The organism is Bacillus suaedaesalsae, assembly GCF_016890225.1.
Lineage (GTDB): Bacteria > Bacillota > Bacilli > Bacillales > SA4 > Bacillus_BS > Bacillus_BS suaedaesalsae.
Map to the genome: position 1 here is coordinate 57,239 of NZ_JAFELM010000012.1, position 43,040 is coordinate 100,278.

Sequence of the window (43,040 nt, forward strand, 5' to 3'; positions counted from 1 at the left end):
CTTCACTTAGCTGATATTTTACCGACCCATGCACACCAAAATCCATTATGGGTAATGGCGTACGATGATTATCCGATGCAATCGATAAATGCGAAAAAACATTGGATTGAAAATGGACTTCAAGAAGATATGTGGTTCACGTTTTATCATGATGCTAACTATCGTGCATTGAAATGGGATCAAGAAGGGAATATTAAGAGCGCTATTGAGCGAAAAAAATAGCCCTTTCTCGAATAAAGGGCATAAAACAGGTTATACATCGATCTCTTGAATATCTAATATCGTACCATTTTCAGCATTTACAATGAATTCTAAGTGTTCCTGCTGATCATGAATCGTTCTTGAAATTCCACCTCTGTATATTTTATAGGTGATGTTGTTTCTAATAAACTCTTCTGGAACCATGTGAATCCAAGAACCGTCAATTGGTCCATGTTTTTTTACTTCTTGCTTTACTTTACGTAAGGCAGCATCTGATGATATGTGAGCTGGTTTATATTTTTGAAAAGCATAAGTTCCAATAATTCCAACTGTAACACCGAGTAAAAATTTCCGTACACTCATAATAAAATCCTCCGATTCTTTGGATAATATCCATTCTATACAAATTATACATTATTTCATACTTTCAGAACGAGAGGAACAATTCAAACTGGAAAGCATGGCATTTATTTTGTACAATAAAAGACAGAAACTATTTAGCATTTCGAAATAATGTGTAGGGGGAATACATAATGAACCAAGAAACTTTGCAGCTTTTTAAAACATTAACTGAATTACCTGGAGCACCTGGAAACGAACATGCAGTCCGTAAATTTATGAGATCAGAGCTTGAAAAGTACTCAGATGAAATTGTACAAGATCGATTAGGTAGCATCTTCGGCCTTAGACGTGGACCTGAAAATGGACCAACAATTATGGTTGCAGGTCACATGGATGAAGTTGGATTCATGGTTACGTCTATTACTGAAAATGGAATGCTTCGCTTTCAACCACTTGGAGGTTGGTGGAGCCAAGTATTGCTAGCTCAACGTGTACAGATTATCACTGATAATGGACCAGTTATTGGCGTAATCGGATCTATTCCTCCACATTTATTAGAGGAATCACAACGTGCAAAGCCAATGGATATAAAGAACATGCTTATTGATATCGGTGCTGATGATAAAGAAGATGTACTTCGAATTGGAATTAAGCCAGGTCAACAAATCGTACCACTTTGTGACTTTACGCCAATGGCTAACCCTAAGAAGGTGTTAGGAAAAGCATGGGATAATCGCTATGGTTGTGGATTATCGATTGAACTGTTAAAAGAGTTGAAGGGTGAAAAACTCCAAAATACTTTGTATTCTGGTGCAACAGTTCAAGAGGAAGTTGGATTACGTGGTGCACAAACAGCCGCTAATTTAATCCAGCCAGACATTTTCTTTGCACTAGATGCAAGTCCAGCAAACGATATGTCAGGAGATAAATCTGCATTTGGTCAGCTTGGGAAGGGTGCACTTTTAAGAATTCTTGACCGTACTATGGTGACACATAAAGGTATGAGAGAGTTTATATTAGATACAGCAGAATCTAATAGCATACCTTATCAATACTTTATTTCACAAGGTGGAACAGATGCAGGACGTGTTCATATTTCAAATGAAGGTGTACCTTCTGCAGTAATCGGAATCTGCTCAAGATATATTCATACACATGCATCAATCGTCCATGTTGATGATTATGCTGCAGCAAAGGAATTAATTGTGAAACTAGTAAAGTCTCTTGATCAAACGACTGTTCAAACAATTAGAGACAATGGATAAGATCAAAAGGGAGCAATCTGCTCTCTTTTTTTATGGGAAACTGGACTATGAATGGAGATTGAATAAATGAAAAGCATTGCAATTGGTTCCAAAAATTTTGCAAAGGTTGAAGCGGTTAGAGCGATTTTTAAAAATGATGGAATAGTTAGTGTGTCAGTTCCGTCAGACGTTTCGGATCAACCCTTTTCTGATGAAGAAACGATGAAAGGAGCACTAAATCGAGCGAACAATGCGTTAAGAGAAGCTAAAACAACGATCGGCATTGGCTTAGAAGGTGGAGTACTCCAAATGGAGAACGGAATTTATTTATGCAACTGGGGAGCACTAGTTGATGAGAGCGGTTATTGTGCTGTGGCAAGTGGTGCCAAAATCAAATTACCTAATGAGATTGGTGAGGAATTGTTAAAGGGTAGAGAGCTTGGACCAATTATGGATGATTTTGCGAAAATGAAAAATGTGCGTAAACTAGAAGGTGCAGTTGGAGTTTTAACGAATGGAATAATCAATCGTAAAGAAATGTTTGAACATATCGTGAAGCTTTTAAGAGGACAATATGAATTTAATAGATAGTAAATACTAGGCATATCTTCCTATTTCTTCGACAAAAACCGTATTTTTTCTCGAATTTTGTCAATTTTGGGTTGTCACACCTTTTTTAATAAGGTTATTATAAAAGAGTGTAAGTTAGGAGGATAAAGATGAGAAAATATAAATCTTTGTTTATATTATTACTTTTATTACTAGTAGGCTGCACATCAATTGATGAGGTTGTAGTTGAGACAAAAGACATAGTAGAAAAAGAGTTTCACGCAGGTGAAAAGGGAGTTAATGTCGAAACAGAAACGTTCTCCTACTATAAGCCTACATCAATGGAGATAATAGATAAGGGAACGACGAACATTATCTTAACAGAAGGTAAACAACCATATATCCTTTTCGTCAATACACTTGAGAAGAAAAATAGTCAAGTAGTCTTCGATTCTTCACAAAAAGATGAAGAGTATCTAGTTCATGAAACATTTGAACATAAAGATTCCTTTGCATTTTTACAAGTGCTAGAACTTGATAAAAATCTATACGAAGTTACAGTAGGTGTTGGTGGTACGAAGCTAACAACTGAAACGAAAAAGGATAAAATAGTAGATAGTGCAAAATTAATGATGCAAATTGCAAATTCTGTTCGTGTTAAATAAACCGACTCTGTATAATAGACTTAAACCTTAAATGAATAGTAAAGGCTAAAATGAAAAACGTTTGTCATCAGCCTAAATAAACCTATTACTATGAGGTTTATTTTTTTTGTATTAATACATTAGGATATATATAATAGATGACGGGTAATAAAATCGTTATTTTAATCTTGGAGGGGTAAACATGAAAAAACTTGAAAATGTTGAACAATATAAAGAAATCATTCAAGACAAGGTAGTCTTATTATTCTCAGCAGACTGGTGTCCAGATTGCCGTTTTATTGAACCGTTTTTACCAGAGATAGAAGAAACATATAACGAGTTTACTTTTTATTATGTGAATCGTGATCAATTTATTGATTTGTGTATTGAATTAGATGTATTTGGTATCCCGAGCTTTATTGCCTATGCAGAAGGTAATGAGCTAGGCAGATTTGTTAGCAAAGACAGAAAAACACAAGATGAAATTGAACAATTTTTAAACGGTTTGTAAGATAACCAAAAGCAGAAGGGAGTGTTCTGAATGAAAATGACGAGTAAAAAAATGAAAGAGATACTCGAAGCAAGATTGAACAATCCTGACTGGAGTATTTATTTTAATGCTAAAGAAGATACATTTCGTGTGACTGATAAACAGATGAATAAAGGGGTAACCGTCTCGTTACCAGGAATTATAAGTAAATGGGAAGTCCAAAAAGACGCCGTAATTGATGAAGTTGTTTATTACATAGAAGAGTCATTGCTTGCCTTAAAAAAGGATGATGGCTTATATGGGCAAGAGAAAAAAGTATTTCCAGTCATCCGTTCCACTTCTTTTGCGACCAAATCACAAGACGGCAAGAAGCTCTTTTACGAAGATCATACAGCAGAAACTAGAATTTATTACGCAATTGACTTAGGGAGAACATATAAGTTAATTGATGAAGAAACAATGGAAAGAGAAGGCTGGAAAGCAGAACAAATTCGAGAAATGGCAACATTTAATCTACGTTCTCTTCCAACTAAAGTGAAAAAAGATACGGTTGCAGATAATCACTTCTATTTCCTTAATTCAAATGATGGGTATGATGCTAGTAGAATTTTAAATGAATCCCTATTATCGCAATATGAAAAGGATATGGAAGGAACGATGGCGGTTGCTGTTCCTCACCAAGATGTATTAATTATTGCAGACATTCAAAATGAAACTGGCTATGATATTTTAGCACAGATGACGATGAGCTTTTTCTCAAATGGACTTGTTCCTATCACTGCATTATCCTTTCTATACACGAACGGGGAATTAGAACCGGTCTTCATCTTAGGGAAAAATAAACCAAAGAGAGGTTAATAACAATGAATGTATTTTACAATGCAGAGGGTATTGGTGATACGTTGATCGTTTCATTAAGAGATAGTGATCGTGATCTAAAACAGTTCAATCGTAAAGGTGACGTAGCTAGAATTTTTAATAAAGAAAATAACGAAACAATTGGATTTAATATTTTTAACGCTTCTAGTTATGTGACAATTGAAGAAACAGGAATGGTATCCCTTACTGAAGGGCTAGTAAATGCCATTCAAGACATTTTATCGAAAAATGAGTTCCATGAAAAATTAGACGTTGATCTTTCTTCGAAATTTGTTGTTGGTTTTGTGTTGGAGAAAGAAAAACATCCAAACGCTGATAAATTAAGTGTATGCAAGGTCGATGTTGGTACAGAAACATTACAAATTGTCTGTGGAGCACCGAATGTAGATGCTGGCCAAAAGGTAGTTGTAGCAAAGGTTGGTGCAGTGATGCCTAGCGGACTTCTCATTAAAGATGCTGAATTAAGAGGCGTTGCATCTTCTGGAATGATCTGCTCTGCACGTGAACTTGACCTTCCAAATGCTCCGCAAGAAAAAGGAATCCTCGTATTAGGAAATGAGTATGAGGTAGGACAAGAATTTACTAAAAAATAATTAGTTAAGCCATTAGTTATAGGACTAATGGCTTTTTCATTTCATTACCTTTAATTTATTCCCCAAAATTCAACAATAACTGCTAAAATAGAAAGATACTAGTTTTACATTGAAAGAGTGGTTTTACATGTTAAAGTACATTAAAAAGTTTTATTCTTACATAACCGGTGATGAAGAAAAAGATACGAACTCTCAACAAGAACTCCGTAATGTTGTATCTCATGAAAAAAAGAATTTAAATGAATCAGATATAAAAGCAAGAGTGTCGTATCAATATCCTGAAAGGAATTTTCGCTTCCCATTAATAGCAGATTCAGAAATACAACAAAAAGGGAAGAGAAGACCACCGAGACAGCCTGTTGATGAAAAGCCGGTTACAACTGCCACTTCTCATTCAGTTTCTAGGCCAACACCTGTTAAAAAGAAGGAAATGCCCCGTAAAGTTGAAACAAGTAAAGTCAAAGTTTCTTCTGGACCTTTTAAAGCTACGGATGTACCGTCACCTGTTTACGGTTTCAGAGAAAGAGTGAATCCTAATCGAGAAAACGAACCAGTTGAGTTTGAACTTCCAGAAACAACAGCAATACCTATTTTCCAACCTGAAGAAAATAAAGAGAATACATATTCAAACGAGTATATAAACGATATAAACGAAGATATTTCTGAACCTTATGAAGATGAGATAGAGGAATATGTTGAGGAAATTGGAGAACTGCACCAATCATTCCAAACAGTAGTATATGATGAAGTCTCATCAACCATTGAGGAAATGGAAGAAGCGACGTTTTCTTCTCACCCAATGCAAGAAGAATTAAGGGAAGAAAAGACGCCACCAAGAAAGCCAGTTCCTTTTAATGTTGTTATGTTAAAGCAAGATCGTGAAAGGCTGAACCAAAAGCCAAAGGAAACACAAAAGGAAACACCACAACCTAGTGGCTATCAATTTCCTCCACTCCATTACTTAACGTTACCAAAGCACGATGTGTTCACAGATGAACAGTGGTTAGAAGAGCAGAAGGACCTATTAGACGTAACACTAGAAAACTTTAATGTAAGAGCAAAAGTCGTGAACGTGACACAAGGTCCATCTGTCACTCGATTCGAAGTACATCCAGAGCCAGGTGTAAAGGTAAATAAAATTACGAATCTTTCAGATGATATTAAGTTATCTTTATCTGCAAGAGATATTAGAATGGAAGCACCGATACCAGGGAAAAATACGATTGGAATCGAAGTGCCAAACAAAGTTAGTAAACCAGTACTGTTAAGTGAAATTATTAATAGTCACGCTTTTCGAAATAACCCTTCTCCGTTAACCGTTGCGTTAGGATTGGACATCTCGGGAAAACCTATCATTACAGATTTGAAAAAAATGCCCCACGGTTTAATTGCAGGTGCAACTGGTTCAGGGAAAAGTGTATGTATTAATGCAATGCTCGTAAGTTTGTTATATAAAGCGTCACCAGATCAAGTAAAACTATTACTAATTGATCCAAAGATGGTTGAGCTAGCTCCTTATAATGATATCCCTCATTTAGTCAGCCCTGTTATTACAGATGTGAAGGCAGCTACTGCAGCGTTGAAGTGGGCAGTTGAGGAAATGGAACGACGTTATGAGAGATTTGCTCATTCTGGAGTTCGGGATATTAACCGTTACAATGAACTTGTTCGTGAACATAATGAGCCATCAGGTGAAATGCCATTTCTAGTCATTATTATTGATGAGTTAGCTGACTTAATGATGGTAGCACCAGGTGAAGTAGAGGAATCAATTTGCCGTATTGCTCAAAAGGCGAGAGCGTGCGGAATTCATTTATTACTGGCAACACAACGTCCTTCTGTAGATGTTATTACTGGGCTTATTAAGGCAAATGTCCCAACACGTATAGCTTTTTCTGTATCCTCACAAGTGGACTCTAGAACCATTATTGACGTAAGTGGTGCCGAAAAGCTTCTTGGTAAGGGAGATATGCTATTATTAGAAAATGGTTCTTCTAAATCTGTCAGATTACAAGGTAACTTTGTATCTGACCAAGAAATTGAGAAGATTGTTTCGTTTGTAAAAGAAAGACAAAAGCCTGAATACCTATTCCATCAACAAGATTTAGTATCGAAGTCTAACATTACACACGATGAGGATGAGTTGTTTAACGAAGCGTGTGAGTTTGTAATTGAACAGGGTGGGGCATCATCATCATTACTACAACGACGATTTAGAATTGGTTATAATCGTGCTGCAAGACTTATTGAGATGATGGAAGACTACGGTATTGTATCTGAACAACGAGGAAGTAAGCAACGAGACGTACTTATTACAGCGGAAGAATGGTTAGAATTACAGGACGAAAATTCTACTTCAATATCATAACGATTGGAAAAATGAATAGAATTCGTTAAAATGGTAGGTATGTCTATACTAGTTGATTGTAGAAAGAGACGAGGGTCTTAAAATGAAGGAAATAGAATTAAAGCTACAGGGCAAAATAAAACGGCTGACAAATCGTACGTTTAAATTTGATGAACGAATTAGGGATGGCTGGTTTTCAGCAGTATATTTCTTAAAAACGAGAGAAATTGTGAAGAGACATAAGCCTAACAATATAGTAACGATGCAGTTTTTCCAAAAACAGAATGCTGTTCTATGCGGAACAGATGAAGTGATAGCATTAATAAAAACATTTGCTGACCAACCAGATGAATTAGAAATACACTCATTAAAAGATGGAGATAAGATAAGTCCATTTGAAACTGTGCTGACAATTAAAGGACCATATCAAAATTTCGGTTTTCTGGAAGGAATTATTGATGGAATTCTGGCTAGACGGACGTCAGTGGCAACAAGTGTATATAATGTGATGAATGCTGGGGCAAAGAATGGAATCCAAAAGCCTATTATCTTTATGGGAGACCGAGATGATCACTATACACAGCAAGCCGGTGACGGTTATGCTGCATACATTGGCGGTTCAAAGGCACAAGCAACTCACGCAATGAATGAATGGTGGGGAAAGCAAGGAATGGGCACGATGCCGCATGCGCTCATCCAATTGTTTAATGGTGATGTTGTAGAGGCTGCGAAAGCCTATCAAGAGACATTTCCAGAAGATGAATTGATGGTACTTGTTGATTATAATAATGATGTGATAACCGATGCGTTAAGAGTTGCGAAGGAATTTGGAGATGATTTAAAAGCAGTTCGTTTAGATACGTCAAGAACGATGATTGATCAATACTTTGTTCGTAATCCAGATATTCTTGGTACTTTTGACCCACGCGGCGTAAATGCACCTCTTGTTTTTGCATTACGAGAAGCTTTAGACAAGGAAGGCTTTCAGCATGTTAAAATCGTTGTAACTGGTGGATTTAATGAAAAGCGGATTATCGAATTTGAGGAACAGCAAGTTCCAGTTGATATGTACGGAGTTGGAAGTAGTCTATTGAAAATCAACATTGGATTCACTGGAGACAATGTTGAATTAAATGGAGAACCTGAAGCAAAATCAGGGCGCAAACGTAGACCAAATCCGAGATTAGAAAAAGTAGACTAATTTAACAAAAAGAACTGGTAGATAGTCTATCAGTTTCTCTGTTTTTAATGGCTAAACTGGTAATGACCATTGGATGTTTTAAAAATTTTGTCAACATTCCTTTTATGTAATTCTTGTAGACAGTGATATAATAATGTAGTGTTTTTATACATACAATGACACTAGAAGATGAGGACAATCTCAAATCTAGATTCATGTCATATACTGTCTTACAGGTAGACCGCTCGAATTGATTCAAATATTGGAGGTTCTTTAAATGACAGTTTACCACTTCGTAGGAATAAAAGGCGCAGGTATGAGTCCTTTAGCACAAATATTGCACGATATGGACATTCAAGTACAGGGTTCGGATGTTGAAAAATATTTCTTTCCCCAAGCTGGATTAGAAGAACGAGGAATTACGATCCTTCCTTTTAGTCGTGAAAATATAAAGCCTGGGTTAACTGTAATTGCAGGAAATGCTTACCCTGATACTCATGAAGAAATAGATGAAGCATTAAAATTAGAAATCCCAGTTATACGTTATCATAAATTTCTTGGGGAATTTATGAAGAAGTTTACAAGTGTTGCCGTAACAGGAGCCCATGGTAAAACATCCACTACTGGTTTGTTAGCACATGTTGTATCTGGTTCACATCCAACTTCGTTTTTAATTGGTGATGGAACAGGAAAAGGTGCGAAGGATAGCCAATATTTTGTGTTTGAGGCTTGTGAGTATCGTCGTCATTTCTTATCCTACCACCCTGACTATGCAATCATGACAAACATTGATTTTGACCATCCTGACTACTATAAGGATATTAATGACGTGTTTGATGCATTTCAACAGATGGCACTCCAAGTGCAAAAGGGAATAATTGCTTGTGGAGATGATGAGTACTTACAAAAGATACAAGCAAAAGTGCCTGTCTTGTTCTATGGGTTTGGAGAAGATAATGACTTCCAAGCTCGTAATGTAGTGAAGTCAACAACAGGAACGTCATTTGATGTATATGTTCGAAATGATTTTTATGCTTCGTTTGAAATTCCGGCCTATGGTGACCACAATGTGTTGAACTCATTAGCTGTTATTGCACTATGCCATTATGAAGATATCTCAGCAGAAGTTGTGGCTGAACAATTGAAAACACATAAAGGTGTAAAACGACGCTTTACTGAAAAGCAACATGGAAATCAAACGCTTATTGATGATTATGCACATCACCCAACTGAAATTAAAGTTACATTAGAGGCAGCACGTCAGAAGTTCCCAACTAGAGAAATCGTGGCTATTTTCCAACCACATACGTTCTCAAGAACACAAACATTTCTACAAGAATTTGCAGATAGCCTAAAAGGTGCTGATCACGTCTATTTATGTGATATTTTCGGATCTGCTCGTGAAAATCAAGGTGAACTAACAATTGAAGATCTCCGAAGTAAGATTGAAAATGCATCTATAATAACAGAAGATTCAATTGAAACGTTAAAAATGCATGAAGATGGCGTTCTGATCTTTATGGGAGCTGGAGATATTCAAAAGTTTCAAAGTTCGTATGAAAACTTAGTATAAACCAGCTTAGGTGAGTGCAAACACACAGTTTGCACTCACTTTTTTTATTAACAGTTATTAGGTTAGGAGAACCTGATTATATCTTTTATTTTGAATCGCCCCATGAAAACGTTGACTCCTCCTGATACGAAGTACGCATAACTCGAGATGAACGCAAATTAGAATTGGGTAATCTTGGAGAACAGAAGTATATGTCATTAGCCAAATTTAAATCTGATATCTTGTTTCCAATTCTAACTGGAGAAGAGTTGAAGAAATAAGGAGGAGTAAATCGTGTTCCTATTCTAGTTGTTATTTGGTTTATATCAAAATTAATGACGAAAATAAAAAAAGAGTTTGGGACAAAACTAAAACACGATAACTAAAGAAAGAACAATTTCAAATTAGATAGGATGTTAATACAGCTGTTAATTTCCGTGCAAGACTTCGCTTTCCGCGGGCGATTGGTGAGCCTCCTCAGTCGTTCCTCCCTGCGGGGTCTCACCTAACCGCTTCTCCCGCAGGAGTCTTCGTCTTGCACTTCAATTAACAGCTAGTACATACTTAAAACAAAACGTAGTCTCTAACAATATAAATAAAAAAATCCGAACTCATTCAAATCCTATTAAACGAATTTGAGATGATTGTTCAGATTTTTCTTCGCCGAGTATACTTTTGGCCAAGCCTCTTTCTACTTTAGATTTTCCGGATTTAACACTTCTAATTCGGGAATGACAAAGCGTCCATCTTTACGGATTAAAACATCGTCAAAGTAAATTTCTCCTCCGCCGTAATCTAGGCGTTGGATGTTTACCATATCCCAGTGGATGTTAGAATTATTGCCATTCCAAGCATCTTCATAGGCTTGACCAGGAGTGAAGTGGAAGCTTCCATCGATTTTCTCATCAAAAAGGATATCTTGCATTGGATGTAAAATATATGGATTTACCCCTATTGCAAATTCTCCAATATAACGAGCACCTTCATCTGTATCGAAAATTTTGTTGATACGTTCTGTATCATTTGCAGTTGCTTCTACAATTTTTCCATCCTTAAATGTAAGCTTAACATTTTCAAACGTGAAACCTTGGTAAGGAGATGGAGTATTGTATGTAATTACCCCATTTACAGAATCACGAACTGGTGCGGAGTATACTTCTCCGTCTGGAATGTTTAACTCACCTGCACATTTAACGGCAGGAATATCTTTAATCGAGAAAGTTAAATCTGTTCCTGGACCAGTAAGGCGAACTTTGTCTGTCTTGTTCATTAGTTCAACAAGGCTGTCCATCGCTTCACTCATTTTTCCATAATCAAGGTTACAAACATTAAAGTAGAAGTCTTCAAATGCTTCAGTACTCATTTTAGCCAGTTGTGCCATAGATGCATTTGGATAACGAAGTACAACCCACTTTGTTTTTGGTACACGAATGTCTCTATGTACTCTTTGACCAACAGTACGGCCATGGATTGCCATTTTCTCACTAGGAACATCAGATTGTTCTGAAATGTTTTCTCCAGAACGTAGTCCAATATAAGCGTCCATTTCGCTCATTACGTTTGCTTCAAATTTAGCGATCATTTCATATTGTTCTTCTTTAGCACCCATCAACATTGCACGATCTACTGTGCTATCTTTTAAAGATACGAATGGATATCCGCCGGCAGCATAAGCTTCACGAACTAATGCAGTCACAAGCTCACGTTGCAAACCGAAGTTTTCAATTAATACTTTTTCACCTTTTTGAAGCTTACATGAATAGTTGATCAAGTTTTTTGCTAATGTATCAATTCTAGGATCCTTCATCTATCTCTCTCCTCTATTATGTACTACACAGTTATTGTAACCGATTTCTTAGGAAAAAGCTTACATGAGTGCAGAAGTTTTTCTTAATTTATTGAAATAGAAAGAAGGAATATAAGAAGTGGTATAGAAGGAGTTAAGAGGAAAAGAAAAAACTATTCATCATGTTTCATTTAATTAATAAATGGGTATTGATATTATATGTGCAGAGATGAATTTAACGTAAACAAGTAGGAGGAACTTTTCAAGTGTGGATTAATTTGTTGTATGTAAGTGTTGCAATTATTGCAATATCGTTTCTTATTTTAGCCATTTATATTTCGAAGACGTTGTTAGCTGTGAGGAGAAGCCTTGATCAAATGTCTACAACGGTTTCTGATTTAGAGAAGCAGATGAGAGGCGTGACGAGAGAAACGACTGAGCTATTAGCTAAAACAAATCAATTAGCAGACGACATTCAGCAAAAGTCTGAATCGTTAAATACAGTTGTACAAGCTGTAAAGGAAATTGGAGATTCTCTTCAACGTTTTAGCGGATCCATTAAGAATGTTACAAGCACCATTCAACATAAAGCAGAACAAAATGGGGATAAAATCACTCAAGCAGTTCAATGGGGCAATGTAGCAGTTGAATTGTGGGACAAGCTTAAACAAAGAAAGAACAACAGAATTTACAGAACTGAAGTTGATGAATAAGGAGGAACATAATATGAGTAAAAAATCTAGTGGTTCAGATTTCGTTGCAGGGGCAGTAATTGGTGCACTTGTTGGAGCAGCAACAGCCCTATTCCTAGCACCAAAAGCAGGGAAAGAATTAAGAGCAGACTTTAATGAAACAGCTTCTTCTGTGAAGAGTATAAAGTCACTGACTGAAAAAGGCAGCGAACTAGCTGAAGTTGCAAAAGAAAAGACTATTTCTTTAAGTCAAGTTGTGGCAGAACAGTCTTCAGTCATTTTGGATATGATTAAAGAGGTAACGAATCAAACAAAAGATCACAATGTCGTTGATAAAGATAAACCAGTTGAGCTTTTAGAGGAAGTTTCAACTACAGCAACAAAATCTCAAGAAGACTTTATTCCATTAAAACCAGCAACAGAAGATAAGGATGAGTTCTAATCATTGATAAAGGCAAAGGTGAAGTGGTATGATAACTTCACCTTTTTAATTTGGATAGGAGGCATTTGCCATGAAAAAAAGAGTATCAACGATTGAACAATTTGAACATGTTGTAAAGGAAAACAAGGAATTTTTATTAATTAAACATAGCTTAACTTGTCCGGTAAGTGGGGCGGCATTTGAAGAATACGAAAAATTTACAGAAGAAAATAAAGATGTGAATACATATTACTTATACGTACAAGATGATCGTCCGTTATCCAATTATATTGCTGAAACATGCTCCATTAAGCACGAGTCTCCGCAAGTGTTATTATTTAAAGATGGGCAAGTTGTATGGAATGCATCACATTGGAAGATTACAAATAAAAGTTTAGCTGAAAACATAAAGAAGTAGCCAATGGGCTACTTCTTTTACGTAAATACAACATCTAATTGATCACCAGGAGCAAGCTGCTCATGGAAAGTTACTTCTTGTTCATTCCTCATTAATTTAAATTGACCCACGCCCGTCGTTGGAATGGTTATATCAATAAATCTGAAAATGTCTTGGAAAATGAAAGGATCTATTTTTCTTTCAACCATTTGAAGAGAGTCTCCATTATGAATGATATCTGTTTCTTGAAGTACTTGACCATTTCTCATGAACTCCACTTTCTTTGTTGTTAGTTCAACTTTTTCTCCTCTAAAAAAGACAGGTATTGAAGAGATAAGAGATAGTTTTTGTATTTCGGCCAATTGCTCAACGGTTGGAATAGATGCTGATTGGATGACAAATTGACTGCCGTCTTCAATTAAAGTTGAAACAGTCGTAGCTTTTCCATCCTTCAAAAGCACCCCACTGCATTCGTTTAATAAAATTTCTTTTCCATTCAACTCAATTTGGAAGGTGATTATGTCAGTCAGTAGTTCTTGATTATGGCTTATAGTTAAATAATCTTGTAACGTTTGCGGGAACTTGTACGTAAGAACATCATGATCATGAATGATATCGGTACTTAATGCTGGTTGATTATTTCGATGTATACTCGCTTTTATTATATGCTTTTCCCCGTTAATAGAAATGCATTTAAAAGGAACGTCATCGATAAGATCTTGGATCCGAATGGTGGCTGTTTGACCATCATCACCTTTTTCAACAAGAAGTTGATCTCCATTTTGTACACTTGAATCTAACGTACAAGGCACGCCGTTTTTCGTAAGCACAGGTGACTTTCCAAACTCTCCAGGGAATGTATAATCCCTATCGTTCAGTTTAATCATAATAGCCATACCTGGTTTTCCGTATAGTTTATTCACTTTAATTCCAGCTGCAAGAATACAATCTCCAACAGTTAGTTGTTTCATATCAAATAACCGTACAGGACGTTCATTTACATAAACCGTTAAATAGTGAACAGGGCTTTGCTTTGCAGCGATGGCAATTCCAATCGGAGTTACGAGCTCTGGTCCTTGGTATACGTGTTCAGGCAAGTTTAAGTGTTGAATGGCATCGATACCTCGGATAGCAACCCGATTTTCTGGAAGCTCTAACATATTGGCAATTCGTTTTGGTAGCTCTGGTGTTAAACTACCTCCCCCAACTAACATAACAGCCTTTGGTGGTTTTTTATTTAATTTTAAGATCTCTTGGCATATAGAATGAGCTAGTTTATTAATTGAATCAGAAATTTGGCATACAACTGATTCTTTTGTGACTTCTGTTTCAAAGCCTAAAATATCTTGAATAGTAATAGATTCTTGCTTATATAAATCTCGTTTAGCTTTTTCTGCTAATGGAAAATCTAATAAAAACTCGTCACTTATTGCTTCCGTGATCTCGTCACCTGCAACAGGAACCATACCATAAGCAATAACTGTACCGCTATCTGTAATTGCAATGTCTGATGTACCGGCACCGATATCGACAAGGGCAACGTTTAATCGTCTCATTGATGTAGGCACTAATACGTTAATAGCAGCAATTGGCTCTAATGTTAGAGCATCCATTTCAAGACCAGCGCGATGTAGTGCGCTAATTAATGATTCAACAACAATTTTAGGTAAAAACGTAGCAATGATTTCAACAGAAGCTTCATTTCCTTGCTGATCAACGAGATTACCTATCTCTTCTCGATCTAATCGATAATGCATAACCGAATAACCAACACAATAATAATGATGACTAATTTCATCTTCATATTTGGCGGCTAAAATATGCTGTGCTTGTTGAACGGCACTTAATTCAAGGTGAAGAATATCTTCCTTTTGCATATACGGTCTATTTTTTATATCCATCGTAACTGTCGCTCGCTCAGTTCTTAAGGCACGACCAGCGGCAGCAACACAAACCTTTGTGAGTGGACCGTGCTTTTCTTCTAACTTTTCCTTAACTTTTGTAATGACCTTAGAAACCGATTGTACGTCATGAATTTGACCATCCACCATGGAGCGTTCTGTATGTTCTATTGATAATAAATCAATAACTTCATATGTATTATTCATTTCTTTTAAGATAAGACCAACAACAGATCTTGTCCCAATATCTAGTGCAAATATGGATGTTTGTTCTTCCATGTTAGCTTCACCTTCTCATAGTTAATGCATAAAATGCTTTATCGCTTAAAAGCGTTCAATTATTAAAGTAAAAGTGAGTGACAACCTCAGTTGTTTCGTTTATAATAATTCTAATTATATAGAAATGTACCACACTTTCTGCATTAGATAAATACAAGGAAGGAATGATTAGATGAGTAATGTTGAGTTAGATTCACTAAGAGCACAGTTGGAGGATGTAAACTTAAAGCTTTTGTCTCTTTTAAATGAAAGAGCACAAATTGTGAAGGACATTGGTAAAGTGAAAGAGGTCTCTGGTGTAAATCGCTTTGATCCTGTTCGTGAAAGATACATGCTTGATAGAATAGCAGAGCTTAATGAAGGTCCTTTTGAAACATCTACATTGCAGCATATTTTTAAAGAAATCTTTAAAGCAAGCCTAGAGCTTCAAGAAGATGACCATAGAAAAGCATTACTGGTATCGCGAAAGAAAAAGCCTGAAAATACAATTGTAAATCTTAAAGGAGAATTGATTGGTGATGGAAATCCTCATTTCATCTTTGGCCCTTGTTCAGTTGAAAGCTATGAACAAACAGCGAAGGTAGCTGAAGCTGTTAAAAAGCAAGGACTAAAGCTGTTACGTGGTGGTGCCTTTAAACCTAGAACATCACCATATGATTTCCAAGGTCTTGGTTTAGAAGGGTTAAAAATTTTAAAACGTGTTGCGACAGAGTACGATATGGCTGTTATTAGTGAAATTGTAAATCCTGCTGATATTGAAATGGCACTAGATTACATTGATGTCATCCAAATTGGCGCACGTAACATGCAAAATTTTGAATTGCTGAAGGCAGCAGGTTCTGTTAACAAGCCTGTTTTATTAAAGAGAGGCATAGCTGCAACAATTGAAGAATTTATTAACGCAGCAGAATATATTATTTCAAAAGGTAATGGACAAATTATTCTATGTGAACGTGGAATCCGTACGTACGAAAGAGCAACAAGAAATACGTTAGATATTTCGGCTGTTCCAATTTTGAAAAAGGAAACACACCTTCCAGTTATGGTAGATGTCACTCACTCTACTGGAAGAAGAGACTTGCTGTTACCTGCTGCAAAAGCAGCGTTAGCAATTGGCGCAGATGGTATTATGGCTGAAGTACATCCAGATCCAGCAGTTGCATTATCTGACTCTGCTCAGCAAATGAACATCGATGAATTCAATAATTTCATTTCTGAATTGCGTAGCTCATCATCTGTAAGAGTATAGAACGTTAAACCTTCCATATTGTCCTTGGAAGGTTTATTTATTAGATTTTTCATTTTAATGGTTATTTCATGAAAGCTATGTGAAAACTTATGAAAAAAGTATAGTTAAACATTGCGGTTGTGAGGCAACTAGTAGTATCATTAATAAATATATAATTCTATAGTAAAATAACTAATTCTATACATAGACAGGTAGAAATTCTAAGAAGGAGGAATATTGATGAACGTAACCATTTATGATGTTGCAAGAGAAGCGAACGTTTCAATGGCAACCGTTTCTCGTGTGGTGAACGGAAATCCAAATGTGAAACCAACGACAAGAAAAAAAGTAGTAGAAACAATCGAACGTCTAGGCTATCGTCCTAACGCAGTTGCAAGAGGACTAGCAAGCAAAAAGACAACAACAGTAGGGGTTATTATTCCTGACATCTCTAGCATCTTCTTTGCTGAGCTAGCTCGTGGTATTGAAGATATTGCGACAATGTACAAATACAACATTATCTTAAGTAACTCTGACCAAAACAAAGATAAAGAGCTTCATTTATTAAATACTATGCTTGGAAAACAAGTAGACGGTATTGTCTTTATGGGCGGCAATATTACGGAAGAACACGTTGAGGAATTTAAAAAATCACCTGTTCCGATTGTACTTGCTGCTACAATGGAAGAAAGCAACCAAACACCATCTGTTAATATCGATTACAAGCAAGCTGCATTTGATGCGGTAAAAGGGTTACTAGATGCTGGGCATACAGATGTTGCATTTGTTTCTGGGCCACTAAATGATCGAATTAATAAAAATGAAAAATTAATGGGATATCGCGAAGCAATTGAAAGTGCTGGATTAACGTATAAGGAAGAGTATGTAATTGAAGGGGACTATTCATATGATTCCGCTATTGAAGCGTATGATAAGCTTGCGGAACTTCCAAAACAACCATCTGCAGTATTTGTTGCAACAGATGAAATGGCACTTGGCATCATTCATGGTGCACAAGATGCTGGAAAGTCCATTCCAGCAGACTTAGAAGTAATCGGTTTCGATAATACACGTTTAGCAACAATGGTCCGACCTCAACTTACAACAGTCGTTCAACCAATGTATGACATTGGCGCAGTAGCAATGAGATTGTTAACGAAATACATGAATAAAGAAAAGGTAGAAGATCACATCGTTGTTCTGCCACATCGAATTGAATATCGTAGATCAACGAAACAATAAAATAAAGTATTCAAAGGGTCAAATCGTAAAAATGATTTGGTCTTTTTTTGTTTCTCGAAATTTTTACATCATCGGTCTATTGCCCATTCATTACTAAATTAGGAAACATTGCCTTCAATTAGCACCTCTTTTTTATAAATTCTCTATTCATTTAAATCAAATTTATGGTTATTTTACTAATTCACCTCATTGCATCATAAAAATTTCGGCGGAATGGTTATTGATTCGGCGAAATAGTAACATATCAACCAAAATTATAAATATTTCGGCGATACACAGCTGCTTTTCGGCGAAAGTAAATGAGAAATCGACGAGATTTAGATACGTATCGGCGATACTAATTTTATTGGGCAATATGTACACGTAAATCGGCGTAATCTTCTTCTTTTCGGCGAACTCAACCAGGTGATAACATTAGTAATTAGTTTATTAACAATTAGTTTAGAACAGAGGCAGAAGACAGTAGTTTATATTGGCTTCTGTACAGAGAGGAAATTGGCAAACTACCTTAAATCAGTTATATATGCCAATTGAAAGTTAAGAGGCAGCTGATTAGCTGCCCTTTGTTTACTGTATATTTTATTTTTTGTTGTTTTCTCCCTGTCACCCAATCACGTTAATAAAAATTACTAGTTTTATGATTTATTCAGTAGTTTCCTAATAATTTCTGCTAGTCTATTTAATCCAGTTTGTAATTGTTCTTTTGATGCATAGGAATAAGACAAACGTAGGTGATGAAGGGAATTCGGATCATACAAATTTCCAGGATTTAAGAGGATTCCTTCCTTTAATGCAGTGTCAAATAATTCTCTAATTGAAATAGTAGAAGGGAGGCGTAGCCAAATATAAAAACCACCTGCTGGCTTTTTCCATTCTGCTATTCCAGTAAACTTTTCTTCTAACACTTTTAGTGTGAGATCCCTCCTAATTCGTAAGGAGTTACGCATTTGTTCAAGGTGTAGATCATAAAATCCACTTGATAAAAACTCAGCTACTGCCCATTGAGAAAGAGAACTCGCACCATAATCGGTTTGCATTTTTATATCAGCTAAACGGTCAATGACAGGCTCTGGACCTACCACCCAACCAATTCGTAAACCAGGACTCAATGATTTAGAAATACTCCCCAAATACAATACGGTTCCGTTTTTATCCAATGCCTTAATTGGTACTGGAGGTGGAGTATCTAACCAAAGTTCTCGATACACATCATCCTCAACAATCGGTAACTGAATATCCTCACATACTTGCAGTAATTTTTCACGACTTTCCAAGGGCATCACATAGCCAGTTGGATTATGAAAGGTTGGATTGGTGTAAAGTAAAGAAGCATCCTGCCTTTTTTTCTGTTGTTTGATGTATTGGATATCAAATCCTTCTGAATCAACAGAAATGCTTTGCAGCCCTATAGCAGCAGACTGAAACACATTAAGTGAGCTTAAATAAGAAGGTCTTTCCAAAAATATGTTCGAACCTCTCTTTAATAATCCTAATGAAATAAGCTGAAGTGCTTGTAAGGCTCCTGAAACAACCAAAATGCTTGAAGGTGAAGCTTGGATACCGATAGATTTTAAATAAATACTTAGTTGTTCTCTTAAAGGCAATAAGCCCTTTTCTTCCTCATATCCTAGTGATTGTATTTTAGACGAGAGGCGATGTAAGATTTCAGTCATCATCTCTTGTGGAAACAATTCAGGAGAAGGCTCACCTGTCCCTAATCGTATGAATTGTGGAAGGGGTTCTACCTTATGGATATCCTGAATCGTTGGTAGATTAGGTTGATAGATTCCCTTTCTCACGATACTGTTCCAATCAGTTGGATGAGTAGAAGAAAAGAGGGACCATAAATTGTTTTTCACTTTTGTACCTTTTCCACTTTTTGCTTCTAATAGCCCATCTGCAATTAATTCATCAAAGGCAAGCACAACTGTACTTCTGTTGACGTCGAATAGTTCAGCTAATTTCCGTTGAGAAGGAATTTTTGTCCCAACTGTCCACTCACCGTCTTCAATCTTCGTTTGAATATAATGTTTAATTTGTAAGTATAGCGGTATTGCTACTGTTTTATCTGGCTTCCAATTGATTTGAACAAACATCTTATTTCCCCACGTTCTTTGTATATTACTACTATTATAAAACGTTATGTGTAATGGTTGGTAAAGAACTTTTTAAATGGATGGGTAAAAACAAGAGAAAATACATTATTATGATTAATATATGGAACTAAGGGAGACAGAAATAGATGGAACAAGACGTACAGAAGTTTAAGATTAAACACCCAACTGTAGAAGATGCGAAAGCTGTTACTGATTTGGTGGCATTATGCGATATTGAAGAAATAGGTGAACCTGATATAACATTGTCAGACGTACTTGATATGTGGAATTCTATTCAAATTCAAACAGATGCATGGATTGTGTTATCTAGCACGAATGAAATAATTGGTTATGGTTTTGTTGAGGTAACAGGAACTAGCAGAATGGATACATGTGTATTTGTCCATCCAGAATATAAATACCAGGGGATTGGCACCCTTTTACTAAAAAAAGTTGAGGAGCGAGCGAACATACTAGCGAAAGGTAAAGATGGTGAGCAAAGGTTAATGAATCAAATCCCCTTTACCAACAATGCTGCTAGAAATCTAGTTGAAGAAAGAGGATATCAATTCAGTAGGCTTTATGAAAGAATGAAAATTGAGTTAGAAGAGCAACCAAATGAGGCGCATTTACCAGAAGGAATAACGTTACGATCCTTTAAACCCGATCATGATGAAGAACCTCTATTCTCAATATACGACGAAACATTCCGAGATGCATGGGGTTATACGAAAAAGGATTATTCAACATGGATATCACAAAAAAAGGGAGAAGATTATGATCCAAGCCTTTGGTTTATTGTTTGGAAGGACACTAAACCAATAGGGTTTCTAATGAGTAGATTGCAAGAAGACGGATTATTTATTGATTTATTAGGGGTAAGTCGTGAATTTAGAAAACATGGAATAGGTAAGGCTTTGCTCCTTCATACATTTGGAATCGCATTCCAACGTAAGCAAAAAGCGATTATTTTATATGTAGACACCGATAGTCTAACAAATGCTAATCGCCTATACCAACAAGTGGGAATGAGACCACATTCACAAACAGCGGTTTATATGAAGGAACTTATTATTTAAGGCTCTTTTCTTAAAGATTGTTGCTATTTGGATAGCTCTGTTAAAACATTGAGTTGATTGGAGCGGAAGGCACTCGACTCCTGCGGGAGATAGAGGGAATCGTGAGACCCCGCAGGCGAGCCGAGGAGGCTCACGTCCCTCCCCGCGGAAAGCGTGTGCCTGAAGTGGAAATCAACGGACCTAAAATAAATTCTTTTTTTGTAAAAATAGCAACAAAGTATGCGAAAACAGCCTTATTTAATTATCCACATGTTAACACCACTGAACAGTACTCTTTATGTGGTGTTTTTTTATTTTAAGAGAAATTGAGCTCTGAACGTTATGTAGTTATATTGATAATGTTATTTTTTCTATTGGTCAGGTTAGTACAAGAAAAAAAGAATAAATAAACTACAGTAAGAGAATTATGTTATAATTTTACATATATGGAAATCGAGTGTAGAGAGTAGGTAGGTTGTTTATGGAAACAAGTGATAAAGTAACAATAACGGTAGAAACCACAGTTCATGCCCCGGTAGAAAAAGTATGGTTAGCTTGGACAGATCCTCAACAAATAACTAATTGGTATTTTGCTTCAGATGAATGGCATGCACCACATGCAAAAAATGATTTAAGGGTTGGCGGAGAATTTGTAACAAGAATGGAAGCTAAGGATAGAAGCTTTGGATTCGATTTTGGTGGAGTTTATGATGAAATTAGAATAAACGAATTCATTTCTTATGTACTAGGAGATGGGAGAAAAGTTACGGTTACATTCTTTGGGCAAGAAAACCAAACTAAAGTAATTCAAAACTTTGAAGCAGAAGCAGCGAATTCAATTGAGTTACAAAAAGCAGGTTGGCAGGCAATTCTAGATAACTTTAAAAAATATAATGAGCTTTGAGAATATATAATTAATAGGATACAGATTTAATCCATATAGTTTAATCGCTACTAGTAAACCTTCCTTATTGGAAGGTTTTTTACTAAATATTATAGATTATATGTATTTTCCTTGTGCTACTTATTTTTATGTTGAATGCGATATTTAAAGGGTTTTAATAACGATTGCTCAACTATACATTAAGATGAATGTTGGAATAGAATGGAGGGGACAAATTGAAAAAAATTAACTTATTATTCTTTCTAATGTTATTGATAAATGCTTGTTCATCGATTGAGAGTAATAATGTAGAAAGGGTAGAACTGAATTATTGGAAGAGTGAAGGTACAAAACCAAAAGGAGAAATTCTTCAAGATAAGAATAAGCTTCAAATGTTTGTAAATGCGGTTAATAATTCCGAGGAAATAGAAAAAGAAAAGATAATAAAAACGGAACCAATTTTATCTTTTTCCCTAGATTTAAGGGAAGGCGAAAGTGAAAATTACCATCTATGGATAACTATGAATAATGAAGGGTATATTCAACGTCTATATCCAGAGTCAAATGGAACCTTTAAGTTAGATAATAAATCAGTTAAAGAACTTAAAAGTTTTATTGAAGAGAAAGAAAATGCTTATCTAATTCCAAGTTCAATTGAGTTTGAAACACAAAATATGTTACAAGAACCTGGCATTGAGGGATATGTTGTAAAAAAAGAAGGGCATAGAATTCTTGTTGTTGACCCAGTACCTAAAGATTATAGTTCAACCGGGGGGACTAGTGAATTTCATAATGCTATATGGTTTTCAAATGCTCCTTTTGATTTACAGGTTGGTCAAAGAGTTAAAGTTTGGTTTGACTTTGTAGCGGAATCCTATCCAGGTCAATCTGAAGTGAAAAATATAGAAGTAATTTCAAAGTATCAACCTGAAAAGGCAGAGTTAGAAGAATCTGAGGCAATCCAAAAAGCACTAACTTCCAAGGATATAAACAAATACGAAGTTCAAATAATAATATCCACAGAGTATGAAGAGAAATCGGATATTTGGAATATCGAAATGAAACAAGGAGAAGAAACTGTTGATATAATAGTAGAGGATTAAAAAGCTTAATTTTTTTATATGGTAATGCGTGATAGTTAAATAAATAGGTATAAAACCAACACTAGAGTATAATCTCTAAGAGTTGGTTTTAAAATATTATGTATTATTTCGAATAGGCTGTAAAGCTTTGTCCACAGTGAGTGTGTTCTTCTGGTTTATTTCAGGTTTACGTGGAATGGGTGATACTAAGTTGTCAGGGTCATACCACGAAGTTGGCAAGGAAAGTGAACTTTTCGGCTGCCATGCTTGTATCCATTCTTGAGGAATAGGTTCTTTATAGATGGAAGATATTTCATTCATCTCTAGCCACACCATAGACCATGCTCGCGGAACAACTCTCCAAATATCATACCCTCCGCCACCTAGTGCAATCCATCTCCCTCCACAATATTGATGGGCGATTTTATGTGCGAGCTTTGGAATAGATTCATAGATTTTCATTGAGCACGATAAATGAGTCAGCGGATCAAGATGGTGAGCATCTGCGCCGTTTTGCGTAATAATGATATCAGGTTTGAAAAACGCTGCTATTTCCTGTAACGATGCTTCATATGCCTGTAAAAACGATTCATCTTCTGTAAATGCATCTAATGGAATGTTAAAGGAATAGCCATAACCATCTCCATATCCTCTTTCATGCACATTACCAGTACCGGGGAATAAATATCTCCCAGTTTCATGGATTGATAGTGTACAGACAGTAGGATCATCGTAAAATGCGAATTGTACACCGTCTCCATGATGAGCATCTGTATCTACATATAGGACACGAAGGTTGTAATTTTTTTGTATATATTTAATGGCAACGGCAATGTCGTTATATACACAAAACCCTGAGGCCTTTCCTCTAAATCCGTGATGAAGGCCACCTCCTAAATGAAGCGAATGGAGTGCACGGCCTGACATGATTGCATCTACCGCAGATAATGTGCCACCAACAATTCTCGCACTCGCCTCATGCATATTAGGGAAAATTGGGGTATCCTCCGTCCCGATTCCATAATTGGCTGCTTTTTCTTCAGACAATAATCCCAAGCCAGCATCCTTTACTGCTTGTATATACTCAACATCATGAAAAAGAGCAATTTCTTCATCGGTTGCCAATCTTGGGGCAATAATTGAATTATCACTAAGCTGATTCACGGATGTTAGTAAATCTTTAGACAAAGTGACTCTAACTTGATTGAAGGGATGGCTATTTGAAAAATTGTATTGCTCAATTTCACTTGAATAAACAAATACTGCAGAATCACTCATGTGTTACACCAGGAATTCTTGGCCATTGTACATCATAATGATGAGCATTAAGGTCTTCAATCAGAACAAGCGGATTCATTGTTTGAACACGAAATACGAGTGTCTTGTGCAGTTCATCAGTGGAAGGATAAACAAGGACACTTAATATATTTACTTTACGTTGTTTAATAATAGCGGCAACTTCTGAAAGCATGCCTGTTTTGTTTGGGACACGAATTTCGAGTTGTGATCCGGGTTGATTTGCACCGGTAAGCTGTACAAGTGTGTGCAACATGTCCGTTTCCGTAATAATTCCAACGAGCTTTTCATCTTTTACGATCGGAAGGCAGCCAATTTTATGCTCAAAAAAGATAGTGGATACTTCTTCTACAAAGTCTAATGGATGACCTGTAATGACATCTCTATTCATCACTTCACCCACTAGGGTTCGGTTCTCATCCCCATCAGCTAAAATATTACGGTATATATCTGATCTTGTAATGAGTCCTACAACTGCTAGTTTTTCATCTATTACTGGTAAATGTCTAATGCGATTTTCGAACATTAATAATTTTGCTTTTGCAATTATATCTGATTTAGAAAGAGTAATGACTTCCTTTTTCATTATTTCTTCAACAATCATCGTGATCCTCCTCTCCAAAAAAAGATGAGCATTTAATACATAAATCGATGTCGGAAACGAAGTCTATCAAATTGCTGAACAGATTCCTGTTTGACTCTTTTCCCGGTGCGTACCATTAAACAGTTAGCAGGGTGTGAGCTGATCTCTGGATCATCTGTTGCAAACCATTCAAGTCCACCGGCGTTCATCATCTTTTCCATGACTTTACGATATTCCCATACGTTTAAACCTGTCCCTTTAAGGTCCCAATGCCAGTAATACTCGGTTGTAATGACAATGTAGTCTTCCATTGCATCATCCATCATAGAAACTTTTAGGAGGTTTTTACCTACAGCCATGCCGCGATATTTTGGAATGACTTCTATCGCACCCAGCTCAATTAGGTCCTTCATGTTTCCTTCAGACCACCTTTCAAGTGGGTCAGGATATAAGTAGGTTACATACCCAACAATCGTATGACGGTCTCTCGCAATAATGATTCTACCTTCTGGTAACTTCGCTATTTCGATAAGAGCCTTATGCTGCTGTTCTGGAGTTCGAAAGGCTATTAAATCTTTATGATACTCATACGTAGCAATCTTTTCGGACGGAATGGGTCCTTCGATTATTAAGCTACCATGAATTGTTTTTAATTCCATTGCGTTGTATGTCTTTTTATGAAGCATTACATCACCGCCATTTGTATGTAGTCCCTTTCTATTATACATGAAATGTTTATTTAAAGCGCTTTCATTTATAAAAGAAAAGGAAAATTTAAGTGAATAGGTAGAGTAGTAGGAACCTATGCACTGCATTAATGGAATTTTTTTGAGTGTAAGAAATTTTTTAAAAATTGAGAAAAACAGTTTCATATACTATAATAGAATTGTGGATTTAACTTACATAAAGGGGGAGAAAACATGAAGTTGGAAGCGCTTCCTGCAATAAAGGGTAATTATAACCTTAAGGATTATGAAGAAACCTGTATGCAGTTTGACTGGAAGGAAGTTGAAGAGACCTTCACTTGGCACACTACAGGTAGAGTAAATATGGCATATGAGGCCATTGACAGACATGTACTCACGGCAAGGAAAAATAAAGTTGCCCTCTATTACAAAGACTCCTTCCGAGATGAGAAATATACATTTAAAGAAATGATGGAGTGGTCGAACAGAGCAGGAAATGTTCTGAAGCAGACTGCTGATGTAGAAAAAGGAGACCGCGTGTTTATCTTCATGCCACGTTCACCAGAGCTGTATTTCACTGTGTTAGGTGCAATTAAGCTAGGTGCAATTGTTGGACCATTATTTGAAGCCTTTATGGAAGGCGCAGTTCGTGACAGATTGCAAGATAGTGAGGCAAAAGTGCTTGTCACAACACCACAATTATTAGAAAGAGTTCCGTTAGAAGATCTCCCAGCTCTAAAACATGTTATTTTAGTAGGAGACAACGTAGAAGAAAATGATATATTTATAGATTTTCATGCAAGAATGAAGACGGCTAGTAAGAATTTAACGATTGAATGGGTATCAAGAGAAGATGGGTTAATTCTTCACTATACGTCTGGCTCAACCGGGAAGCCAAAAGGAGTTCTGCATGTTCATAATGCGATGATACAGCATTATCAAACAGCAAAATGGGTGCTTGATATTAAGGAAGAAGATATTTACTGGTGTACAGCTGATCCAGGCTGGGTAACAGGTACTTCGTATGGTATTTTTGGTCCATGGCTTGCAGGAGCATCCAACGTTATTGTTGGCGGACGTTTTAGCCCAGAAGCCTGGTATGAAACAATCGAAAACTATGGTGTAACGGTTTGGTATAGTGCTCCTACAGCGTTCCGTATGTTAATGGGAGCGGGAGATGAAATTGTTAAAAAGTATGATCTTCGTTCATTACGCCATGTTATAAGTGTTGGTGAACCACTAAACCCTGAAGTAGTAAGATGGGGAGTGAAAGTATTCAACCAAAGAATTCATGATTCATGGTGGATGACAGAAACAGGCGCGATGTTAATCTGTAACTACCCATCAATGGAAATAAAGCCTGGATCAATGGGGAAACCAATCCCTGGTGTGAAGGCAGCGATCGTTGATGATCAAGGAAATGAACTTCCTCCAAACCGTATGGGCAACTTGGCGATTAAAAAAGGCTGGCCGTCCATGATGAATACGATTTGGAATAACAAAGAAAAATATGAATCTTACTTTATGCCTGGAGACTGGTACGTGTCAGGAGATTCTGCTTACATGGATGAAGATGGTTATTTCTGGTTCCAAGGTCGTGTGGATGATGTGATTATGACATCTGGTGAGAGAGTAGGACCTTTTGAAGTTGAAAGTAAATTAGTGGAACATCCTGCGATTGCTGAAGCTGGTGTAATCGGAAAGCCGGACCCAGTACGTGGGGAAATTATAAAAGCATTTATTGCTCTTCGCCATGGATACGAAGCTTCTGATGAACTAAAAGAAGAGATTCGTACCTTCGTAAAGAAGGGGCTGGCTGCACATGCTGCTCCAAGAGAAATTGAATTTAAAGAGAAACTTCCAAAAACACGTAGTGGTAAGATCATGAGACGCGTATTAAAAGCGTGGGAATTAAATTTACCTACCGGTGATTTATCGACGATGGAAGATTAATAGTGAGGACTCCCTGGCCAAGTAGCTAGGGAGTTTTGTAATTTAGATATGAATCTATTTGGTTGGTTATAAGAAAATTCCAAGATATATAGTACAAATAACTGAGCAGCTCGTTTAAATATAATTGAAAAAAATCGTCCAAAATATACGTGAAAAAGATTGCTGAAACAAACAATAGCCTCCAGTTGGAGGCTATTGTTTGTTATTTTTTCTTTTTTCCACCGTCTCCTTCACCAGGTGGTGGCTCTGGAGGATCTGGAACAACAGGTGGTTCAATTGGTGGCGGATCCGTCGGCGGTGGATCTGCCGGTTTTTCCTTCTGCCAATCACCCATTAATACATGTTTAGATGGTGCAGATTCTCTTCCTGCCAGGTCTACAGCTGTTACATAGTAAGCAGCAACAGTAGAGTTTACAGGGAATCCACCATTTTTAATTAATTGGTCAACCGTTATGCTTCCAACTTTTACAAAATTGGTAGAGAAGTTATCAGCTCTATAAATTCTGTAACCAATAATATCGTTATGTGAGTGTCTCGCCCAAGCTAGCTTGCCTGATCCGATGGACACTTTATCCACTGGTGTTGGAACTGCACCGTTTTCTTTAATCATGTCTTCCTCAGGAACCACGATGTTTTCCCAAATCGCGCCTTTTGGAATAAGTTCCATTAAATCCTGAACATTCGCTAAGTTGTTTTCTTCTAGGAAGGACTTCTTAATCATGACACCTTCTTGAGTAAATTCTGCTGGCGAATTAGGAAGGGCACGATATACTTTATCACCAATTACGATGTATTTCCCTTTTTCGAGCGTATCATCAACTTTTTTCGGAACGAATTTCGCATTGAATAAATCTGTTCCAACTAAGCCAGCTTCTTGACATAATGCTGAAGGTAATAAACCGGAAATCTTACAATAAGATCTACTCACAATACCACCAGGCATTTTGAAGTTTGTTGCAGGCTTTATTAGCTCAGGTCTAATATCATAAGCTGCATTCATTAACTGTGCCCACAGCATTTGGTTTCGTTGAGAATAAGAATATCCTTTGTATGATCTTTCAAGTGACATAGGCTTATCGTACCCAAGCCATAGTCCAAATGAAATGTTTGGATTGGATGCTACAAACCAAGCATCTTTATAATCTTGAGATGTACCTGTTTTACCAGCGAAGTCTGATGAGAATTTTAATCTAGATCTTACCCCTGCTGCAGTACCACTGCTTAATACATCTCTCATAATATCAATAGTTAAATAGGCTGTTTGTGGAGAAAATACCTCAACTTCTTCACTTGCATGTTGATATAATACTTCTCCATCTTTTGTTTCAATTTTCTCAATCAGATAGGCATCTACAAACTTACCACCATTTGCAAAAGTTGCATAAGCATTTGTATTCTCTTCAACAGTAACCCCGTTTGTAATTCCACCTAATGATAAAGAAGGAATTTCATAATCAACTGGAGTTAGAGAAGTGAATCCCATTTTTTCTAAATACGTAGCAGGTCGCTGATTGATAATTTTCATATAAGTTAATGCAGCTGGAACGTTGTGTGATTTAGCTAAAGATTCACGAATGGTTACTAAACCATAGTGACGGTTACTAAAGTTTTTCGCCCAAATATTAACCCCTTTTACATCAGCAACGACCGTACCTGGTTGAACTGCACCAAGCTCCATTGCAGGTGCATAAGCAACGAGTGGCTTCATCGTTGATCCATTAGAGCGAGGACCATCGGTAAGAGCGTGGTTTACTGCTTCTCGCTTGTGATCACGTCCTCCAACAAAACTGATAATTCTACCAGTCTTGTTTTCAATTAGAACTGCTCCAACTTCAACTGGTTGAACAACCTTTTCTACTTCACCAGTTTCTTCATTTTTCTTTTCAATTACTTTGTCACTACCGTAATATTGATATTCTTTTGCTATCTTCTGATGAACATCATAAATTTCTTTATCGATAGTAGAATGGATTTTATACCCTTTTTGTCTCATTGTAAGATCAGCAAGAGTATTGTAGGATTTTTTTAATTCTTTATCTTTGTCAAGATCTTCTCTTTCATATCCATCCTTCTCGGCTAATTGATAGGCTATGATTTCAGCAGCGCGTACCTCAATTTCCTCCGTCAACCAAGGATAGTTCTCGATGGGGGATTCTTTAGGTGGCGCAAAGCTAGCTTTTAAATCAAACGATATGGCCTCATCGTATTGCTCTTTTGTGATTTTACCAGCGCTAAGCATACGATTTAGAACAGTTTTTAAACGATTCATACCTGGTTCTAAATTTTCCTTAATCGTTCCATCATTTTTAAATGGTGTGTATCCAAATGGACTTTGTGGTAATCCGGCAATAAAGGCAGCTTGTGCAAGGTTTAAATCCTTTGCTTCTACACCGAATATACCTTTTGCAGCTGTTTGAACACCGGCAATGTTAGCACCCGAGCTATTACGACCAAAGGTAGCCATGTTTAAATACGTTTCAAGAATTTCTTCTTTTTCAAAGAATTGTTCTAATCGAAGTGCAAGCAAAATTTCCTTTGCTTTACGTTCGAACGATACTTCACTTGAAAGAATTTGGTTTTTTATGAGCTGTTGTGTTAAGGTACTTCCACCTGTTTGAGTCTGAGTGTTCAATACCTCTTGTAATAATGCACGGAGTATTGCCTTTGGAACAACTCCATTATGCTCATAAAAATATTGGTCTTCTGTTGCGATAACTGCATCAATCACATATGGAGAGATATCCTTTAATGGAATTTCTTCTCGATCTAAATCTGAACGTGATTTACCAAGATATACGTTGCTTGCAAAATATAGTTCAGTAGTTTCTTCGTAGTTGTAAATATCTTTTTTCATACTTTCATAGCTTCTGACTGGTTCATCTTTTACAAGAGAGGCAAAGTAACCTGCACCTGCTCCACCGGCAAAAGAAACTCCGATTAAGCCAATGACGATAAATACTAAAAATAAGTTCCAAATTACTTTGTATGAAATTGAAAAAAATGTAGCCGTTTTCTTACTTAGTAAGGCATCTTTTGCCGTTAGAAAGTATTCTTTTATCATCGATTTATTTATCTTCATAACACTCCCCCTAAAATCTGTTAATATTATACCACATTACGATTAGACTTTTATAGACACATAATGACATATATGATGAAAAAACAACCATTTAATGGAATTATATCCTTGTTCTATCGATTTGACAGTATGATTTTAATATGATATTAAATGTAGTAAGCTATTTATTAATAAAATATGAATGAGCAATGATAGGATTCAGTAATGAGTTATTCCCTGTTTTAGAGAGCTGATGGTTGGTGAAAATCAGTACATAATAACACATGAAATACACCCTTGAGCATCTTTTGTGAAGTATTGAGTAGCAAAAGACGGTAGATACCGTTACATTTTCTTGAGTGGAAAGATATATTCTTTCAACAAGGGTGGTACCGCGATGACAAACTCGTCCCTTTTTTAGGGAGGAGTTTTTTTGTTTTTTAATGAAAAATAGGAAGGAGCTAAACATCATGGAATTATTAAAAGATCTTGAATTTAGAGGACTTATTCATCAAGCAACAGATTTAGAAGGATTAGAAAAGGTATTAAGAGAGGAGAGCATTAAGTTATATTGTGGTTTTGACCCGACTGCAGATAGTTTACATATCGGTAACTTATTGGCAATTGTAACACTTAGACGTTTTCAGTTGGCTGGCCATTCACCTGTAGCGTTAGTAGGAGGAGCAACTGGATTAATTGGTGACCCTAGTGGAAAAGCGAATGAACGTACATTAAATTCAGCAGATGTAGTGGTGGAGTTTACAGACAAAATTAGAGGTCAGCTTTCAGGGCTCCTAGATTTTGAAAATGAAGAAAATCCAGCTACGATTGCTAACAACTATGACTGGATTGGAAAACTGGATGTTATTTCTTTCCTTCGTGATGTTGGGAAAAGTTTTGGTTTAAATTACATGCTTGCGAAGGACTCAGTAAACTCACGTCTGGAAGCAGGAATCTCGTTTACTGAATTTAGTTACATGATCCTGCAATCATACGATTTCTTAAAGCTGTATGAAAATGAAGGAGTGCGTTTGCAAATTGGCGGAAGCGACCAGTGGGGAAATATTACGGCAGGTTTAGAATTAATAAGAAAGTCTATCGAAGATTCAAAGGCATTTGGTCTAACAACTCCACTTGTAACAAAAGCAGATGGTACGAAATTTGGTAAAACAGAATCCGGCACAATTTGGTTAGATAGTACGAAAGTATCTCCTTATGAATTCTACCAATTCTGGATTAACACAGATGACCGAGACGTAATCACATTCTTAAAATACTTCACATTCCTAACGCAAGAAGAAATTGCTAAATTAGAAAAGGAAATGCTAGAAGCACCAGAGAAGAGAGCTGCACAAAAGGCATTAGCAGAAGAAGTGACGAAGTTTGTACACGGTGAGGAGGCTTTAAATCAAGCCATCCGTATTACAGAAGCATTGTTTAACGGAAGTATTTCAGCTTTAACAGGAGAAGAAATCAAGCAAGGCTTTAAAGATGTTCCGTCACATGAGTTAAAGAAGGAAGATGAGCCGAACCTTGTGGATGTTCTTGTTGAAAGTAAAATTGCACCATCAAAAAGGCAAGCTCGAGAAGATGTTACGAACGGGGCAATTTATATTAACGGTGAAAGAATACAAGAGATAGATTACGTTCTTTCATCGAAGGATAGAATTGAAAATGAATTTACGGTTATTCGTAGAGGGAAAAAGAAATATTATTTATTAAAGTTTTTATAGTGCAAATTCATAAACGTATAAAAAGCGCTTGAATGATAAATTATTCAAGCGTTTTTTTGTAATGTTTATTTCCTTTAATCGTCTAATTAATAGAAGGAGGGGAATTTATTGGAGGAGGATTCAGTTACCGAATGGTTTCACTTATATGAAAAAGATGTAACTAGTTTTTTAGTTTACTATACTGGCTCATTAGAAGTAGAAGATATTGTTCAAGAAACCTTTTTAATTGCGATTAAAAAGATTGCCAAGTATGAAGGGAAGTCATCTCCTAAAACATGGCTTATTTCGATTGCTAGAAATCTAGTAATAGATCAACATCGTAGAAAAAAAGTATGGAACAAAATTAAACATATTCTCCAGGTAGAGAATGCAGACACACATCGTATAGAAGAAAATGCAATGAAGAAGTTAGAACAGGATCAATTGTATCGGGCAATCGAACAACTTTCTTCCCCCTATAAGGAGGTAGTCATTTTAAGAGGGATCTTGGAATTGTCATCAGTTGAAACTAGTGAAGTACTTACTTGTAGTTCAAATAAGGTAAATGTTATGTATCATCGGGCACTAAAAAAATTAAAAGGAATTTTAGAAAAGGAGGGCTTTCAATATGGAAGATCTTCATAATCAATTGAAAAGATTACCGAAACATTCATTAAGTAGTGAACAAAAGCAACGTATACAATTGAATTTGAACAATAAAAATGTTCTTAAAAAGCCAAGGGAAAAATTCGTTGCTATCGTTTCATTAGTAATGGTAAGCATGTTATTTTCAATTTTTGCTATTACAGAACTTCAAGAGACTCACAAGCGGGGGAGTAATCTCGTGGGAATACAAGAGGGTAAGGTGTTTAATTCGGATTCTACAGAGTTATTTGGAATAGAGGGGAAAATAGGTCTTATAGGTATAACTCCTTTTGTTGCGGAGGATCTAAGACGTGTCTCGAAAATAATAGTTCTATACTGGGATAATTCAGAGGAATTGGCTGGAAAAGATTATAGAATTGAAGCAACAAACATAAAGAATGAGAAACTCATCCTCTCGGAAGGAATTTTAAATTCACCAATGGGTAATGAAAGTGCTAATGCCTTAATGAGTTTTAACCCGTTTCCAAAAGAAGGAATATGGCTCTTATCCTTTTATGTAGAAGATCAATTGTTTGAAGAGTTTACACTGGATGTTCTTCCTCCTTTTCCTAAAACGAAACATTATACGTTAACTTCTTCTCCAAAAGAATTAATAGAGGGCGAAGAGGTTCAATTTAGTATTGAAAGTTCATGGAAGGAGAAAAATGAAATTGAAGTGAAATTGATGAATGAAAAGAAGGAAGTAGTGGATTTACAAACGTTCCATCATGATGCACTGTATTATGATGCGAAAACTGGTGACCCGATATATTCCTTTACTGGTACGCTAACCTTTCCTAACAAAGGGACATGGAAATTAGAGATAGATGGAGAAGTTTCAAATTCTTTTACGAATTAACTAGAGTATAAAGAATAGAAGTACTGAACTGTTAATTAGTACTTCTATCCTTTATATCATTCATTAAACACTACTGTTCGCTGCAGCTGAATTTCGTTTTTGAATGTTACTAACTCCCATGACAACGGCAATTAGTTCATGTGAAGATAAATGCTCGGAATGATTCATTAACCTAAAAGCTGGTGACGAGAAGAAACCACTAACCTTCTCAAAACTTCCAACTAAATTTGAATTCATATCGTAAATATCATATTTCCGCGAAAACGCCTCTGATTCTATCATATACATTCCACGGTCCATCGCGTGGTATTGATATTTTTTTGTGAAAAATGAAAATTTCGCTTTTAACTCACCTAGCTCCTGCTGATGGTAGTCAGAGACAATCCATCTATTTCCGAAAAAAGTGAATTTTCCAGTGACTATATGTTCACCCTTATCATTTAACACTTCAATACTTGAAGAAAAAGCACTCTTTAAATCCAATTCTCCAACCTTTTCTTTTGCCTCATTGTATATATCGGTTTTCCCACTTGAAAAGAAATTATCGGAGAAATATAAAGAATTGTTCATCATAATTATCCCCTCTCGTTGTAGTTTTTCTACCTTTTATACGTTTTACAAATCAGAAAGTTTCAAGTAGTTTGAGATAAGAGTAAAATCTTCCTCCGTTATCTCACTAGATAATAGATCCTCAAATGCATGATAGAGTGGCTGTAGCTCATCTTCATTGTTTACGAGTTTCATCGCATTAGTATAGGATTTTTCATCTTTGTACATGTGGAATTCAATCCATTTGGATTCATCATGTATGCTTTTTAAAATCAACGAATGCCCATCAATATACTTTTTATAAATAGATGCAGACTTTTGATGTATAGATAAAAGTTCTTTTTCTTTATCTTTTTTTATGTGATACGAATAAGCTTTCGTAAACATCATTCTTTGAAGGAGCAAACTGCTAATGGATTTCCTTCTAAGTCATCAAACGCAAACCATTTTACACCTGCTTCATCATGAATGGGTTCAACCTGTACATCATGTTTTCTTAAGTGATGGTGAACCGCTTCAATATCTGGTGAGAAGAAATTAAAGGTTACGTTAGTACCTTTAGCTTTATCAGAAGAACGAACTAGTGTTAATGGAGTCTCTCCTATATTGAGTGCAGCATAGCCTCCTTTTTCATCCTTCCAACGTAAAGTAAAATCTAATACTGTGCAGTACCAATCAATTGCTTTATCAAAATCTATCACTTTTAAAAACACGGTATCAATACGTTTAAATAATTCAGACATGCGAGACCTCCAAAGGATTGTTTAAGTATGAATTTCACTTAATAGAAATAAAATCCTCCTAAAAATTCACAAAGTTTTAAAAGTAATATAAATTACTTTTAAAAGTAAAAATAATTGTTGCTTTTAAGCGTAACTTATATTACCTTATAAAGTAAGGGGGTGCAAATAATGGAAGATTTACGATTGAATGTTGCCTTATTACGAAGAAAAGTACCAAATCTAACAACTGCGGCTCGTTCTGTAGGATTACGCCCGGCTACTGTTTCGAACCTTTGTACCGGAAAAATTCCTGTTGGAAGATCAGAGGTTCGAACATTAGTTGCGTTAGCAGAATTAGCGGATTGTAGCTTGGATGAATTGATCATTAGAGGGGAGAAGGTTGACATGATTGAGACGAAGATTAAGGTACTAGATTTATTCGCGCCATTAGCAAAAGGTGGAACTGTTGGATTAGTGGCGCGTCCTGGTATGGGGCAGGTAGTCGTGTTAGCAGAATTATTTCATCGATTAAAGCAAGATGGTTATGTAACTGCAATTCTATTGCCCGAGGTTGAATCTCCAGATTTGAATGAGATTATCGATAGTGTAGATATTGTAGCGCGTTCGATCGAGGAAGCATATGAAGAGATGGCATCTAGAGGGAAAGAAAGCGAGATCATATTTGCCTCTGACAGAAGTCATGTCGTTTCTGGAAACATTCAAGAGTTACAAGAAAGACTTGAAGCTGTCGGAGTGAATACAGTCACAACTCTTTTACTTGATTTAAGGGGTGAGGCAGTAGACGAGGACTTACCGTATGGACCACTAGAGACATTATTACAATTTGATGCTGACCTAGCAGCAAGACATAAGTATCCAGCCGTTAATCCAGTCTACTCAACATCTTCAGTACTTGAAGGGGCACACCTAGATCAACAACACCTTTCCGTTCAACAACGTGCGCAAAAGTTATTAAGACGTTACCGAGAATTACGTTCATTAGTTAACGTAGGTGGTCTAGAGAGGTTACCTGCGACCGAAGTACAAACGTATAAACGAGGAGAACGATTAGAGGCCTATTTAACTCAACCGTTCTATGTAGCTGAAGCATTCACAGGACAAAAGGGGGAGTCAGTTGCACTCCAAGATACATTGCAAGATGTTCGGAAAATTTTAGATGGCGCAGCAGATTCTACAGAAGTAGAGGCACTAACATTTAAAGGGAAGTTAAGTTTGGAAGTGTAAGGTTGAGTATAATGTTGTAGATAGCCTATTTGAGTAAGTTTGTTATTACTCAAATAGGCTTTTTGTTTTAATATGTATCTAATTCAGAGAATAAGGATAATTTTTACATGAAAACAAAGGCAATTTATTTTCAAATCCAGTTAATTTAACAATCAATTCAACGAGATTAAGTTTTTTTAGGCGAGTGTATCTCTAATCCGACGATAATTTGCGAGTTTTCGGCGAAATTAGCTATTTATCCGGCGAAAATGGGCAATCCATCCGACGATAGAAAGATTAATTCTATCACTTATTTTATTAATCGACGAAACCATATTAACATTCGCCTATTCAAAGCATAATTCGGCGATCCTAAGCGTACAGATATTGTCTCCCGAGATATTAAAAAATTTGCAAACAAAAATCCCGATTGGAAAATCCAATCGGGATGTAAGCTTATTAACGAGAATAGAATTCTACGATTAATGCTTCGTTGATTTCAGCTGGTAGTTCAGAACGCTCAGGAAGACGAGTGAAAGTTCCTTCTAACTTGTCAGCATCAAAAGTTAAGTAGTCAGGTACGAAGTTGTTTACTTCAACTGCTTCTTTAACTGCAACAAGGTTACGAGACTTTTCACGTACAGCAATTGTTTGACCAGGCTTTACGCGGTATGATGGGATATCAACGCGTCCACCATCAACAGTGATGTGACCGTGGTTAACTAACTGACGTGCAGCACGACGAGTACGAGCTAATCCTAGACGGTAAACTAGGTTGTCAAGACGTGATTCTAAAAGAATCATGAAGTTTTCACCAAGGATACCATTAATTTTTCCAGCTGCATCAAAAGTGCGGCGGAATTGACGCTCATTTACTCCGAACATGTGACGAAGTTTTTGCTTTTCTTGAAGTTGTAAACCGTATTCAGAAATCTTTTTACGTTGGTTTGGACCATGTTGTCCAGGAGCGTAAGGACGCTTTTCTAATTCTTTCCCAGTACCGCTTAAAGAGATACCAAGGCGACGAGATAATTTCCAGCTAGGACCTGTATAACGAGCCATGTGATGACTCCTCCTTCAATTGTTTTTATTTTGCATAAAATAAAAACAGTAGTAGATCTCTGATTATGTTCATTTTACCGTTCATATACCCTCGCTCCAGCAGCACGGAGTTACTCGATATACCACATTTTAAAAGGAATTGGGAAGAACAAAGTCCTCAACCTATACCCTAAAATGGGGATAAAATGATGCACAAACTGTCTACATAGGCTGCGATATTTTACACAAAGGCTATTATATATCTTTTTCTAGCATCATGTCAAGAACACTATGAATAATACTTAAGAGTAGAAATTTCAATTTCAATCAAATTTATCGTGAAAACTAGAAAAAGTCTTGTACAAATAGTCCATTTCTAATTACTGGTATGGTATAATTAATTAGTATGTATTTGAAAAATTCTATTAAATATGTAGAGAAAGATTGTGGGTGAAGTGGATGAGAAACCGACAATTAAATATAGAAGAATTAAAAGGGCACTTTTATGATCTTTTATTAGAGGAAACCATTTCTAGAGAAACTATAGTTGCTGAGTTTCTTCAGAGAATTCAACACTTCCTTACAGCGATTTCAGTCAATCATTATGTATATGATGAATACAATCATCAATTTGTTTTAACTTCTAACGTGGACAAGCATCCGATCCTGCATAACATAAATGACACCATGCCTTTTTTTCCGTTACTTCAAGAAGGAAAGGTATATACCGAAAGTCATACCTCAAGTCAATTAATCTACATACCAATACGATATAATGAGAAACATGATGAGCTGCTTTCCATTAATATAATAACTAATGAACCACTAAACCTCGAATGGGAACACCTTGCGAAAGTTTGTGAACAGTTCCTTTCAAAATTAACAAAACTCATTGAGTTATCTGATGGAGAAAGACGTTCAAAGCTTTTATATAAGGTAACTTCAAAGTTCCATTCTACGATGGACACAGAAGAAGTACTTTCAGAAATTATCTCGACTTTAAAAGAGGAATATCCGAATTTTACCTATTATTTACTTTTGTCACATGATCATACGAACTCAACTGAACTACCAATAAAAGAATTACAATATGATGATTCGAACATATCTGCGGCTCAAGCGTATGTTACAGGTGAAATTCAACTAGAGGATTCAATGGAAGATAAAACATCTTCACTTTATGCTCCATTAAAAGGAAAACAAGGCGTTTATGGAGTCTTGCAAGTAATTTCTTCAAATTCGTTAATTTTTCCGAATGAAGAAGTAAAGTTTATTTCTTTATTAGCTCAAACAGCTGGAAGCGCTTTAGAAAATGCAAAGCTTTATCAGCAATCGAAACAATTAATTTCCGATTTACAATTAATAAATGAAACATCTCATCAATTAAATTCTAATTTACGATTAAATGAAGCCATGAATTACATGTCGCAGCAAATTATCGAGTCTTTCGATGCGATGGAAGTGGGCTTCATCTTATTTGATAATAATGGTTCACCAACTTTGCTACCAGGTAGCACAGACTATTTTACGAGTGATAGCCATGCACAGTTACTTATCCAATATTTATATGATCAGATTAATAAAGAAAAAGAAGCGATGTTCGTTGGTGATGTAAAGTTAAACGAAATACCGTGTTCTTTCCGATCAGTTATGGCTGTTCCAATGATTCAGGAAGGAATATTACGTGGAATCGCAACCGTTTTGCATAAGGAATCATATTTCTTTACTTTTGAAACCTTCAAGCTTGTTCAGTCTTTGATTTATCATTCTACATTAGCAGTAACAAATTCAATGCTTCGTGAAGAGTTAGAAAATCTTGTGATAACAGATTTCTTAACAAAGCTACACACGAGAAAATATTTAAATGAAAGCATTGAAAAATCAATGGAGGCCGACGCCTTTGGTACGTTCTTACTAATTGATATTGATAACTTCAAGCAAGTTAATGATACGTATGGACATCAAGTTGGTGATGAAATTTTAAAGCAAGTAGCACTAATTATTAAAGATAATATTAGAGAATTTGATATCGGAGCAAGATGGGGCGGAGAAGAACTGTCCATCTATTTACCGAGAGTAGATATACAGGCTGGTGTCGCAGTAGCTAATCGTCTTGTGCAGAGGGTTGAACAGCTAACGAAGCCGAACATTACCATTTCTTGTGGAGTAAGCCATTGGAAGCAAGGCCAACCTGATAACCCTGTGACATTATTTAAACGCGCAGATGAAGCGTTATATTTAGCGAAAGAAACAGGGAAGAACCGGGTAAATGTCCAGTTGTACATAGGAAATTAATGAAATAAAAAGCATCTCTAAATAGAGGTGCTTTATTTCTAAAATAAAAAGAAAGCGTTTTCAAAAATATATTTTTGACATATTCTAGTAAGTAGGGAGGCGGAATAATAATGGAAAGCAAAAAGAAATTTCAAACGAATGCCATTCATGGTACGTACAAATCGGAGCAGCACTTTGGAAGTCTGACTCCGCCATTATTTCAAACTTCAACGTTTGTGTTTGATACAGCTGAGCAAGGGGAACATCGATTTTTAGGCGAAGAACCAGGGATGATTTACTCTAGATTAGGTAATCCAACTGTCCAACTATTAGAGGAACGTTTGGCCCTTTTAGAAAGTGGAGAAAAAGCATTAGCGTTTGGATCTGGGATGGCGGCTGTGTCTGCCGTATTGCTTCATTACGTAAAGGAAGGCAGTCATATTATTTGTTCTAGAGGAATTTATGGATGTACTTACGGTTTATTAAAATGGCTTCAGGAGAAGTTCCGTATAACCTTTGATTTATCCGATTTAGACTCTGAAGAAGAGATTAGATCTAAAATTACGAATAAAACGGTTTGTATATTTTTGGAAACTCCTATTAATCCGACGATGAAAATTATCTCGTTAAAGACAGTTACAAAGGTAGCGAAGGAGCAGGGAATTCCAGTGGTGGTAGATAATACATTTTGTTCACCATATTTACAACGACCATTAGAGCAAGGGTGTGACATCGTACTTCATAGTGCTACCAAATATATAGGTGGACATGGTGATGTTGTTGGTGGAATCATTGTTGGAAGCGAAGAAGTGATGAATAATATTGCAAGTCATGTTCGAAAAGATATCGGTGGTATTATGTCACCATTTGATGCATGGCTTTTAATTAGAGGGTTAAAGACACTACATGTTCGAATGGATCGTCATTGTGAAAATGCCGAGAAAATTGCTTCGAGATTGCAAAAGAACGAGAAAGTAGATAAAGTGATTTACCCAAGTTTATTTGAAGGTAAGAATGCTGAAATAGTTAAGGAACAGATGACCAAATCGGGTGGCGTTATTTCCTTTACAGTTCGAGGTGGAAAAGAGCAGGCTCAAAAGCTATTAAATCATGTATCACTTTTAAAGGTAGCTGTTAGTTTAGGAGACACCGAGACTCTTATCCAACACCCAGCATCTATGACTCATGCGATCGTTCCGAAAGAAGAACGGGAGAAAATGGGGATCGTAGATAATCTAATTAGATTATCAGTTGGATTAGAAGATTGGGAAGATATTTGGGGTGACCTAGAGAACGCGTTGAATCAAATATAAATTTAATAGAGACTGGGACATAAGTATTTTCAGTCAATGATAAACCCGAACTATTAGGCGATATTTAAAGAAGCTTTCACCTAATAGTTCGGGTCTTTAATTGTTGCTTTAGATTTGTTTGATTTCCTATACAATTTTTAAGAACTAGTGGAATGGAGCGGAAGACACTCGACTCCTGCGGGAAATAGAGGAAAGGCTGAGACCCCACAGGCGAAGCCGAGTTATCATGAACGAAACTAGCTCCTTACTCGTAACATCGTAGGTTAATTTGGTTAGAATGTTTACTGGTAAAAACAAACCAAATCAGAGCTACATTACGGAAGGAGCTAGTTATTATGAAGGATACCATAAAATATGTAGGTTTAGACGTATCAAAAGAAAAAATTGCAGTTGCGATCGCGGATGAGGGGCGAGAAGAGCCGAGATACTGGGGAGTAATTCCTCACACACCAGAAGCAGTTAGGAAATTAATAAATAAACTTGGAAACACCGAGACTCTTCGAGTCTGTTATGAAGCCGGTCCAACTGGATACCCACTATATAGATTATTACTTTCCCTAGGTGTTCATTGTGATGTGATAGCCCCATCTCTCATACCTAAAAGACCAGGTGAACGTATTAAGACAGATCGTAGAGACTCTATTCGACTGGCTCAGTTATATCGAGCAGGAGAATTAACTAACATCTATGTTCCAAACGAAGAGGATGAAGCTCTCCGTGATCTTGTAAGATGTCGTGAAGATGCAAAAGAAGATGAACTTAGGGCAAGGCACCGTTTGAGTAAATTTTTGCTTCGTAATAACATTAAGCCACCGTCAGGTGTGAACAAATGGACGGTCAAATATCGTAGATGGCTGGATGCATTAAAATTTGAAAGCTCCAAACTACGTGTGGTCTTTCAAGAATATTATCATCAATTGAAAGAGCTAGAACAACGAATTTTAAGACTAGAGGAAGAAATTAGAGTTCAGGCAACGGAGGGCGTACACGCCCCAACCATTCAAGCCTTACAATCACTAAGAGGTGTAGCTCTTATTACTGCGACTAGTCTTGTAGCGGAGATAGGTTCTTTCAAACGTTTCTCATCACCAACACAATTAATGGCCTATATTGGTTTAATACCAAGTGAATACTCAAGTGGTGAAAGAAGAATACAAGGGAGCATCACAAAAACAGGGAATCGTCATGTACGACGCTTATTAGTAGAAGCTGCATGGAGTTATCGTTATCAACCGTCAGTTAAAGGAGAATTGATGAGACGACAAAATGGACAGTCCCCCACTATTCAAGCGATATCCTGGAAAGCACAAAACCGACTTCATAAAAAGTATTACCGATTATTATCAAGAGGAAAAGAAAGTGGAAAAGCAATTACTGCAGTTGCCAGAGAATTAGCTGGTTTTATTTGGGCTATTACACAAGAGGTAGAAGAAGTAAAAAACGCTAGTTTTTGATCTTACAAGTTGTCATGTTACGGTGATATAGGTATTATTGATCCATTTTTTATGTATGGCTTTAATTTCACACGAATAATTTACGAAGAAAGATAGATGATTGAGAACAGGGCTCGAAGGCAAAGAAAAAAACCGGAAAGGAAAACCCACGTGGCCTCCTCTGTGCTATATCTAAATAGATTAACGCACGTGCCGAGTTAGTGGATTAGTCCTTTATACGGAAAGATAAAATGTGAAAACCCACGGATATCAGAGCGTAAACCGCAGTAGAGATTTTTGCCTTCGTGCCGTGTTCTTAACTTCTATTCAAGTCAAAAAAAGGAGAAAGGAACAGATTCCTTCTATAGCTTAATGGAGTCTCTCACTTCTTTGTATGACAGTCAAGGAGACCACTTGACAGACATACAAAGAAGTGAGAAGTGGTCAGTAAGCTAAAGAAGGAGCTATTCTAGCCAGAATGGCTTGCTAACTAACAAAATCAAGAAAAGAAGCCGTAAATAGCTTCTCTTCTTAGAGTTGGTCAAAAGACAATCCAAACCTGGTGAAGAGTGGGAGCCTTGACAGTTTCGTTCATATCAGGAGGCT

At 36.4% G+C, this 43,040-nt stretch carries 38 protein-coding genes and 1 other annotated feature (1 of these 39 cut by a window edge); of the genes, 26 read left to right on the forward strand and 12 right to left on the reverse strand.

The window, feature by feature from the left end; all coding sequences use genetic code 11:
• Window positions 1-222, forward strand: partial view of a YtnP family quorum-quenching lactonase gene (locus tag JR050_RS01700; RefSeq protein ID WP_204201783.1) — the 3' portion only. 621 nt of this gene lie to the left of the window's left edge; only the last 222 of its 843 coding nucleotides appear in the window; the start codon falls outside the window, past its left edge; the stop codon is at window positions 220-222.
• Between the two features lie 30 nt (window positions 223-252).
• Here JR050_RS01700 and JR050_RS01705 read toward each other — a convergent pair whose 3' ends face one another.
• Complete coding sequence (locus JR050_RS01705) at window positions 253-564, reverse strand: hypothetical protein (protein ID WP_204201784.1); 312 nt, start codon at window positions 562-564, stop codon at window positions 253-255.
• Between the two features lie 170 nt (window positions 565-734).
• On the opposite strand from JR050_RS01705, the gene JR050_RS01710 reads away from it, so the two are divergent.
• The 9 genes from JR050_RS01710 (at window position 735) to murC (ending at window position 10,042) form a co-directional block, all read left to right on the forward strand.
• Complete coding sequence (locus JR050_RS01710; protein ID WP_204201785.1) at window positions 735-1,808, forward strand: M42 family metallopeptidase; 1,074 nt, start codon at window positions 735-737, stop codon at window positions 1,806-1,808.
• 66 nt (window positions 1,809-1,874) lie between these two features.
• Window positions 1,875-2,378: a DUF84 family protein gene (locus JR050_RS01715; RefSeq protein WP_204201786.1), complete on the forward strand. Its 504-nt coding sequence runs from the start codon at window positions 1,875-1,877 to the stop codon at window positions 2,376-2,378.
• A gap of 128 nt (window positions 2,379-2,506) precedes the next feature.
• Window positions 2,507-3,001 carry a hypothetical protein gene (locus tag JR050_RS01720; protein ID WP_204201787.1) on the forward strand — a complete coding sequence of 165 codons (495 nt, stop codon included), beginning with the start codon at window positions 2,507-2,509 and terminating at the stop codon, window positions 2,999-3,001.
• Between the two features lie 181 nt (window positions 3,002-3,182).
• Complete coding sequence (locus JR050_RS01725) at window positions 3,183-3,491, forward strand: thioredoxin family protein (RefSeq protein WP_204201788.1); 309 nt, start codon at window positions 3,183-3,185, stop codon at window positions 3,489-3,491.
• A 30-nt stretch (window positions 3,492-3,521) separates the two neighbouring features.
• Entirely contained in the window at window positions 3,522-4,328 is an 807-nt protein-coding gene (locus JR050_RS01730) for a DUF1444 domain-containing protein (protein WP_204201789.1), read from the forward strand.
• A gap of 5 nt (window positions 4,329-4,333) precedes the next feature.
• Window positions 4,334-4,942 (forward strand): YtpR family tRNA-binding protein, encoded by a 609-nt coding sequence (gene ytpR, locus JR050_RS01735; protein ID WP_204201790.1) that lies wholly within the window; start codon window positions 4,334-4,336, stop codon window positions 4,940-4,942.
• A gap of 127 nt (window positions 4,943-5,069) precedes the next feature.
• Window positions 5,070-7,310 (forward strand): DNA translocase FtsK, encoded by a 2,241-nt coding sequence (locus JR050_RS01740; RefSeq protein WP_204201791.1) that lies wholly within the window; start codon window positions 5,070-5,072, stop codon window positions 7,308-7,310.
• A gap of 82 nt (window positions 7,311-7,392) precedes the next feature.
• On the forward strand, window positions 7,393-8,490 hold the full coding sequence (locus JR050_RS01745) for a nicotinate phosphoribosyltransferase (protein ID WP_204201792.1): 1,098 nt from the start codon (window positions 7,393-7,395) through the stop codon (window positions 8,488-8,490).
• A 256-nt stretch (window positions 8,491-8,746) separates the two neighbouring features.
• Window positions 8,747-10,042: a UDP-N-acetylmuramate--L-alanine ligase gene (gene murC, locus JR050_RS01750; RefSeq protein ID WP_204201793.1), complete on the forward strand. Its 1,296-nt coding sequence runs from the start codon at window positions 8,747-8,749 to the stop codon at window positions 10,040-10,042.
• A gap of 670 nt (window positions 10,043-10,712) precedes the next feature.
• Here murC and JR050_RS01755 read toward each other — a convergent pair.
• Window positions 10,713-11,828, reverse strand: coding sequence for an aminopeptidase (locus tag JR050_RS01755; protein ID WP_204201794.1), 1,116 nt, complete (start codon window positions 11,826-11,828; stop codon window positions 10,713-10,715).
• Between the two features lie 245 nt (window positions 11,829-12,073).
• Here JR050_RS01755 and JR050_RS01760 point away from each other — a divergent pair, with 245 nt between their 5' ends.
• The 3 genes from JR050_RS01760 to ytxJ all read left to right on the forward strand — a co-directional run bounded on the left by JR050_RS01760 (window position 12,074) and on the right by ytxJ (window position 13,338).
• Window positions 12,074-12,520 carry a DUF948 domain-containing protein gene (locus JR050_RS01760; protein WP_346726690.1) on the forward strand — a complete coding sequence of 149 codons (447 nt, stop codon included), beginning with the start codon at window positions 12,074-12,076 and terminating at the stop codon, window positions 12,518-12,520.
• A gap of 13 nt (window positions 12,521-12,533) precedes the next feature.
• Window positions 12,534-12,941, forward strand: coding sequence for a YtxH domain-containing protein (locus JR050_RS01765; RefSeq protein WP_204201795.1), 408 nt, complete (start codon window positions 12,534-12,536; stop codon window positions 12,939-12,941).
• Window positions 12,942-13,011: 70 nt separating this feature from the next.
• Window positions 13,012-13,338, forward strand: a complete 327-nt coding sequence (ytxJ, locus tag JR050_RS01770; RefSeq protein ID WP_204201796.1) for a bacillithiol system redox-active protein YtxJ — start codon at window positions 13,012-13,014, stop codon at window positions 13,336-13,338.
• A gap of 17 nt (window positions 13,339-13,355) precedes the next feature.
• Here ytxJ and pilM read toward each other — a convergent pair whose 3' ends face one another.
• Complete coding sequence (gene pilM / locus JR050_RS01775; RefSeq protein WP_204201797.1) at window positions 13,356-15,497, reverse strand: cell division protein FtsA; 2,142 nt, start codon at window positions 15,495-15,497, stop codon at window positions 13,356-13,358.
• Window positions 15,498-15,669: 172 nt separating this feature from the next.
• On the opposite strand from pilM, the gene JR050_RS01780 reads away from it, so the two are divergent.
• Both JR050_RS01780 and ccpA read left to right on the forward strand, forming a co-directional pair.
• A complete protein-coding gene (locus tag JR050_RS01780) occupies window positions 15,670-16,746 on the forward strand; it encodes a bifunctional 3-deoxy-7-phosphoheptulonate synthase/chorismate mutase (RefSeq protein ID WP_204201798.1) in 1,077 nt (358 codons plus the stop codon).
• A gap of 216 nt (window positions 16,747-16,962) precedes the next feature.
• Window positions 16,963-17,967 (forward strand): catabolite control protein A, encoded by a 1,005-nt coding sequence (ccpA, locus tag JR050_RS01785; protein ID WP_204201799.1) that lies wholly within the window; start codon window positions 16,963-16,965, stop codon window positions 17,965-17,967.
• A 635-nt stretch (window positions 17,968-18,602) separates the two neighbouring features.
• On the opposite strand, the gene pdxR is transcribed toward ccpA, so the two are convergent.
• The gene (gene pdxR / locus JR050_RS01790; protein WP_204201800.1) at window positions 18,603-20,063 is read right to left on the reverse strand and encodes a MocR-like pyridoxine biosynthesis transcription factor PdxR; all 1,461 of its coding nucleotides are present in this window, start codon (window positions 20,061-20,063) and stop codon (window positions 18,603-18,605) included.
• Window positions 20,064-20,209: 146 nt separating this feature from the next.
• On the opposite strand from pdxR, the gene JR050_RS01795 reads away from it, so the two are divergent.
• The 3 genes from JR050_RS01795 (at window position 20,210) to JR050_RS01805 (ending at window position 23,107) form a co-directional block, all read left to right on the forward strand.
• Window positions 20,210-21,142: a GNAT family N-acetyltransferase gene (locus JR050_RS01795; protein ID WP_204201801.1), complete on the forward strand. Its 933-nt coding sequence runs from the start codon at window positions 20,210-20,212 to the stop codon at window positions 21,140-21,142.
• Between the two features lie 460 nt (window positions 21,143-21,602).
• Window positions 21,603-22,025, forward strand: coding sequence for an SRPBCC family protein (locus JR050_RS01800; RefSeq protein WP_204201802.1), 423 nt, complete (start codon window positions 21,603-21,605; stop codon window positions 22,023-22,025).
• 215 nt (window positions 22,026-22,240) lie between these two features.
• Window positions 22,241-23,107 carry a YobA family protein gene (locus JR050_RS01805; RefSeq protein WP_204201803.1) on the forward strand — a complete coding sequence of 289 codons (867 nt, stop codon included), beginning with the start codon at window positions 22,241-22,243 and terminating at the stop codon, window positions 23,105-23,107.
• 96 nt (window positions 23,108-23,203) lie between these two features.
• On the opposite strand, the gene JR050_RS01810 is transcribed toward JR050_RS01805, so the two are convergent.
• From JR050_RS01810 to JR050_RS01820, 3 genes are read right to left on the reverse strand one after another with little or no spacing between them, the layout of a single operon-like run.
• The gene (locus JR050_RS01810) at window positions 23,204-24,364 is read right to left on the reverse strand and encodes an acetoin utilization protein AcuC (protein ID WP_204201804.1); all 1,161 of its coding nucleotides are present in this window, start codon (window positions 24,362-24,364) and stop codon (window positions 23,204-23,206) included.
• Window positions 24,357-24,986 carry an acetoin utilization AcuB family protein gene (locus tag JR050_RS01815; protein WP_204201805.1) on the reverse strand — a complete coding sequence of 210 codons (630 nt, stop codon included), beginning with the start codon at window positions 24,984-24,986 and terminating at the stop codon, window positions 24,357-24,359. Before JR050_RS01815 ends, JR050_RS01810 begins: the two co-directional genes overlap by 8 nt.
• A gap of 32 nt (window positions 24,987-25,018) precedes the next feature.
• Window positions 25,019-25,651, reverse strand: coding sequence for a GNAT family N-acetyltransferase (locus JR050_RS01820; RefSeq protein ID WP_204201806.1), 633 nt, complete (start codon window positions 25,649-25,651; stop codon window positions 25,019-25,021).
• 234 nt (window positions 25,652-25,885) lie between these two features.
• Between JR050_RS01820 and acsA the strand changes: the two genes are divergently transcribed.
• Window positions 25,886-27,604, forward strand: a complete 1,719-nt coding sequence (gene acsA, locus JR050_RS01825) for an acetate--CoA ligase (RefSeq protein WP_204201807.1) — start codon at window positions 25,886-25,888, stop codon at window positions 27,602-27,604.
• A gap of 202 nt (window positions 27,605-27,806) precedes the next feature.
• Here acsA and JR050_RS01830 read toward each other — a convergent pair whose 3' ends face one another.
• Complete coding sequence (locus JR050_RS01830) at window positions 27,807-30,683, reverse strand: transglycosylase domain-containing protein (RefSeq protein ID WP_204201808.1); 2,877 nt, start codon at window positions 30,681-30,683, stop codon at window positions 27,807-27,809.
• Between the two features lie 179 nt (window positions 30,684-30,862).
• Window positions 30,863-31,079 (forward strand) — a binding site (T-box leader).
• A 53-nt stretch (window positions 31,080-31,132) separates the two neighbouring features.
• Between JR050_RS01830 and tyrS the strand changes: the two genes are divergently transcribed.
• From tyrS to JR050_RS01845, 3 genes are all read left to right on the forward strand, one after another.
• On the forward strand, window positions 31,133-32,395 hold the full coding sequence (tyrS, locus tag JR050_RS01835) for a tyrosine--tRNA ligase (RefSeq protein ID WP_204201809.1): 1,263 nt from the start codon (window positions 31,133-31,135) through the stop codon (window positions 32,393-32,395).
• A gap of 108 nt (window positions 32,396-32,503) precedes the next feature.
• Complete coding sequence (locus JR050_RS01840) at window positions 32,504-33,019, forward strand: RNA polymerase sigma factor (RefSeq protein WP_204201810.1); 516 nt, start codon at window positions 32,504-32,506, stop codon at window positions 33,017-33,019.
• Window positions 33,003-33,878, forward strand: a complete 876-nt coding sequence (locus tag JR050_RS01845; protein ID WP_204201811.1) for a hypothetical protein — start codon at window positions 33,003-33,005, stop codon at window positions 33,876-33,878. Before JR050_RS01840 ends, JR050_RS01845 begins: the two co-directional genes overlap by 17 nt.
• A 63-nt stretch (window positions 33,879-33,941) precedes the next feature.
• Here JR050_RS01845 and JR050_RS01850 read toward each other — a convergent pair whose 3' ends face one another.
• From JR050_RS01850 to JR050_RS01860, 3 genes are read right to left on the reverse strand one after another with little or no spacing between them, the layout of a single operon-like run.
• Window positions 33,942-34,451 carry an LURP-one-related family protein gene (locus tag JR050_RS01850; protein WP_239454027.1) on the reverse strand — a complete coding sequence of 170 codons (510 nt, stop codon included), beginning with the start codon at window positions 34,449-34,451 and terminating at the stop codon, window positions 33,942-33,944.
• 42 nt (window positions 34,452-34,493) lie between these two features.
• A complete protein-coding gene (locus JR050_RS01855; protein ID WP_204201812.1) occupies window positions 34,494-34,817 on the reverse strand; it encodes a hypothetical protein in 324 nt (107 codons plus the stop codon).
• Window positions 34,814-35,170: a VOC family protein gene (locus JR050_RS01860; RefSeq protein ID WP_204201813.1), complete on the reverse strand. Its 357-nt coding sequence runs from the start codon at window positions 35,168-35,170 to the stop codon at window positions 34,814-34,816. The genes JR050_RS01855 and JR050_RS01860 overlap by 4 nt, the downstream gene beginning before the upstream one ends.
• A gap of 168 nt (window positions 35,171-35,338) precedes the next feature.
• Between JR050_RS01860 and JR050_RS01865 the strand changes: the two genes are divergently transcribed.
• Entirely contained in the window at window positions 35,339-36,394 is a 1,056-nt protein-coding gene (locus JR050_RS01865) for an ATP synthase beta subunit C-terminal domain-containing protein (RefSeq protein WP_204201814.1), read from the forward strand.
• Between the two features lie 438 nt (window positions 36,395-36,832).
• Here JR050_RS01865 and rpsD read toward each other — a convergent pair whose 3' ends face one another.
• Window positions 36,833-37,435 (reverse strand): 30S ribosomal protein S4, encoded by a 603-nt coding sequence (gene rpsD / locus JR050_RS01870; protein ID WP_204201815.1) that lies wholly within the window; start codon window positions 37,433-37,435, stop codon window positions 36,833-36,835.
• Between the two features lie 438 nt (window positions 37,436-37,873).
• Here rpsD and JR050_RS01875 point away from each other — a divergent pair, with 438 nt between their 5' ends.
• The 3 genes from JR050_RS01875 to JR050_RS01885 all read left to right on the forward strand — a co-directional run bounded on the left by JR050_RS01875 (window position 37,874) and on the right by JR050_RS01885 (window position 42,455).
• Window positions 37,874-39,709, forward strand: coding sequence for a sensor domain-containing diguanylate cyclase (locus JR050_RS01875; RefSeq protein ID WP_204201816.1), 1,836 nt, complete (start codon window positions 37,874-37,876; stop codon window positions 39,707-39,709).
• Between the two features lie 107 nt (window positions 39,710-39,816).
• Window positions 39,817-41,001, forward strand: a complete 1,185-nt coding sequence (megL, locus tag JR050_RS01880; protein ID WP_430392842.1) for a methionine gamma-lyase — start codon at window positions 39,817-39,819, stop codon at window positions 40,999-41,001.
• Between the two features lie 335 nt (window positions 41,002-41,336).
• The gene (locus tag JR050_RS01885) at window positions 41,337-42,455 is read left to right on the forward strand and encodes an IS110 family RNA-guided transposase (protein WP_204201818.1); all 1,119 of its coding nucleotides are present in this window, start codon (window positions 41,337-41,339) and stop codon (window positions 42,453-42,455) included.
• Window positions 42,456-43,040: the final 585 nt, after the last annotated feature.

Bases quoted from the DNA above. Each gene is read 5' to 3' on its own strand.
- JR050_RS01705 (WP_204201784.1), bottom strand. From the start codon at position 564: ATGAGTGTACGGAAATTTTTACTCGGTGTTACAGTTGGAATTATTGGA.
- JR050_RS01710 (WP_204201785.1), top strand. From the start codon at position 735: ATGAACCAAGAAACTTTGCAGCTTTTTAAAACATTAACTGAATTACCT.
- JR050_RS01715 (WP_204201786.1), top strand. From the start codon at position 1,875: ATGAAAAGCATTGCAATTGGTTCCAAAAATTTTGCAAAGGTTGAAGCG.
- JR050_RS01720 (WP_204201787.1), top strand. From the start codon at position 2,507: ATGAGAAAATATAAATCTTTGTTTATATTATTACTTTTATTACTAGTA.
- JR050_RS01725 (WP_204201788.1), top strand. From the start codon at position 3,183: ATGAAAAAACTTGAAAATGTTGAACAATATAAAGAAATCATTCAAGAC.
- JR050_RS01730 (WP_204201789.1), top strand. From the start codon at position 3,522: ATGAAAATGACGAGTAAAAAAATGAAAGAGATACTCGAAGCAAGATTG.
- ytpR (WP_204201790.1), top strand. From the start codon at position 4,334: ATGAATGTATTTTACAATGCAGAGGGTATTGGTGATACGTTGATCGTT.
- JR050_RS01740 (WP_204201791.1), top strand. From the start codon at position 5,070: ATGTTAAAGTACATTAAAAAGTTTTATTCTTACATAACCGGTGATGAA.
- JR050_RS01745 (WP_204201792.1), top strand. From the start codon at position 7,393: ATGAAGGAAATAGAATTAAAGCTACAGGGCAAAATAAAACGGCTGACA.
- murC (WP_204201793.1), top strand. From the start codon at position 8,747: ATGACAGTTTACCACTTCGTAGGAATAAAAGGCGCAGGTATGAGTCCT.
- JR050_RS01755 (WP_204201794.1), bottom strand. From the start codon at position 11,828: ATGAAGGATCCTAGAATTGATACATTAGCAAAAAACTTGATCAACTAT.
- JR050_RS01765 (WP_204201795.1), top strand. From the start codon at position 12,534: ATGAGTAAAAAATCTAGTGGTTCAGATTTCGTTGCAGGGGCAGTAATT.
- ytxJ (WP_204201796.1), top strand. From the start codon at position 13,012: ATGAAAAAAAGAGTATCAACGATTGAACAATTTGAACATGTTGTAAAG.
- pilM (WP_204201797.1), bottom strand. From the start codon at position 15,497: ATGGAAGAACAAACATCCATATTTGCACTAGATATTGGGACAAGATCT.
- JR050_RS01780 (WP_204201798.1), top strand. From the start codon at position 15,670: ATGAGTAATGTTGAGTTAGATTCACTAAGAGCACAGTTGGAGGATGTA.
- pdxR (WP_204201800.1), bottom strand. From the start codon at position 20,063: ATGTTTGTTCAAATCAATTGGAAGCCAGATAAAACAGTAGCAATACCG.
- JR050_RS01795 (WP_204201801.1), top strand. From the start codon at position 20,210: ATGGAACAAGACGTACAGAAGTTTAAGATTAAACACCCAACTGTAGAA.
- JR050_RS01800 (WP_204201802.1), top strand. From the start codon at position 21,603: ATGGAAACAAGTGATAAAGTAACAATAACGGTAGAAACCACAGTTCAT.
- JR050_RS01810 (WP_204201804.1), bottom strand. From the start codon at position 24,364: ATGAGTGATTCTGCAGTATTTGTTTATTCAAGTGAAATTGAGCAATAC.
- JR050_RS01815 (WP_204201805.1), bottom strand. From the start codon at position 24,986: ATGATTGTTGAAGAAATAATGAAAAAGGAAGTCATTACTCTTTCTAAA.
- JR050_RS01820 (WP_204201806.1), bottom strand. From the start codon at position 25,651: ATGCTTCATAAAAAGACATACAACGCAATGGAATTAAAAACAATTCAT.
- acsA (WP_204201807.1), top strand. From the start codon at position 25,886: ATGAAGTTGGAAGCGCTTCCTGCAATAAAGGGTAATTATAACCTTAAG.
- JR050_RS01830 (WP_204201808.1), bottom strand. From the start codon at position 30,683: ATGAAGATAAATAAATCGATGATAAAAGAATACTTTCTAACGGCAAAA.
- tyrS (WP_204201809.1), top strand. From the start codon at position 31,133: ATGGAATTATTAAAAGATCTTGAATTTAGAGGACTTATTCATCAAGCA.
- JR050_RS01845 (WP_204201811.1), top strand. From the start codon at position 33,003: ATGGAAGATCTTCATAATCAATTGAAAAGATTACCGAAACATTCATTA.
- JR050_RS01850 (WP_239454027.1), bottom strand. From the start codon at position 34,451: ATGATGAACAATTCTTTATATTTCTCCGATAATTTCTTTTCAAGTGGG.
- JR050_RS01855 (WP_204201812.1), bottom strand. From the start codon at position 34,817: ATGATGTTTACGAAAGCTTATTCGTATCACATAAAAAAAGATAAAGAA.
- JR050_RS01860 (WP_204201813.1), bottom strand. From the start codon at position 35,170: ATGTCTGAATTATTTAAACGTATTGATACCGTGTTTTTAAAAGTGATA.
- JR050_RS01865 (WP_204201814.1), top strand. From the start codon at position 35,339: ATGGAAGATTTACGATTGAATGTTGCCTTATTACGAAGAAAAGTACCA.
- rpsD (WP_204201815.1), bottom strand. From the start codon at position 37,435: ATGGCTCGTTATACAGGTCCTAGCTGGAAATTATCTCGTCGCCTTGGT.
- JR050_RS01875 (WP_204201816.1), top strand. From the start codon at position 37,874: ATGAGAAACCGACAATTAAATATAGAAGAATTAAAAGGGCACTTTTAT.
- JR050_RS01885 (WP_204201818.1), top strand. From the start codon at position 41,337: ATGAAGGATACCATAAAATATGTAGGTTTAGACGTATCAAAAGAAAAA.